This is a genomic window from Microcoleus sp. N9_B4 (assembly GCF_036701635.1).
In the GTDB taxonomy this organism is placed as follows: Bacteria; Cyanobacteriota; Cyanobacteriia; order Cyanobacteriales; family Microcoleaceae; genus Microcoleus.
The window spans coordinates 41,915-91,720 of sequence record NZ_JAUBRC010000031.1 but is presented as its reverse complement, the minus strand read 5'-3'; the positions used below and the strand labels follow the sequence as shown (position 1 = coordinate 91,720).

53 protein-coding genes, 1 tRNA gene and 2 pseudogenes are annotated in these 49,806 nt (G+C 45.9%); 28 read left to right on the top strand and 28 right to left on the bottom strand.

What is annotated here, in order from left to right; translation table 11 throughout:
- Positions 1-83: 83 nt before the first annotated feature.
- Positions 84-1,129: pseudogene (locus QUA43_RS20450) on the bottom strand (ISKra4 family transposase); the annotation flags it as partial.
- A 646-nt stretch (positions 1,130-1,775) separates the two neighbouring features.
- Complete coding sequence (locus QUA43_RS20445) at positions 1,776-3,023, bottom strand: hypothetical protein (protein ID WP_333376119.1); 1,248 nt, start codon at positions 3,021-3,023, stop codon at positions 1,776-1,778.
- Between the two features lie 581 nt (positions 3,024-3,604).
- Between QUA43_RS20445 and QUA43_RS20440 the strand changes: the two genes are divergently transcribed.
- Both QUA43_RS20440 and QUA43_RS20435 read left to right on the top strand, forming a co-directional pair.
- A complete protein-coding gene (locus tag QUA43_RS20440) occupies positions 3,605-4,513 on the top strand; it encodes a tetratricopeptide repeat protein (protein WP_333376118.1) in 909 nt (302 codons plus the stop codon).
- 257 nt (positions 4,514-4,770) lie between these two features.
- Positions 4,771-5,661 (top strand): Uma2 family endonuclease, encoded by an 891-nt coding sequence (locus QUA43_RS20435; protein ID WP_333376117.1) that lies wholly within the window; start codon positions 4,771-4,773, stop codon positions 5,659-5,661.
- 37 nt (positions 5,662-5,698) lie between these two features.
- Here QUA43_RS20435 and QUA43_RS20430 read toward each other — a convergent pair whose 3' ends face one another.
- From QUA43_RS20430 to QUA43_RS20410, 5 genes are all read right to left on the bottom strand, one after another.
- Positions 5,699-5,980, bottom strand: a complete 282-nt coding sequence (locus tag QUA43_RS20430) for a type II toxin-antitoxin system RelE/ParE family toxin (RefSeq protein WP_172191064.1) — start codon at positions 5,978-5,980, stop codon at positions 5,699-5,701.
- Complete coding sequence (locus tag QUA43_RS20425; protein ID WP_333205606.1) at positions 5,980-6,204, bottom strand: hypothetical protein; 225 nt, start codon at positions 6,202-6,204, stop codon at positions 5,980-5,982. The genes QUA43_RS20430 and QUA43_RS20425 overlap by 1 nt, the downstream gene beginning before the upstream one ends.
- A 220-nt stretch (positions 6,205-6,424) precedes the next feature.
- Positions 6,425-6,661: a hypothetical protein gene (locus QUA43_RS20420; protein WP_333376116.1), complete on the bottom strand. Its 237-nt coding sequence runs from the start codon at positions 6,659-6,661 to the stop codon at positions 6,425-6,427.
- Positions 6,662-6,675: 14 nt separating this feature from the next.
- Positions 6,676-8,403, bottom strand: coding sequence for a succinate dehydrogenase/fumarate reductase flavoprotein subunit (locus tag QUA43_RS20415; RefSeq protein WP_333376115.1), 1,728 nt, complete (start codon positions 8,401-8,403; stop codon positions 6,676-6,678).
- Between the two features lie 134 nt (positions 8,404-8,537).
- Entirely contained in the window at positions 8,538-8,852 is a 315-nt protein-coding gene (locus QUA43_RS20410; protein ID WP_333376114.1) for a hypothetical protein, read from the bottom strand.
- 418 nt (positions 8,853-9,270) lie between these two features.
- Here QUA43_RS20410 and QUA43_RS20405 point away from each other — a divergent pair, with 418 nt between their 5' ends.
- Positions 9,271-9,996, top strand: coding sequence for a lysophospholipid acyltransferase family protein (locus QUA43_RS20405; RefSeq protein WP_333376113.1), 726 nt, complete (start codon positions 9,271-9,273; stop codon positions 9,994-9,996).
- A 169-nt stretch (positions 9,997-10,165) separates the two neighbouring features.
- A complete protein-coding gene (locus QUA43_RS20400) occupies positions 10,166-10,987 on the top strand; it encodes an alpha/beta fold hydrolase (RefSeq protein WP_333376112.1) in 822 nt (273 codons plus the stop codon).
- Between the two features lie 173 nt (positions 10,988-11,160).
- Here the strand turns inward: QUA43_RS20400 and QUA43_RS20395 are convergent, their stop codons facing one another.
- From QUA43_RS20395 to nadA, 8 genes are all read right to left on the bottom strand, one after another.
- Positions 11,161-11,733, bottom strand: coding sequence for a DUF2996 domain-containing protein (locus tag QUA43_RS20395; protein ID WP_333376111.1), 573 nt, complete (start codon positions 11,731-11,733; stop codon positions 11,161-11,163).
- A 187-nt stretch (positions 11,734-11,920) separates the two neighbouring features.
- Positions 11,921-12,808, bottom strand: a complete 888-nt coding sequence (locus QUA43_RS20390) for a hypothetical protein (protein WP_333376110.1) — start codon at positions 12,806-12,808, stop codon at positions 11,921-11,923.
- Positions 12,809-12,946: 138 nt separating this feature from the next.
- Positions 12,947-13,501 carry a hypothetical protein gene (locus tag QUA43_RS20385; RefSeq protein WP_333376121.1) on the bottom strand — a complete coding sequence of 185 codons (555 nt, stop codon included), beginning with the start codon at positions 13,499-13,501 and terminating at the stop codon, positions 12,947-12,949.
- Between the two features lie 338 nt (positions 13,502-13,839).
- Positions 13,840-13,956, bottom strand: coding sequence for a photosystem I reaction center subunit VIII (locus tag QUA43_RS20380; protein WP_015174678.1), 117 nt, complete (start codon positions 13,954-13,956; stop codon positions 13,840-13,842).
- Between the two features lie 57 nt (positions 13,957-14,013).
- Positions 14,014-14,520 carry a photosystem I reaction center protein subunit XI gene (locus tag QUA43_RS20375; RefSeq protein ID WP_333376109.1) on the bottom strand — a complete coding sequence of 169 codons (507 nt, stop codon included), beginning with the start codon at positions 14,518-14,520 and terminating at the stop codon, positions 14,014-14,016.
- 113 nt (positions 14,521-14,633) lie between these two features.
- Positions 14,634-15,350 (bottom strand): TIGR04283 family arsenosugar biosynthesis glycosyltransferase, encoded by a 717-nt coding sequence (locus QUA43_RS20370; protein WP_333376108.1) that lies wholly within the window; start codon positions 15,348-15,350, stop codon positions 14,634-14,636.
- A 422-nt stretch (positions 15,351-15,772) separates the two neighbouring features.
- A complete protein-coding gene (locus QUA43_RS20365) occupies positions 15,773-16,390 on the bottom strand; it encodes a TIGR04282 family arsenosugar biosynthesis glycosyltransferase (RefSeq protein WP_333376107.1) in 618 nt (205 codons plus the stop codon).
- A gap of 204 nt (positions 16,391-16,594) precedes the next feature.
- The gene (gene nadA, locus QUA43_RS20360) at positions 16,595-17,563 is read right to left on the bottom strand and encodes a quinolinate synthase NadA (protein ID WP_333376106.1); all 969 of its coding nucleotides are present in this window, start codon (positions 17,561-17,563) and stop codon (positions 16,595-16,597) included.
- Positions 17,564-17,774: 211 nt separating this feature from the next.
- On the opposite strand from nadA, the gene QUA43_RS20355 reads away from it, so the two are divergent.
- Positions 17,775-18,692 carry a TIGR04168 family protein gene (locus tag QUA43_RS20355; protein WP_333376105.1) on the top strand — a complete coding sequence of 306 codons (918 nt, stop codon included), beginning with the start codon at positions 17,775-17,777 and terminating at the stop codon, positions 18,690-18,692.
- 34 nt (positions 18,693-18,726) lie between these two features.
- A tRNA-Ser gene (locus QUA43_RS20350) sits at positions 18,727-18,811 on the top strand.
- Positions 18,812-18,968: 157 nt separating this feature from the next.
- Here the strand turns inward: QUA43_RS20350 and QUA43_RS20345 are convergent.
- A complete protein-coding gene (locus QUA43_RS20345) occupies positions 18,969-19,349 on the bottom strand; it encodes a translation initiation factor (RefSeq protein WP_333376104.1) in 381 nt (126 codons plus the stop codon).
- A gap of 108 nt (positions 19,350-19,457) precedes the next feature.
- The gene (locus QUA43_RS20340; protein ID WP_333376103.1) at positions 19,458-19,961 is read right to left on the bottom strand and encodes a hypothetical protein; all 504 of its coding nucleotides are present in this window, start codon (positions 19,959-19,961) and stop codon (positions 19,458-19,460) included.
- Between the two features lie 284 nt (positions 19,962-20,245).
- Here QUA43_RS20340 and QUA43_RS20335 point away from each other — a divergent pair, with 284 nt between their 5' ends.
- Together QUA43_RS20335 and QUA43_RS20330 are read left to right on the top strand one after the other, a co-directional pair.
- A complete protein-coding gene (locus tag QUA43_RS20335) occupies positions 20,246-20,437 on the top strand; it encodes a hypothetical protein (protein ID WP_333376102.1) in 192 nt (63 codons plus the stop codon).
- A gap of 36 nt (positions 20,438-20,473) precedes the next feature.
- Positions 20,474-20,992, top strand: a complete 519-nt coding sequence (locus tag QUA43_RS20330) for a pentapeptide repeat-containing protein (RefSeq protein ID WP_333376101.1) — start codon at positions 20,474-20,476, stop codon at positions 20,990-20,992.
- Positions 20,993-21,091: 99 nt separating this feature from the next.
- Here QUA43_RS20330 and QUA43_RS20325 read toward each other — a convergent pair whose 3' ends face one another.
- Positions 21,092-21,214: a hypothetical protein gene (locus QUA43_RS20325; protein ID WP_006633228.1), complete on the bottom strand. Its 123-nt coding sequence runs from the start codon at positions 21,212-21,214 to the stop codon at positions 21,092-21,094.
- Between the two features lie 20 nt (positions 21,215-21,234).
- Here QUA43_RS20325 and QUA43_RS20320 point away from each other — a divergent pair, with 20 nt between their 5' ends.
- Together QUA43_RS20320 and QUA43_RS20315 are read left to right on the top strand one after the other, a co-directional pair.
- Positions 21,235-21,846 carry a DNA-3-methyladenine glycosylase gene (locus QUA43_RS20320; protein ID WP_333376100.1) on the top strand — a complete coding sequence of 204 codons (612 nt, stop codon included), beginning with the start codon at positions 21,235-21,237 and terminating at the stop codon, positions 21,844-21,846.
- Between the two features lie 49 nt (positions 21,847-21,895).
- Positions 21,896-22,195, top strand: coding sequence for a hypothetical protein (locus tag QUA43_RS20315; RefSeq protein WP_333081447.1), 300 nt, complete (start codon positions 21,896-21,898; stop codon positions 22,193-22,195).
- Positions 22,196-22,338: 143 nt separating this feature from the next.
- On the opposite strand, the gene QUA43_RS20310 is transcribed toward QUA43_RS20315, so the two are convergent.
- On the bottom strand, positions 22,339-23,835 hold the full coding sequence (locus QUA43_RS20310) for a glycosyl hydrolase family 57 (RefSeq protein ID WP_333376099.1): 1,497 nt from the start codon (positions 23,833-23,835) through the stop codon (positions 22,339-22,341).
- Positions 23,836-24,015: 180 nt separating this feature from the next.
- Here QUA43_RS20310 and QUA43_RS20305 point away from each other — a divergent pair, with 180 nt between their 5' ends.
- From QUA43_RS20305 to QUA43_RS20295, 3 genes are all read left to right on the top strand, one after another.
- Positions 24,016-24,744 carry an AIM24 family protein gene (locus QUA43_RS20305; protein ID WP_333376098.1) on the top strand — a complete coding sequence of 243 codons (729 nt, stop codon included), beginning with the start codon at positions 24,016-24,018 and terminating at the stop codon, positions 24,742-24,744.
- Between the two features lie 90 nt (positions 24,745-24,834).
- Positions 24,835-25,023, top strand: a complete 189-nt coding sequence (locus tag QUA43_RS20300; protein ID WP_333376097.1) for a hypothetical protein — start codon at positions 24,835-24,837, stop codon at positions 25,021-25,023.
- The gene (locus tag QUA43_RS20295) at positions 25,020-25,319 is read left to right on the top strand and encodes a hypothetical protein (RefSeq protein ID WP_333376096.1); all 300 of its coding nucleotides are present in this window, start codon (positions 25,020-25,022) and stop codon (positions 25,317-25,319) included. Before QUA43_RS20300 ends, QUA43_RS20295 begins: the two co-directional genes overlap by 4 nt.
- Before the next feature lies 1 nt (position 25,320).
- On the opposite strand, the gene QUA43_RS20290 is transcribed toward QUA43_RS20295, so the two are convergent.
- A complete protein-coding gene (locus tag QUA43_RS20290; protein WP_333376095.1) occupies positions 25,321-25,461 on the bottom strand; it encodes a hypothetical protein in 141 nt (46 codons plus the stop codon).
- Positions 25,462-25,517: 56 nt separating this feature from the next.
- Here QUA43_RS20290 and glgA point away from each other — a divergent pair, with 56 nt between their 5' ends.
- On the top strand, positions 25,518-26,993 hold the full coding sequence (gene glgA / locus QUA43_RS20285) for a glycogen synthase GlgA (protein ID WP_333376094.1): 1,476 nt from the start codon (positions 25,518-25,520) through the stop codon (positions 26,991-26,993).
- A 729-nt stretch (positions 26,994-27,722) separates the two neighbouring features.
- A complete protein-coding gene (locus tag QUA43_RS20280) occupies positions 27,723-28,772 on the top strand; it encodes a Fe(3+) ABC transporter substrate-binding protein (protein ID WP_333376093.1) in 1,050 nt (349 codons plus the stop codon).
- Positions 28,773-28,837: 65 nt separating this feature from the next.
- Here QUA43_RS20280 and QUA43_RS20275 read toward each other — a convergent pair whose 3' ends face one another.
- Entirely contained in the window at positions 28,838-29,359 is a 522-nt protein-coding gene (locus QUA43_RS20275) for a pentapeptide repeat-containing protein (protein ID WP_333376092.1), read from the bottom strand.
- Between the two features lie 231 nt (positions 29,360-29,590).
- A complete protein-coding gene (locus QUA43_RS20270) occupies positions 29,591-31,297 on the bottom strand; it encodes an iron ABC transporter permease (RefSeq protein WP_333376091.1) in 1,707 nt (568 codons plus the stop codon).
- Positions 31,298-31,423: 126 nt separating this feature from the next.
- Between QUA43_RS20270 and QUA43_RS20265 the strand changes: the two genes are divergently transcribed.
- Positions 31,424-32,512, top strand: a complete 1,089-nt coding sequence (locus QUA43_RS20265; protein WP_333376090.1) for an ABC transporter ATP-binding protein — start codon at positions 31,424-31,426, stop codon at positions 32,510-32,512.
- A gap of 82 nt (positions 32,513-32,594) precedes the next feature.
- Here QUA43_RS20265 and QUA43_RS20260 read toward each other — a convergent pair whose 3' ends face one another.
- Positions 32,595-32,930, bottom strand: coding sequence for an element excision factor XisI family protein (locus QUA43_RS20260; RefSeq protein WP_333376089.1), 336 nt, complete (start codon positions 32,928-32,930; stop codon positions 32,595-32,597).
- 414 nt (positions 32,931-33,344) lie between these two features.
- Here QUA43_RS20260 and QUA43_RS20255 point away from each other — a divergent pair, with 414 nt between their 5' ends.
- Positions 33,345-34,463, top strand: coding sequence for a DUF4238 domain-containing protein (locus QUA43_RS20255; RefSeq protein ID WP_333376088.1), 1,119 nt, complete (start codon positions 33,345-33,347; stop codon positions 34,461-34,463).
- Positions 34,464-34,681: 218 nt separating this feature from the next.
- On the opposite strand, the pseudogene QUA43_RS20250 reads toward QUA43_RS20255, so the two are convergent.
- Together QUA43_RS20250 and QUA43_RS20245 are read right to left on the bottom strand one after the other, a co-directional pair.
- Positions 34,682-34,798: pseudogene (locus QUA43_RS20250) on the bottom strand (Uma2 family endonuclease); the annotation flags it as partial.
- Between the two features lie 142 nt (positions 34,799-34,940).
- Positions 34,941-35,711: a TerC family protein gene (locus QUA43_RS20245; RefSeq protein WP_333376087.1), complete on the bottom strand. Its 771-nt coding sequence runs from the start codon at positions 35,709-35,711 to the stop codon at positions 34,941-34,943.
- Between the two features lie 338 nt (positions 35,712-36,049).
- On the opposite strand from QUA43_RS20245, the gene psaM reads away from it, so the two are divergent.
- The gene (psaM, locus tag QUA43_RS20240; protein ID WP_015174804.1) at positions 36,050-36,145 is read left to right on the top strand and encodes a photosystem I reaction center subunit XII; all 96 of its coding nucleotides are present in this window, start codon (positions 36,050-36,052) and stop codon (positions 36,143-36,145) included.
- Between the two features lie 285 nt (positions 36,146-36,430).
- On the top strand, positions 36,431-36,847 hold the full coding sequence (locus QUA43_RS20235) for a slr1601 family putative cell division protein (protein WP_333376086.1): 417 nt from the start codon (positions 36,431-36,433) through the stop codon (positions 36,845-36,847).
- Between the two features lie 223 nt (positions 36,848-37,070).
- Here the strand turns inward: QUA43_RS20235 and ctpA are convergent, their stop codons facing one another.
- A complete protein-coding gene (gene ctpA, locus QUA43_RS20230; RefSeq protein ID WP_333376085.1) occupies positions 37,071-38,309 on the bottom strand; it encodes a carboxyl-terminal processing protease CtpA in 1,239 nt (412 codons plus the stop codon).
- A 588-nt stretch (positions 38,310-38,897) separates the two neighbouring features.
- On the opposite strand from ctpA, the gene petB reads away from it, so the two are divergent.
- From petB to QUA43_RS20185, 9 genes are all read left to right on the top strand, one after another.
- Positions 38,898-39,566: a cytochrome b6 gene (petB, locus tag QUA43_RS20225; RefSeq protein WP_015174799.1), complete on the top strand. Its 669-nt coding sequence runs from the start codon at positions 38,898-38,900 to the stop codon at positions 39,564-39,566.
- A 183-nt stretch (positions 39,567-39,749) separates the two neighbouring features.
- On the top strand, positions 39,750-40,232 hold the full coding sequence (petD, locus tag QUA43_RS20220) for a cytochrome b6-f complex subunit IV (RefSeq protein WP_333376084.1): 483 nt from the start codon (positions 39,750-39,752) through the stop codon (positions 40,230-40,232).
- A gap of 153 nt (positions 40,233-40,385) precedes the next feature.
- On the top strand, positions 40,386-40,517 hold the full coding sequence (locus tag QUA43_RS20215; RefSeq protein WP_333376083.1) for a hypothetical protein: 132 nt from the start codon (positions 40,386-40,388) through the stop codon (positions 40,515-40,517).
- Between the two features lie 23 nt (positions 40,518-40,540).
- Complete coding sequence (locus QUA43_RS20210) at positions 40,541-41,884, top strand: PIN domain-containing protein (RefSeq protein WP_333376082.1); 1,344 nt, start codon at positions 40,541-40,543, stop codon at positions 41,882-41,884.
- A 56-nt stretch (positions 41,885-41,940) separates the two neighbouring features.
- Positions 41,941-42,264, top strand: a complete 324-nt coding sequence (locus QUA43_RS20205; protein WP_333376081.1) for a type I restriction-modification system subunit M N-terminal domain-containing protein — start codon at positions 41,941-41,943, stop codon at positions 42,262-42,264.
- Complete coding sequence (locus tag QUA43_RS20200) at positions 42,265-42,519, top strand: hypothetical protein (RefSeq protein ID WP_333376080.1); 255 nt, start codon at positions 42,265-42,267, stop codon at positions 42,517-42,519.
- A 324-nt stretch (positions 42,520-42,843) separates the two neighbouring features.
- Entirely contained in the window at positions 42,844-44,205 is a 1,362-nt protein-coding gene (locus QUA43_RS20195; RefSeq protein ID WP_333376079.1) for a cytochrome 450, read from the top strand.
- Positions 44,206-44,464: 259 nt separating this feature from the next.
- Entirely contained in the window at positions 44,465-45,010 is a 546-nt protein-coding gene (locus QUA43_RS20190; RefSeq protein ID WP_333376078.1) for a hypothetical protein, read from the top strand.
- A 786-nt stretch (positions 45,011-45,796) separates the two neighbouring features.
- Complete coding sequence (locus QUA43_RS20185; protein ID WP_333376077.1) at positions 45,797-46,960, top strand: M12 family metallopeptidase; 1,164 nt, start codon at positions 45,797-45,799, stop codon at positions 46,958-46,960.
- A 77-nt stretch (positions 46,961-47,037) separates the two neighbouring features.
- Here the strand turns inward: QUA43_RS20185 and QUA43_RS20180 are convergent, their stop codons facing one another.
- Entirely contained in the window at positions 47,038-47,235 is a 198-nt protein-coding gene (locus QUA43_RS20180) for a hypothetical protein (protein ID WP_333376076.1), read from the bottom strand.
- A 285-nt stretch (positions 47,236-47,520) separates the two neighbouring features.
- On the bottom strand, positions 47,521-49,806 hold a 2,286-nt coding region (locus QUA43_RS20175), incomplete at its 5' end, for an SdrD B-like domain-containing protein (RefSeq protein WP_333376075.1).

Genomic DNA, 49,806 nt, shown 5'->3' with positions numbered 1-49,806 from the left:
TCATTTTTATTTAACGATTTTACTAGCTTTTTCATTTTAACCCTTTTTTGACATATTCGCAAAAGTGAGATGCACCCTAATTCATTTAAGTAAGTACACCTCAGCTTAAGCATTTGACTAATATTTTTTAACGACCATTGAGCCCCCGAAATTTTTAATCGCCTATCAATCTGTTTGACTGTTGATTCAACGGCCCCTGACCCAATCGAACAAATATTCTCCTCGGATAAAAGTTGATAATTTACGATTCGATGACGATGTTTAGTTAGGTAGTTACAAAAATTAGCAGCTTGGCGATGACGGTTGGATTCAAATAGCTTAATTGTCTCATTTACCTGACCCTCCCACAACAATTTTCTAGCTTGTTCCAGTCGTTTATTGGACCCTCCTACTTTGTGCAAGTTTTCCATTAAATGGAACCAGTCTAAGATTTCTCTCCTTCTGCCTTGGGGATTAAATTTATTAATTAAATTCCAAATTCCATCATGTCCATCTCCCAAACAGGTTAAGAGGGGACTTAAAGGCTGATTATTTACAAAATTAATTAAGCTTTCATTCTCTTGAAAATATGCAGCATAAAAACTGGAATGAAGCCTGACGGCTTTATAATCAAGCCATTGAGACCCTTCTCCCTGTTGACCTCTAACACGGACTTTACCTCCATCAACGCTAGTTTCTTTTATTGATAATTCGGCGATTGTTTCGTTCCACTCTTTCTGGGTTACTAACCTGTGTAAAGCTGAATGACCTATCTTAATACCCGTCTGAACTCCCACTTCAATTGCCGCTTTTTCAAAAGACAAAACCGCCGCCATTCTCAAAGAGGATTTTTCCAATAATGGAGAGAGCCTTGTCGATTTTTTAACCTTTAATTTTTTCGCTTGGTCTTCCGTAATTTTTCGGGGGCCGATACAGCTATTTATGGTCCTTTCTCGTCCTTTTTCTGTCCCGGTTGCTGCTTTGATAAAAAAAAAGCAATATCGGGTCCCATGACCTCTAACCATTGTTGTCTAAGGTGCTGTTCAATGCTCTCTAAGTCCTCTAAAGATTCCGGGGGACTGTTTCGGTATAAAATTTGGGCGATTTCATCATGACAGGCTTTTAACCGTTCGCGCTCTTCAGGTTTCATCATAAGGCTCCAGAACAATTTACTTTATTGTACGTGGTTTTTGCTGAAGACAGCGCTTAAATCATAGAAAAAATTAGTAGTTGCTTCCATAGCAGTTTTTGGGGAAGCCGTTGGTTTAAAAAATGTAAAATCATATCATTTATTGGGAAATTTACAAAATCGGGATGCTCCCGGGGAAACCAAGTTCATATCTGGTTCTCTGTGTGCTTTCAATCACGCACCATGATGTCAGGACTTGATTTATTTTGGATTTTAGTTATGATGTTGGCTGGCACCTTCATCTTTCCTGTTTTCCCCTAGTTGTCTTAGCTAGATACTCGACTAGGTTTTCTCACCTGCATGGATAATAAGTTGTCGGCAATAGGGGATTAAAGTGCGAACTCTAACTCTGATGGGCTTACCCTATCGCTGCTAGCCATCCCCCCTTTCAGGTTTCGGCTAAACGAATCGCACTCATGCGAATAGTCTATCACTTTTGCCAAAGGTTTTGCCTGCAAAATCTATATTTTTAACAATTATTCACGCTTTGTGGAAATTAAAGCCGTCCTATAAGGACGGGGCTTTAGACCCAATTTTCTTGTTGGTAAAAATGCAAGATTAAAAGTTTTTTTAACCTTTAATCTTGCATTTTTACTTTCACTATTTTTTATTCCTCGATCGGCTTAGGCTTCTTAACCGGCTTAGGGAGAGGTTCCTTCGGGACAGGCGGTGGTGCTGCTGCTGAGGACTTGATGGTAGGACGCCCTACAGGAGCACCGTCACCGCTGGGCCTAGGAGTAAACGGACGCTTCCCTCCTCCCTTGAAGCCACCGGGCGGCTTGCTGCCAGGGGGGAATTTCCGCTTTTTAATCGGCAGGGCACCAATATTATTAGCCTGCTCAATCATCAGACTGTCAGCTTTCAATTTGACGTGGAAATCCCAAAAAAACCCGATCGCTTTTGTTCCTAAATCTCCCTTGAGTTTCAACTTAAAAAACTTCATCTTGTCGTCATTCTTGCGGGGAGCTTGCTTGATTTTGACGATGACATACTTTTCTTGGTCTTGGGATTGATAAATCACCTCACCTCTAATCGAAAAATAGCCATCTTCAACATCAGGTTCCGAGGGAGGCAAAGATGCGGTCGATGCTTCGCCGCTAGCCTCAATCTCCGCTGCTTCCTGATTTTCCTCATCAGAGGACGGTTCGGGAGGTTTCTTGAGCGTTTCCGGCTCCCAAACCCCCATAATCTGGGCGTGCAAGTTGCCGTCTTCTTGCCTGGTGCGGGGATAGACCACCCACAAGTGTTCTTGTTCCAGCTCCAGGTGATTTTTGACTAAACTCATGACTCTACCCAGCAAAACTGCGTCGATGGCAGTTCCGTCGGCAGCTATCAGCATACCCCGGGTGAATTGCTCTTCTGATGGCGTGTAGCGGCCCCGCACCAAACCAACAGCTCGGTACTGTCTGGGTTCGCTGGGGGGGGGAATGGGATGTTGGCGCATGACGGAGGGTACGTCCTCAGCGGCCTGACTTTCGTTAGGGGCAGGCTCGGCGTTTGCCGGCGGTGCGACTGCTAGGGCTGGAGTATCGCTGACAGGTGTCGAAGACGCAGCAGGCGCCTGGGGTGCAGGAGCATTGCTGGGCTGGTCTTGTGGCTTTGTTTTGTCCTTGTCGAGGGCAGAACTGTAGCGTGGTCGTTGCAGCCTATCCTTGGACGCTGGGGCGTCGGTTGGCGTTGCCGCTTGATTTTGGTCAACAGGTGCAGCCAACGCCGAAGGCACCGAACTTTCGTCTGGTGTCTCAGGAATGGAATCTGTATCTTTAGGCGGATTGACGGCCAGTTCGCTCGGCTGATCCTTGCGAGTTGAAGTAGATTTGGACGATTTGGAAGACCGGTTGGGAGAGGGGTTCATAAAAACTCCTTGCAGCGGAGACACATCCCTTAAGGGAAATTAGGAATAAACTGAAGAAACTGCTTTAAAAACTACTAGCACCTGACAGGCGGGCTTGCGCCCGGAGGTCTGGTTGTGACCCGTCAACGCCAAGTTTCAACGCTACGAGTGCCGATCGGTTCGCTGGCTGCTAAAATCCTTGCGAGCAAGGACTTTGGGAGTTGCTGACCGATCGATCGCCGATCGCGCTGAGCTGGAGTTGCTGGCTAATAGCATTTAGGATATTCAGCTTGCCTATTTTACTTAATCCAATTACCTAACGGCCTGATCCGCCATATTTTCGGTAATTTTTAGCTTGACCAGACTAAATTGGACAGACACCACAGTCCTTGGGGCTGCGGGTCCCAGTGTCCAAAATTGTTTAGCTAGCATGGAGTTATGGGTCTGTTACCATATTAGCTGCAAGTAAAAGGCTGCTTTGTCCGTTCGGACTTTGAAGTTAAGAACTTTTATGGTTGCATGGATCTAGTTAAATGGCAGATGCCCCCGGCAATGCCTGAATTCTTAGAAAATAGTAGATTTTAAGCTGGGATAGTTGAATTATGGAAAAAGCAAACAAGCGTCGTGGGTTGATTACTGTGGTGGTGGTGCTGTCGCTCATCGCTTTTTTGGGATTTTCCCTTGTGCCAATTTTAAACAGTATTCTCCAGGCCAGCCAAGCGCAAAGTCGATCGACTCCAACACCTACTCAGACGGCGCAGTCTGGGGAGAAGCAATCAGAGTTGCTGCAAGCTCAGGCTAGGGGATACGAATTGGTTTTGCAGCGGGAACCTGACAACGTAACGGCTTTGCGGGGATTGTTGCAGGTGCGGCTGGAGTTGATTGGGCAAGGAGTGGGCGACATTAAGGATGCGATCGCTCCTTTGGAAAAGTTGGCTTCGCTGAATCCAGAGACTACTGAATACGGGATTTTGCTGGCTCAGGCTAAGGAACGCACGGGCGATCGCGAAGGGGCTGCTCAGGCTTACAGGTCAATTTTAGCGTCTAGGCCTGGGGAAATTAAGGCTTTGCAGGGGTTGGTGAATTTGCTGCTGGTGCAGCAGCGGCCGGAAGCTGCGATCGGACTGCTGCAAGATACGCTGAAGGCGGCTCCGGCTGCAAATCTGGCGAAACCCGAAAGTGTTGATGTAACTTCAGTGCAGTTGATTTTGGGACAGGTTTATGCTGTGCAGAAGCGCTACGAGGAGGCGATCGCGATTTATGACGAATCTGCTAAGGCTAATCCAAAAGATTTTCGCCCGACTTTAGGAAAGGCGATCGTGCTGAAGGAACAGGGCAAAACAGATGAGGCAAAAACGCTGTTCGATCGAGCTACTGAGTTAGCTCCTCCTAACTATAAAGACCAAATTAATCAGTTAGCTAGTGGCACTCCTTCGCCATCTCCTGCGGCTACGACGACTCCGGAACCGGCTGCTTCTCCTAGTCCTGAAGGTGCGCTACCGAAACCTTAAGGAAAGTTTTAAGTAAAAAAGTTTTGAGTTGTCAGTGAAAGAGTTTGAAGTTAAAAACTTAATCGTTTAAAATCAAAACTATTCGCTTTCTTCTTCATTACGCAGAACTTAGGAAAAGGAACCCGGTTTCTACGATAAATCTTAGTTGGACGACGACAGATACAGGTCGAAACCGGGTTTCTAAGTCCTCGCGCCCAGCGTCCTGTTACCGACTACCAATTACTAATTACCAATTAGGTAAGACCTCGGAGGGAATTATGACCCAAAGCGTTGACCGCGTTGTTCTACCTCCTGCTTTTCCAGACCACACTCAATTACCAGAGTCAGACGGTACTTTTGTGAAAAATTTTCAGGAGCATCCGCAAAGTTTAATTTTAACTGATTCGATCGGGGAAATTTTGCAGCAGCGCCATCCTGACGGACAATATGCGATCGGTCAAGACTGCGGCATTTACTGGCGAGAAACCGAGCCTCCGGAAAAAGGTGCAGAAGCTCCAGATTGGTTTTATGTTCCCAATGTACCTCCTAATTTAGACGGTCAAATTCGCCGTTCCTACGTGCTGTGGCGGGAACACATAGCACCGTTAATTGCTTTGGAATTTGCGAGTGGGAACGGTGATGAAGAGCGCGATCGCACTCCTTTATCTCGCACTGATGAAGGGGTAATAACGAAACCGGGCAAGTTTTGGGTGTACGAACAGGTGATGCGAATTCCCTATTACGGCATCTATGAAATTAACAGCGGTCGATTAGAAGTTTATCGGTTGATGGAGGGGTATTATCAACTGTTAGAACTCAATCAACGCGGCCATTTTCCCATTGCATCTTTAGGCATAGAATTGGGACTTTGGCAAGGCAGTTATCAAAATCAAACTATGCTTTGGCTGCGCTGGTGGGACGAGGAAGGTAATTTGCTGTTGATTGGCGATGAAAGAGCAGAATTAGAGAGATTGCGAGGAGAGCAACAGCGGGAAAGAGCCGAACAAGAAAGGTTGCGAGCCGAGAGTGCAGAACAGTCACGACAAGCTGAATTTCAGGCAAGAAGGGATGCAATTCCCCGGTTGTTGGGAATGGGTTTGAGTGCGGAACAAGTGGCGGAGGCGTTAAGTTTATCTGTGGAGGAAGTGACGGATAATGCTGGAGAGTGAGATAGTGAGAGAGAATTGGGGAAAAGGGCGATCGGTCTTAATAGACTTCATCATGAGAACCCATTTTGAGCAATAAAATAGCTTCCTCCTCATCTTCGGGATCGGTCACAAACTCAAATAAAATCCGATAATCATAATCTATTGAACACGACCAGATACCCGATAAATCTCCTGTCAGTTTGTGAGTTCGCAAGCTGGGGTTAAAGCAGTCTTCAGACAAAAGTTCAAGCGTAGCTTCAATTAAAAGGCGAAGCTGAGGATTTTTACGAACTAACTTTTTGAAAGTACGAATAGATTTGGGAGTCCAACCAATTTTCATCAATCATCCAACTCCGCCATAAAATCGGCTACCGACCCAAATTTAACATTGCCCTCAGCATACTCTTGACGAACTTCTGCCACTTCCTTGAGTAATTCATTTCGTCGCTGTTGTCGCAAACGATTCTGAAGAATATCTAGAAGCAGGGCTTGATCTTCTAATGATAAAACTTCTACAGCTTCAAGAGCTTGCTGGAATTGAGATGTCTGTGTCGTTTTAGTCATATATTATTGTCTACTTATAATCACGATATTTTGTATTTATTTTAGCAAGACTTATCCTAAGCTAGCATTTTTTAGTTGTGATGTGGAGAAATCCTGAGACGACTTTCAAAATGAACAAATTAGGTGTGAACGGCCCGCCCTACAAATTAATACCACATTTGCATCTTCTACAATCGCTTCTCACCCGTGCATCCTAAAGCAATCTACAAGGCGAGCTCACTCAGTAGTCACCTAGAGCTTTACGAACCTCGATTTCTTCAGCAGCGATTTCGATGGCTTCTGGAACCCTTTGTTTATCGATAATGCCTGCATCAATGAGTGCATCAACGATCAAAGCCGCTAGCTGCTCGCTTGTTAAAGTTCGTTTGGCTTCTTCGTTCTTAAATTCTTGTTCGGGAAGTTCGCGCATTGTTTTCTTTATCCCCTTTTTTTGCTGTTTAATTAGTAAGGTGGGCATCGCCCACCTACAAATTAATACTTCCTTTCCTGCGGCTCGAACATGGTAATCGCCACCGGCATATAAGCCAAATCAATCCCCGCAGGCGAATAATACGCCATTGTATGCTTCAAGAAATTGCCGTCATCGCGCTCAGTAAAATCTTCCCGCGAATGAGCTCCCCGACTTTCCTGCCGGTTCAAAGCAGAAGTTAAAATCATTTTCCCGACAATTATCAAACTCCGCAACTCCAAAGCTTCCACAATTTCCGTATTCCACAACTTACCTTTATCGTCTAAGTAAACCTCCTCATATTGTCGCTCTAAATCCTCCAATTTCTTTAAACCTTCCTGCATCAATTCGGCGCTACGAAATACGCCACAATACTCAGTCATAGTATCTTGATACTGCTGCCGGATTTGATTGATGCGGTATTTTCCTGGACGCTCTAAAAGTGCCTGAATTTGCTCTTTTGCTTCCGTAATATAACGCTGTTCGTCTACTGTCGGCAACTTGCGATTTTGTACGAATTGTGCTATGGTTGCGCCCGTAACTTTGCCGTAAACTACGCATTCCAATAGCGAATTGCTGCCCAAACGGTTGGCGCCGTGAACAGACACGCAAGCTGCTTCGCCGGCTGCAAAGAAACCGTCTACTAAACTGTCAGGACTGCTGCGAACTTGCCCGCTAACATTAGTAGGAATTCCCCCCATTGAATAGTGAACGGTAGGGCGCACGGGCATCGGCTGATTTACCGCATCAATTCCTAACAAACGGTGGGCTTCTTCCCAAGCAAAAGGAATTTTGCTCATAATTTTTTCGCGTCCCATGTGCCGTAAATCCAGATAGATAAAGGGGCCGCCGGCACTACCATCAACATTAATTCCTCGGCCAGCGCGAATTTCTATGGAAATTGACCGCGAGGTGATATCTCTGGGCGCTAATTCCATCCGCGACGGCGCATAATTCGCCATAAATCGATCGCCCTCTGAATTAATCAAATAAGCGCCTTCGCCCCGCACAGCCTCCGAAATCAGCACTCCCACGGGATACAAACCAGTCGGGTGAAACTGTACGAATTCCATATCTTCCAGCGGCAATCCAGCTAAAGCCGTCATCGCCAAACCGTCTCCCGTCGAGGCGTAATCGTTCGACGTGGTATTGTAAACTCGGCCGTAACCCCCCGTAGCAAACATCACCGCCTTAGCGCGCACGACCTCAATTTGACCGTCTAGCAGGCTGTACATAACTACGCCCTTGGCTTGGCCTTCTTCCAAAATCAGGCGCGTAACATACCACTCCTGATAGATGTGAACTCCGCAGCGGCGCAGATTGTTGACTAATTCGTGGAGGATGGCGTGACCGGTTTTGTCGGCGGCGTAGCAGGTGCGGCGGTGGGAATGTCCGCCAAAAGCGCGCTGGGCAATTCTGCCGTCTGGGAGGCGGGAAAAGAGGACTCCCATGTGTTCTAAATCTATGACTACACCGGGTGCTTCGCGGGTGAGGATTTCTACCGCGTCTTGGTCGGCTAAATAGTCTGAACCTTTTACTGTGTCGAAGGCGTGGGCTTTCCAACTGTCTTCGGTATCGACATTTTGGAGGCTGGAGGCCATGCCACCTTGGGCTGCGATGGAGTGCGATCGAATCGGGTGAGTTTTGGCGACGACAGCTACCTTTAAACTGGGGTCAGTCCGGGCAATTTCTACTGCAGCGCGGCAACCTGCTAAACCGCCGCCTACAATGATTACGTCGTGTTCTAGCATTTTTTTTAATTATTTTGAGTGTTGTGCTCAACTTATGGTGACGCAAAAAAAAACTTCCTACCAAAAGAGCGGGAAGTTTTTTAACTTTTGATTTGAATGGAAAATCAAAAGTTAAGTTAAAATCTCAAATTGGACTAGCCGGCGCTTTCGACAGGCTGCTGATTGGACTGATTTCCCGTTGCAGAAGGTTGAGTTTCCGTACCGGGTTCTACGGCAAGCACTTCAATGTTATTTAGCAGAGTTGTAACGAAAGCAAACAGCAAGAAGGGCAGAGACAGCACTAAAATCAAGCCGACGGTAGCCAAGGCGTAGATTTGGCGGGCGCTACTCCACAAGGCGAGTGCCGACGCTAGACTTAGGAAGATGACTATCAGCCAAACAATGATTTGACCGTAAATGTCGCCAAAGGTGAGGGTACATTTAAGGCGATAGTTTTGGATGTTATTCATTTGATGCCTCGCGAGATTGCTATTACGACTTGTCCAAAAATACTTTGACAGTGCGTCAATGCCCACTGTAAATTTCTAAGTTTAGCTGTCGCAACTTGGTTTTGGGGTTGTTTTAAACATTCTTTATATAAGTTGCCACAGCACTTAATAAATTTTGGCTTCTGACTGGGAAATTCTGTCGCAACACTTGGCTGACGCCCTCCGAGGCCTAGACACCGGGTTTTTTACGGTTTTGGCCGGCTGACTAGAAGTAAACGGGCGAAACAACCAAGGTGATGGCCTGCCGTGCGTCCAGGATTACCAAACCAAGGGATAAGGGGAAAGTCTACTTTTTGAGAGAGCCCTGACTTGGTAAAGTAATGTTAAGCTGCGTGGGAATGGAATCAACCTTTATAGCGTCGCACCTGTCTTTTCGCCCATGTCTTCAGAGAGCAAATTGCTGATTTCGCGCTGTTTCCTGGCTGGTTTGGGAACGCAGACGTTTGTGTTCCGGGAAGACCGGATTCCCCAAGAGAGTCCGGTGCTGGTGGTGAGCAATCACCGCAGTTTCTTAGATCCTGTGCTGCTGACGGCGGCTTTGGGTCGATCGATCCGCTTTGCTTGTCATCATTACATGGGTCAAGTTCCGGTGATGAGGGAAGTAGTCACGACTTTCGGCGCTTTCCCTTTGGAAGCACCGGAGCACCGACAGCAGCATTTTTTCTCTCAAGCGACAGCGCTGCTGCAAGGCGGGGAGATGGTGGGGGTGTTTCCAGAGGGTGCAGAACCGATGGTGAAGCTGACTGGGCCGAATACTGTGGGGAAGTTTCAGCGGGGATTTGCTCATTTGGCTTTGCGGGCGCCGGTGCGGGATTTGGCTGTTTTGCCGGTGGCGATTAGTTCTTTTGAGGAACACTCAGTACGATCGGCTGTACCGCTCAAGTTGTTGAGTTTGTTCGATCCTTCGGAACCGCTGTTCGATCGATCTGGGTGGCATCCTGTGATAATTTATCAGCGAGTTAATGTTTTAATCGGCCGGCCTTACTGGATTACTGTCGAGAGACAGCAGCAATATCGAGGCAAAAAAGCCAAAGCAGTTGTTGCTGAACTCACAGACCACTGTCAGGGAGAAATTGCAGAATTACTCAAACGACGTTGTTTGTAAGTTTGTTGACTGTTGACTGTTGACTGTTGACTGTTGACTATTGGCTGTTGACTGTTAGCTGTTGACTGTTGACTGTTGACTATTGGCTGTTGACTGTTGACTGTTGGCTGGTGTCAGATATCCAATCTAAAATCTAAAATCTAAAATCTAAAATCGATTGACTTGAATCATGGCAAATGCTAACAACAAGGTTCGTTTCCTAACCCCCAAACCGCCGAAACCAGATCGCCCTTTATTTGTATTTCTGCCCGGTATGGATGGCAGTGGTTTGCTGCTGCGGCCACAAATTTCTAAATTAGCAAATCATTTCGACATTCGCTGCTTAACTGTACCGGCTGACGACATGGCTAGTTGGGAGGTACTGGTTAGCGAAACAATTGCCTTAATTGAAGCAGAAAAGCAAGCCGGAAAGCCGAATCGACCGGTTTATCTGTGCGGCGAGTCATTTGGGGGCTGTTTAGCGATGAAAACTGTTTTAGAAGCTCCTAGATTGTGCGATCGATTAATATTAGTCAATCCAGCTTCTTCATTTCGACAGCAGCCTTGGGTGCAGTGGGGCTCGTATCTGACTCAGTGGCTGCCCGCCAACCTTTATCCGCTGTCGGTAATCGGTTTATTGCCGATATTAGCATCATTAGGAAAGATTGGGCGCGACGATCGCCGCGCTTTGCTAGAAGCGATGCAAGCAGTACCGCAAAACACGTCTGTGTGGAGATTGGCGTTAGTGCGATCGTTTAATGTTGACGAAAATCAGTTGCGTGGCATCACACAGCCGACGCTAGTAATTGCTAGCGGTGCCGATCGGCTGCTGCCTTCTTTAGTAGAAGCGAAGCTTTTAGTCAAGGTAATTCCCAAAGCTGAAATGGTGCTACTGGCTAACAGCGGTCATGCTTGTTTGTTAGAAACAGATGTTAACCTTTATGGGATTATGCAAGCTCGCAATTTTTTGACAAAATCCGAAGAAAATCTGTCATTAGTCATTAGTCATTAATCAATAGTCATTAGTCATTAGCTATGACTTCTCACTTCTGAGTCAGTCGGGGCAAAATTAGAGATTGGGCTAGGGGTAAAGTTTATATTCAAATTCACCCGCCCTGACACTCATTAGTAAGTGCCGGAAGACAAGTAACTAATGACTAAGGACTAATAACTAATGACTACTGACTAATTAAGATTTAGCCATTTTTGAGCGTTAAGCCGTTGGACGACGCCAAACACCATGAGGTCTAGTGTTACCTTGCGCTCATCTATCAAAAAAGGCTCTAAAGTGCTTGTTTTGGTATTATTTTCAGCGCAGGAAAACGCCCTTTGACTTTGAATATTTTCTTGAGGAAAATATAGGTTAAATTGGCGCTGACCTTCTTGGAATTTCCCAATTACCTGCCAGCAATCCCCGGCGGAACTCATGCCCGCAACTGGGAGTTTTTGCTTTGCCAAACTCACCTCTAAATCCTTAACGCCCTGCTTAGTCAAAGCAGTTTGCAAAGCGGGCAAATAATCTTGTTGAATAAATTCCGCAAAGGGCTTGTCTTCAACAGCAGGTGCTTTTTCCTTCTTCGCTTTAGCTGGGGGCTTGTCGCCTTCGGCCTTGGCTGCAGGCTTTTTAGCAGTCGGCTGAGGCTTGTCAGTGCTGGGAATGTCGGTTGTCTCGGGTGTGTCGGAACTCGGAGCGTTCTCGATCGAAGCACTGGGAGTTTCGGATTCGCCAGCGGTAGGATTTTTCGGTTCTTCTGACATTAACGCTTCCTGTTAAATAGTAATCGGCTAGGAGTTGTGAGTTGAGCTAGCGGGCGATCGACTTTTTTGATCGCCCACACTTTTGATCGCAAACCAACCGAGAGAGAATTGCTCCTTCCAAAAAATTTGAACTCAAAACACTCTCAGAGGACGATCGCTCACAAACATCACAACTCCTTTGGTTATTCTAAATCTCAGCGACAGCTCGTTCAATCAAACGGCGGGCGAGAGTTTGAACACCAGTGTGTTCGTAGTAGTTGGTAGTCATATCGAGGAATGCGCCCACGTAGTCCACCTTGTCAGCAGAAATTTCCACAAAACTCTGCAAGTGGCCGAGTACGTTTTGGGGAGTCAAACCTCGATCGCTCACAAAAGAGCTCATCCAGCCAGAAACCGAGTTAAAGCTTTCGCCGATAAAGCCGAGTTGGCCTGCGGGAGATCCCCCAGGAATCATGTCGCCGATCGACTTAAATGCCTGATTCTCTTGCAAATCGCTGGGGGAGAGCCTCTGAATCCAAGACTGAGTTGCCATGATAAAGTCTGGCCCCAAAGGAATCAAACCGTCAAAACAAACCAAAGCAGCCATCCGCATCAAGGATTCGCCGCCGTAGTCGCCCAAGGAAGCGGCAAAATCGCCGATGCTGTCGCCGGGAAGGCCGTTAATTTGGCAAAAAGCGAGCAACTCAGTGACTAACTTCAAAGACAGATCGATCGTTTGAGCTTTTTCAGGCTTGGGAGTGATATTGCCGAGGAACGACAAAAACGAGACATTTTCCGCAACTTTATTAGCGAGGGCGGCACTGCCCAAAGCCTTGTCGGCGCTGTCAATAGTTTGGTAAAGCCAGAGAGCGCGTTGATAGCCCTGAGACTTATCGTTGAAGAGGTAGATGGCGCGATCGCCAATTTGCTGAATCAGTTCTTCGTCAGTTTCGCCAGTAACGGTGCGAATGGTATTTTCAAAGCCAACTAAATTGTTCCACTCGCCGGGAACCACAAAGTCAAGCGCTCGCAAGGCTTTGACAGTCATGTTGTCTTTAGGCAGTGTATCGACTAATTCAAAGACTGTTTTGCTCACAAAAAACTCCTTATGCTAGAACGAAAATCAAAGGTATTACTTTTGGCAGATGGCAAAAACTTCACACTCTCTTTGTGGCAAACTTTGTTTTGATAGCGCCAGACTGGAGTCGGGCGCGGAGTGTGACAAGAGACATTACTACTTGACGCGGGCGAGGCCACCGAGGTTAAATTTTGACAGCCAAGCTTCGCGATCGCTAGCGGTAAAAGAGGGATCGCGGGATTGAACTTTCACCTGATAGCGATTTGCCACTAAAACAGCGGTGATATTAGCACCCTGATTAACAGCGGGATAGCCGCTGATTTGCTTGGTACTTTGCTGGAATTTTGTACCTGCGCTGGGGTTGCCGGCGATGTCGTTAATCGAGAGCATCGCGACATTTTTTCCGCCTTTGTTCAGCTTAGCTTCAGCAAAACCGGATTTTTCTTGAGCGAAGACGCGATCGAATCCACCGCCAGAAGACGGGAAGTATTTATTTAATTGGCCACCTGCAACTGCCTTTTTGGGCAGGTTTTGATTACTAGCACTTGATTTATCAGCAGTTGTCTGCTGTGCTTTACCAGATTTTTGGGTGCTTTCCTGCTGAGCTTTGTCCCAGCGAGAGGGCGCCTGAGTCTGACCGCAGGCGGTCACCAACAGCAGTACCGAGATCAGGAATGGAGCTAAGATGCGGCGTGCGGGGAAAAATTGCATCGCTGTCTCCTCATTAGTAGGTTTCCATAACAATTGTGGCTTAGAATTTGGCAATTTGTGTGCTCTGAGCGGATGATTTGTCTTCTTTGCAAAAAAATCCTCTGCTTGCAGGCAGAGGATTTTTTTGCAATTACGAGTTTTGAAGGAAGAAAACTGAAAGATTGCTCCACAGATAAATTCTGGGGATGGGGGGTAAAGAAACTAAGTTTTCTGATAGCCAGCAATCTCAAAACAATTTTTGCTGATTTTCCCTAGATTGATCTAGAAATGTCAGAGCAATTGTTCGTCAATCGTCTTACTTCGGCTTTCCAACTTAGGTCTTACTTTAGGGGTAAGGATCAGGCGTCGCTTTCAATGTAGATAAACAACAAACCCATTACCACAACCGGCATTAACCATGTAATAACCGGAATCAAAATCCAAGGCAAGAAAGAAGCAGCGTAGGAACCTGTCATATCAAATTCTCCAAACTAAAGTTAGTGTGTTGCAACAGAGATATCTTGGAGTGCTGTCTAGTTGACTAAGCCCCGGAAGATGGCATCGACGCCCTTCAAGTTTTCAAGTAAGAAGTAGGCAGCAAAGACACCACCCATTCCACCAATGAAGAAACCAGCGGTAAACTGGCTCCAGCCTTCAGCATTTCTGAGGGAATCGGGAGTCATCGGATTAGCGCTAGGGTAGCTGGTGTTGTCTTGCTTGAAAGAGACCAAACCGTAGGCAGACATACCTGCTGTGCCAAGCAGAACTAATACGAGGGCTGTAATTAATCCGCCGAGATTAGCTGCTTCTGGATAATCCCGCAGGGGCCCGAAGACGATTTCGGGGCCGACGAGGAAATAACCATGTGCCAAACCGATTTCTAGACCTCGAACTAGGGGTGAGAGTCCTTTGCGGTAGGCGGGCAAGTTCCCAATAAATGCTTTTGTGAAATCAGAAGCACTGATGGGGGTGGCTAGATGACCCGTGAAGGGGTCGCCGTTAAAGGGTTTAATAAGCTCTGCATCTCTGGGATCGGCCATATTCTGTTTGTCCTCGCAGTTTAAAAAGTTGAGGCGTTCAAGTCATATTTTACGCAGGGACGTGTTTCCTATTTACATAATTAAGGGCGAGCTTTAGAAAAGTTCACTATTCTTTAGTTTTTGGAAGAATTTTTCTTTTGCCTCTTATACCAGAAAGCGAGTCGATCGGGCGACACTCCCAGGAAATAAGCGATGATTACTATTTGATTAATGGCAGTGGTTTTGATGACCCCAAGCTGCTGCCAGCGACGGGCGGAGGTCAGCACTGGCTGGGGTACTATTTCGATGCGGCCTTGTTTTTTCAACCGGCGCACGAATTCAAAGTCTTCCATGAGGGGTAAGTCGGGAAAACCGCCGATTTTGTCAAAGGTAGCTGCTTTGAGGAAAATGGCTTGATCGCCGTAGGGCATTTGCAGAAAGTTCGATCGCCAGTTTACTCCTGTTTCTACCAACCGGAGGCTGAGTCTGGGGGCATCAATCTTGAGTTCAAAGGCCCCCGCTACCGTACAGGGGTTAGCTAGTACCCGACGCGCGCTATCGTCGTAGCTGCTAGGCAAAAGAGTGTCGGCGTGGAGAAACAGCAATATCTCTCCAGTAGCGGCGGCGGCACCCACATTCATTTGGGCTGCGCGGCCTGGGGCGGTGGAGATAACTCGGACGCCCAAAGATTTTGCTATATCTGTAGTACCGTCGCTGCTGCCGCCGTCGGCGACAATTATTTCGACATTTTGGGCCTGAAGCGCGGTGGAGATGACTGGGGCAATTGTAGGTGCTTCGTTTAAGACTGGAATGATAATGGAAATTTTGAGATTGGGATTTTCTGGCGACATACAGAATTAAGCAGCCCGTGAGAGAGAGCGGGTTTTGTACAAAGTTTATCTGTTATGCGAACTCATTTTTTACGCGGGATAGGCCCTACATTGGGACTTAACCAGGGAGGGCCAGTTTTGTACAAAGCTTATCTGTTAGTTGCTCATTTCTTACGCCGGGAGCGCGCCTACAGTGGGCTTTCATCTGGCAGGGCGGCTTTCCTACAAAGCTGATCTGTTAGTTGCTAATTTAGTTGCTAATTTTTGGTTTTTTCTCGCGCCTGGGACTATTGTCCCAAGCGCTGTCTAACTGCTACTGAGATTCAGCATTTGGTTAGACAAATACAATTACTATATTATGACATTCCGGTTTTACAATCAAGGATTTTTATTAAAAATATATGACAATCTCTAATAAATTAGAAAGCTTAAATATACTTTAGTTATTTCAACATATTAATATCTAAACCCAGGAGGTCTTCGGGTCGATCAATATCTGTAAGAGTGGGAAGATAAGCAATATTGAGATCGAGCTTTTGAGCGATCGCCCGCGTACAAGCAAATACTTGACTGGTTCCCCAGTGAATGCCACCGAATAATTCCGGTATCGCTCGCCGCAGCCCGATCAGATAATAACCTCCGTCTTTTGCCGGGCCCAAGACTAAATCATGCTGGCTCAGTTCCTCAAAAGCTTGTGCCATGATTTCTGCTTTCAAACCAGGACAATCAGTGCCGATAATTGCAGTTTTTTCAACCCCTGAATTAAAAGACTTTTGAAACGCTGCTGTCATTTTTGCGCCCAAATCACCGTCTATTTGATTTTCACAAAAAATATCACTTCCCAACCACTCTTGCATCAGTTGTTGGCTGCCGCCGGCTCGGTGAATTTCTACTGATAATCGGCGGGATTTTTGGAGAGAGAGAGCGCAGGCGATCGTTCGTTGAGCCATCAAGCGGTGAAGGTTGGCAGCACCTGCTTTTCCCAGCACCGGAATTAGTCGAGTTTTGGTCGTTCCCGGTTCGGGATAGCGGGTGAAAACAATCAGTTTTTCTAAAATCATCGATTGTCCATAATTTTTAAAGAAATGACCTAATGCAGTTCTAGACGCACGCGGGGCTAAAAACCCGGTTTCTGTGGCGAGCACAATTTTTCGGAGAAACCGGGTTTTTCGCGTCCCTGATTACTAATTTAATCTGTGGATTTAACCCATCCTAAAATACTGTCAACTGTCAACTGTCAACTGACAACTGACAACTGTCAACTGTTAGCTCATTTCTAGCATTCGTTGGATGGGCTGCAAAGCTGCTAGTTGAATATCTAGGGGCATGGTAATTTCAGGCGTTTTATTTTTCATAGCTAGATACAATTTTTCCAAGGTATTTAATCTCATGTGCGGGCATTCGTTGCAAGCACAACTATTATTGTTGGGAGGAGCGGGAATAAAGCGTTTGTGCGGAGCTTGCTTTTGCATTTGGTGAATGATTCCCGGTTCAGTCGCGACAATAAAAGCTTGGCTGGAACTAGCTTGAGAATATTTGAGCAAAGCAGTGGTAGAGCCTATGTAATTAGCGTGGCGCAGCACGGGAGGTTCGCATTCGGGGTGGGCAATTATTTCGGCTTCGGGATTCTCGATTTTGAGTTGAACTATCTTTTTTTCTGAGAAGTTTTCGTGGACGATGCAAGCTCCTTGCCAAATCTCCATGTTTCTGCCTGTTTGTTCCATGACGTAGCGGCCGAGATTGCGATCGGGCCCAAAAATTATCGGCTGATTTTCAGGAATTTGGTTGACAATTTTAACCGCGTTAGAACTGGTGCAAATTATATCGCTCATTGCCTTAATGGCGGCGGTACAATTAATGTAGGAAATTACCAAATGTCCTGGTCGATCGGCTTTGAAAGCTGCAAAGGCTTCGGGAGGGCAACTGTCGGCGAGGGAACACCCAGCATTTAAGTCTGGCAACAATACTAATTTGTCGGGATTGAGAATTTTTGCGGTTTCTGCCATGAAATGAACTCCGGCAAAAACTATGACATCGGCGCTGGTGTTGGCGGCTTTGCGGGCAAGTTCTAGGGAGTCGCCAATGAAGTCTGCGATGTCTTGAATCTCGGAGTCTTGGTAATAGTGGGCGAGAATGACGGCGTTTAACTCTTGTTTGAGGGCGTTAATTGCTGCAAACAAGTCGTCGGGCAGTCGGGTTTGTGTAAAGTTCGGAGCAGGTGCGGTGGTAAACACAGTTAGAATATTCCGGGGAAGGTGGGGAAGACAGCTAAAATATATTTTGAATTATAGTTGAATTCACCAAAAAGTGCTGGCTGTTCAGTGGAGCCAATCTAAAATCTAAAATCTCAACTCTAAAATAGGCTGGGGGAGAGTGCAAAAATTGGTCGCTGTTTCTTATGCTGAGTAAGAAGGGGCTAGGGATCGATCGCACATGACAAATCACATGAATAAAGCTAAATCTATCAAAATTGCGGTGGTGGGGGACGTTCACGATCGCTGGGAACCTGAAGACGGCGAGGCCCTGAAGCATCTGGGCGTTGATTTGGTGCTGTTTGTGGGGGATTTTGGCAATGAGTCGGTGGAGGTGGTGCGGGCGATCGCCCAATTGGACATTCCGAAAGCAGCGGTTTTTGGGAACCACGACGCTTGGTACACCGCGACAGAGTGGGGCCGAAGTCAGTGCCCTTACGATCGCACTCAAGAAAATTGGGTGAAACAGCAGATAGATTTAATGGGAGAAGCTCACGTCGGTTACGGGAAAAGGGATTTTCCCGAATTGGGCGTAACTGTGGTGGGAAGCCGCCCGTTTACTTGGGGGGGATCGGAGTGGAAGTACGGGGATTTTTACTCGGAATGGTTTGGGGTAGAAAGTTTTGAAGAGTCGGCGCGGCGGATTGCAGGGGCGGCAGCGGATGCCGATTGCGAAAATGTGATTTTTTTGGGTCACACGGGCCCGACGGGGTTAGGAGAGGCTCCTGAAGACCCCTGCGGGCGAGATTGGAAGCCGTTGGGAGGGGATTGGGGCGACCCGGATTTTGCGGAGGCGATCGATCGAACTCGGAGTTCTGGGAAGCACATACCGCTGGTAACTTTTGGTCATATGCACCACAAACTGCGGCACACGAAGCACGAGTTGCGGAAGTCGCTGGAGGTGAGTGCGGAGGGTACAGTTTATTTGAATGCGGCCAGCGTACCGCGCATTGTGGAGAGAGAGTGCTCGAAATTGCGGAATTTCTCGATCGTCCTGCTGGAAAATGGAGCAGTGTCGGAAGTGTCTCTGGTATGGGTAGGCGAAGATTTCGCGGTAGAAAGAGAACAAATTCTTTATCGGCGCACTGAATCTGCGGCTATTTGTAGTTAGAGACAATTGCTGGTATGATAAAATTTATGCGCCAGGAGAGGTGGCAGAGTGGTCGAATGCGCCTGACTTGAAATCAGGTGAACCGCAAGGTTCCGTGGGTTCAAATCCCACCCTCTCCGTTTAACAATTCTCTTGTCCGTTAAGGGTTTCAGATTCTCTATCCCCTCAAGAGTTCCCTTTTCCGCTCATCTTTGGCTGACTCTTGGTATTTCGCAACAAAAAAACACCCCCGTAGGGGTGCTGTTGCTTACCAGGTAATTTTTCTAGCCAACTGAGTTAACTAAACCCTTCCTCATCCGCCGGGTCGCCGTAGGGGTCTTCGCTGGCCGGGCTCACATTGCCGAACATTCCAGCATCCGCTACATAGTCTGCGGGGTCGCCGTAGGGGTCTTCGCTGGCCGGAGTCACGTTGCCGAACTGTCCGTAGTCGGTACCGGCGTAGTCAGCCGGGTCGCCGTAGGGGTCTTGGCTGGCTGGAGTCACGTTGCCGTACTCTCCGTAGTCAGCCGGGTCGCCGTAGGGGTCTTGGCTGGCGGGAGTCACGTTGCCGTACTGTCCGGGATTTGAGGGATCTTCGTAATTGCCGTCAGGATCGACTTGCTCGCTGTCTGGCCCGACGATCGCATCTTTTAACTTCCGCAAAAATCCATCTACCATGATAAAGTTCCTCTTTTTTATGTGTTGAAAAACTACTGTTTTAGATTGGGAATCCCAGATTTAATTGAAAATTAGGGAACCTGCAATCTAAAATCTCAAATGCTTAGACTACTGTGCCGGAACAGGACTTGTAGCTTCCGGCAAGGTAGTAAGGTCTCGACCGGTATTTTGGTTGTTGTACCCCTGGAATTCGCGGTAACGCACTGCCTCGGACTCCGGAACTTTAATTCCTCCAGGCGGGGGCGTTACCCAGTGAGCGCGATTCTGGGCATCGCGGTAGTAAACGCGACCGTTTTTGGAAAGGTAATGTTTTCCCTGCGGCCCCTTTTCTTGTTTATTTTTGTGCTGATTGTAGATGTAGTAAAGGGCGGCGGCTCCTGCTAAAGTAATCCCTACTTTTTGAGCATTGCTCAGTCCTTTTTTCGCTTGTGGCGAAGGAGTGGAGCCACGATTAGTTTGCACTCCTCCAGCGCGAGTATCGTCAACAGGAGGCGGGGGAACGGAACTTTGCTGGCTAGAACCGCAAGCAGTCACAAAGGGAAATGTCAGCAGCGTTGTCAGCAGCAGAGCCATGAAGCGCGATCTTTTTGGTTCGGGTTTGATTGTGTTCATTGCCGCTCCGAATTGTCGGGATTATAGGTAGTTGTGTTCTGGCGAGGTTGAGGAACCTGAGCTGCTGCCAACAGTTTTTAGAGTAAATTAATTTGTCAAAGCAATTTTGACAAAAGTATTTGCTGAGAATTTATTAACAGCGCAGGTACGGTATTGCGTTTCTATTTAATCATGCTGTAATCTCTCGATGATTTACTCATTCCAGCGATATACATAAAGTTTCTTTTATTTCAGTCCACAGGTATATGCAAATGCGCGCCTTCGGGTAAAAATAAATTCCGTTTGTGGACTGGTCAAAGCAAAGTGAAGCAGACGGACGGGACGAGTGCGAAGCTCAAAGCAGCACTGGCGAGGGAAAAGAGGCGGAATGTATAAGTCTGGCGGTGTTTAATTGCGCGGGACTGCTTGTCAGAGATGACTGCTTTTTTTTGGGGAATTCTGGAGAGGTCGATCGCACTATTGTAGAAATCTATTAACCGCGATAGAAAGCCCCCGAAGCTTTTCGGATATTTATGAAATTAAAGAATTTATTTACTGCTGGATTGTCCCTCGCAGTTGTATTTAGTGTGGCCAAGTATCTAACTTTTTCAAATCAACAAAACCAAGTCAACAAATTGCTGCAAACCAAACAGTGTCCCGAATGCAATTTCAGCAATGCTAACTTAAAAGGATTAGACTTGCAACGAGTCAACTTGCAGGGAGCTAACCTAGAAGGTGCTAACTTATCAGGAGCAAAGTTGACCAATTCCAACCTCAAAAATGCAAACTTAAATAGAGCCAACCTGACGGGAGCTGATTTGGGCTGTGCTGGCATCATTTTCAACTTTGATGCGAATGAAGAAGGAGCTAATATGGATTTTAAAGTGAGTGCCGTCCCCGAAAAGAATAACCCAGAAAATGCAGTAGTTGGTTTCAATATGAAAGCAACAGATCGAGGAGCGACAATGCGTTTCAACCTGATGGGATGCGCTGACTTCTCGAATGCGAGCTTGCAAGGAGCTAAAATGCCAGATGGCACAATTCATCCTTAGTAAAACCCGCAAATACTGTTTAAATCGATTAAATCGAAATAAAACCGCCGCCTGACTGACAGGCCGCGGTTTTTTTAAGCAACTAACAATCGCCTAAAATTAGTGAGCAGAACCGTTACCGTGATACTTGTCAGTATCGTAGAATCCGTTTTTTGTACCGAAGAACAGACAGCAAACCGTGAAAACTGCTGTCAAGACTGCTAAAACTAACTTAACGTCCATAATTTACCTGCTGTTGTTGAGTGAGTGCAAATACTCAGATTGTAGAATCTTTTTGGCTGGCGCGGCCATCTACCAGCGTAGCGCCAGATTTGCTGGGATGCTCGCTGGTGCGGCAGTTTCCTGACGGCGAGACGATTCGAGGAATTATTGTCGAAACCGAAGCTTACGGCCCAGGAGACCCCGCTTGTCACGCTTACCGACAGCGCACTCCTCGCAGTGAGGTGATGTTCGGGCCTGCGGGTAGGAGCTACATTTACCTAATTTACGGGATGTATCACTGTTTTAATGTGGTGACGGATGCAGAGGGAGTTGCTAGTGGTGTGCTGATTCGAGCTTTGCAGGTAGATGTGGTTCCCAAGGGGTTCGCTGGAATTCCCGAGAAGAAGCGATCGCGCCTCGCCGCCGGGCCTGGGAAACTGTGTAAGGTACTGCAGATTGATCGAACTTTAAGCGGTTCTCCCTTGGGTGCAGACCAACCGCTGCGGTTGGAACACCGGAGCGAGAACTTTCAGCAAGCTGTGCAGGAGGGTACAATAAATTTTGTGCAAACTACGCGGATCGGGATTTCTCAAGGAATTGATTTGCCTTGGCGCTGGTATGTAGGGAACTCTAAGGCTGTGTCACAACTCTAGTAATGTCAAAGGTATCAGTGTAAATTTTGTCGCTTATCTTAGTGAAATTATGGCTTACTCTTCTGAAAATCCGATCGTACAACTCAAAAAATGCCTAACCCTGGTTCAGGATGTTAGCACTCACAACGAAGCCAACCGGGCCTTCGAGCAATTGTGCGGGATTATCGATGCTGAAAACCCAATGGCGGCGCAACTTTTGGAGATGCTGTGGGAAGAGGCAATTATGGCGAGGCGATCTGCTTTATTTTGGCAGCAAATGAGCGATGTTGAGAAAGATATGGCTAATAGAATGATGGAAAATATGACGCAAATGCGGCAGAATTATTTGCGGCTGATGCAGGAAATGTAGACAGTAATTGGTAAGTCCGTGTTTGTAGTGAGGACTTTAGTCCTCTCCTTATCAATAAAGTTTTCTAGATGTAGGATGCCTCAGCGCTGATATTTGAGGAGGCTCAAACAGTTTGTTTCCGGGGCACCCTACAATAAATTCTGCTACTTCATTAAAGCAGCGCCGCGGTTGTAAAGTTCGCGCGCGTAATCAGTCCAAGTTCCCTGTCCCCAATAGCGGAAACAGCTTGTTTGCACCAACAAATTGTAAAGCAAAGCTTGCTGGTATTCAAACTGCTTAGTAACGGCGGGATCTTGCTGCACCAGCGGATCGTATTTTTTGTGAAATGCCGCGCTGAGTAGATTCATCGGTTCCAAGACATTTTCGTAGCCTTTCACCCAACTCAAATCGTTCGTCCAAGAAGCACCATCCATGTGAAAATTATGGTCGGTTTGCTTGAGTTGGGCGATCGCACTTTCCACTTTTTCCGGCGTCGCACTATCTGGATCGACTAGCTGCCAGATTTTGTGCTGGTTAATCCCCTGACAAACAGGATAATCATCAGGATTAACGCCCGCCGCTTCAATTATCTCCAAATATTCAGTACCGTTTAAACCGACAACACCGGATTTTCCGCCGCCTTGTTCGCGGTTTTCGTGCCAAGCTTTGACAAAAGCGCTGGGGAATTCATTCATCATCACGCCGCCATTTTCGCCGTCGGCAATCTGAGTGACTAAAGAAGGAACTGTGACATTGCCAATTTGCTGTTTATTGCGTCCTTTGGCTTCGTAATAAGGCTGCATTTGTCCAACCAATTTCGTATCAGAACCTTGGGTTTTAATCAAAGCCGTAATGCTGATTGTTTCGCCGTGAGAATTGCGGGCAACCAAACGGTTGGGAATATATTTTTGGTCTTGCGACAATCCCGAACCGTCGGGATTTTCTACAGAATGTTCCTGCACCATCAGCCAGCGATACCCGCATTCTTTCAAAGCTTTGATGTATTCGTAAAGTGTATCTGGGTGATTGGGAAAGTGCATTTCTGGGGGCGAAAAACCTTTGACGCGCTTGAGGGCATCCAAGCCAAAAATGGCTGCAAAATGATGTTGCCATGCTTGAATTTGGAGTTTGATGTCGGGGATGGGAGTTGAGGGAATGACGGCGTGACTCCACATTGTGCCCAGCCATTCTACGTGAGGTTGATATTGAGAATCGCAGGTAATCCGCTTGAGATTATCAAAGATATCATCGCGTCCCATTTGGCGCAATCCCCACAATAAATTGCCCGAATAGTCGAGCATAATTCGCGGGTTGCAACCTTCAGCAATTAGTTGGGGAATGAATTCTCCCATGCGGGAATAGCACCAAGCAAACACTCCGGCGTTGTGATTGTCTCCTTGGTTGGGATGTTCAAACATATGCTGGAGATTGCAGATCAGTTCGCCGTTTGCACCGGCAGGAATTGTCGGTTGGTGCATATGCAGAGCGCAGGCAAATCCGGCTTGAATGTTTTCCAGGCGCAGATTTGTGGTAGGTAGAAAGATTGGTTCGTTGCTGTTGGCTGCGGCACTGATTTCCGCTTCGGAGCCGCAAATATTGGGTAATCCTGAGTTGATTTCTTGTAAAATGGGTAAATTGGGAGATTGTGCGATCACAGGCATAAATTTTTCTCAACAATTGTGGAGGGGCGCTGTCTGCTATTGCTAAGATAGCTAGATACTTTAACAGTAGCAGAGGATGTCTGCAAAAGATAAATTTCACAAGGTATGTCCGGGAACACGGCAGCTCCTAATCTTGGGTAAAATGTTTAACACATTTCACGTAAATATGCGAGGTTAATTATGAAATACGAAATCAAGGTTTTGGAACCAACAGATTTGTGGTACATCCAAAATAATATCAATCCTGAAACCAATAAGTTTTACCATCCCACTAAGAATATTCCCCTCGTTCAGCAAGTAGAAATTAACTTAAACAATTCGGGAGTGATAATTCAAAAAGGTGCGCTGCATTGGTGTATGGGGAAATTGACTTCCGGTGTTTATAAAACGGATAACCGTTTGAAAGATATGTGGGTATCTTTGACAACGGAAATGGACTACAACGCTCCCGTATATCAAGGGACTGGTACGGTGAAACTGGAACCGAGACAAAAAGGGAATTTCCTGCATTATACGCCGATCGACCTTTCGGATGCGGAGCAGTGGGAATTTGATGACGGTGTATTTCAGTTTTGTTCGGACAATGTAGTTATCGGTGCTAAAAAACTGAAATTCCGACAAGTGGCTGCTTCTAATGATGGTAGGTGGAGAATTGCTGTTACAGCTTTGCGCGAGCAAAAAGCTACTGTTGTAGCTGCTACAAGTTCACCTGCTAAGGTTGTCGAACTCAAACAAGGTGAAACTTTGATAGCTGATTGCGATTTGGTGAAAGGATTTACCAAGGGGATTGAAGAAGATTATCGAAAATTAGGTCATTTTGGCAAAGGCGGTGGGGAGGGTTATGTTTGGTTTTATCAGGGGAAAGGTAAATTATTAGTATGTGAAAATGATGCTATGGGTTTGGGATAAGTTGTTGCATTTTTGTCTAGCGCTATGAGAATTATGAGTGGGATTTATGTAAGATAAGGAGGAAGAAACATCGCACACAAATTTGCAGGCATGAAAGTGTCTGAGATTCTCAAAGGTAAAAAAGGTAGTATAAAACAAGCACAGCTTCCGGCAACTTCGCCAAGTTGGGAAGAATTTAGCGAAATGATATGGGAGCAAATAGAAAGAGGTGCTGAAGAAAATATCCCCGGCTTTAGGATGGTTCGCAAATTGTTGAGCGATCGGAGATTTGATAGATGAAAAATAATGGATTTGACCAACTAATATTATTTTTGCAGAAATTGGAAAAACAGGCGATCGATTACAGTTTAGCGCATCATCGCGATGAAGCTATGATGGTAATTGTAGCTGTACCTGGGGAACGGTGGGAAATTGAATTTTTGAGTGATGGTTCGGTGGAGGTAGAGAAGTTTGTCAGTAATGGAGAAATTGTTGGAGAAGAAGCTTTGAGTGAGTTATTCGATCGCTATTCGGAACTAGACGAGACAAATGGCGATTTGACTCAAAAGATTGAGTTGACAAATGCGAGAAGATGAGTTATGTTTTGCGGAATTTGCGATCGAGTTGCAGCAATGCCGAAACGATATCGCCGATCGCAACCGCCGCAAATTCGGCTTCTGGGAGCCCGATCGCCCTTTTATTCCCAATGACCGACTTGCTTATTTGCTGAGAAATCATATACTTTGTCAAGTTAAGAAAATATTTTTTTGATTCATCCAGGAGCGAGAAAAAAAATGTACATTGTACAAATTGCCTCGGAGTGCGCCCCCGTCATCAAAGCAGGGGGTTTGGGCGACGTAGTTTACGGTTTGAGTCGGGAGTTGCAGAATTCCGGCCACTGCGTCGAGATTATTCTACCCAAGTACGACTGCATGAGGTACGACCACATTTGGGGACTTCACGAAGCCTACCGGGATTTGGCTGTGCCCTGGTACGGCGGCGAAATCCTCTGTGATGTCTTGTGCGGCTGGGTGCACGGGCAGTTGTGTTTTTTCATCGAACCTCGATCTCAAGATAACTTTTTTAATCGCGGCTGTTATTACGGCTGCAATGACGACAATATGCGGTTTGCATTTTTCAGCAAAGCCGCTTTGGAATTTTTGCTCAGAAGCAACAAGCGTCCCGATGTGATTCACTGTCATGATTGGCAAACTGGTTTGATTCCAGTCATGCTGTTTGAAATTTACAAATACAATTGGATGGAAAATCAGCGAGTCTGCTATACCATTCACAATTTCAAACATCAAGGCATGGGAGGAAGCGAGGTTTTGCAAGCAACTGGTTTGAATCGAGATGATTATTATTTTGATTACGATCGCCTCCGAGATAACTTTAACCCTTTTGCCCTCAACTTTATGAAAGGTGGGATTGTTTACTCGAACTTTGTCACCACGGTTTCGCCGCACCATGCTTGGGAAGCTCACCTCGGCGAGTGTGGCTACGGTTTGGGTCACACTTTGCATTTATATCAAGATAAGTTTCGCGGGGTGCTCAACGGCATCGATTACGATGTGTGGAATCCCGAAAGCGATCGCTACATTCCGCAGCACTACACTAAAGATGATTTGGCAGGAAAAGCGAAAACTAAAAAAGCTTTGCGCGATCGGCTGTTCCTGCGCGATGCTGATAAGCCTATTATTACCTTTATCGGTCGTTTGGACGACCAAAAAGGCGTTCATCTCGTCCACCATGCAATTTATTACTCTCTGAGTAAGGGAGCGCAATTCGTGCTTTTGGGTTCTGCGACGGAAGCGGGAATTAACGCTCATTTCCAGCACGAAAAATACTTTTTAAATGACAATCCAGACTGCCATTTAGAACTAGGTTTTAATGAGGAACTGTCGCACTTAATTTACGCGGGTGGGGATATGATTGTGGTTCCCAGTAATTACGAACCCTGCGGGCTGACTCAGATGATTGGGTTGAGGTACGGTACTGTTCCTGTGGTACGGGGAGTTGGCGGTTTGGTGAATACTGTGTTCGATCGAGATTACGACACCCGCCACCTGCCGGAAGAACGCAACGGTTACGTGTTTTACCAAACCGACTACTCGGCTTTAGAGTCGGCGCTCGATCGGGCGATCGGATTGTGGTATGACTATCATGATGAATTTGAAAAACTCATGCTTCAAGGCATGAATTGTGACAATTCGTGGAAATATCCAGCTAAAGACTATGTGGAAATTTACGAGTTAATTAGACACAAATAATCCGTAGGAGACCAGTGTGCAACTTACTAACTGTAGCTGTGCACTGGTAGCCCGCCTCTTAGTGGCTGTTGAGCCTGGTCGAGAATTCGGGCAGGTAATAAATACAGTCCTGGACGCATCAAGACCTTGATCAGCAAATTTTTTACCTAATCTGTGGGCTAAGCCCAGGCCCATCGAAATTTTACAGTCAAGTTTGATGAAACTGAGATGTTGCACCATTCTCGCTTAACAGACTGGACGGCCTGTTCCACAAGAAACTTCACTCTTTGTGGAACGGGCTTCTAGCCCGTTGCTGATATTGGTGCAAGATGTGAGATAAAACTGAGATGTTGCACCATTCTCGCTTAACAGGCTGGACGGCCTGTTCCACAAGAAACTTCACTCTTTGTGGAACAGGCCGTCCAGCCTGTTCATAAAAGGCTTATTGAGAATGGTGCAACATCTCAGATGAAATTGTTGTGGGGAGTAGGGGTTGGGCGTCCCGCCCGCCCGAAAAATACAACGCAAGATGCCCGACAGCTTATAACAAAGTCTTTTCGGAAAAAAACCGGCGGTTGAGCGAAGTCGAGACCGGATTTCTGAGCACGAGTGCGTCAGCCCTAAAATAGTTACGCTCTCGATCATCAAATAAGAATTACTTGCATTAATATAGTAAAGCACTGACTATAGATGGCTGTAGAGAGACCATCGTGTCAATTACCAGATGAAAAAATCTATCATTATAGAACAATGAGCATTTCTCGGCGTATTTTTCTTGCCAGCGGTACAGCAATGGCTGTCGTGGCAGTGGGGGAACTAAGCAAAAAAGCCCCTGTCGCAGCCCAAACCGGCACTCTCAACCTTTATTCAGCACGTCACTACGATACTGATAATGAGTTGTACCAAAGCTTCACCAAAAAAACTGGGCTCAAGGTTAACCTCGTTGAGGCGGATGCTGACCAACTAATTGAACGGATCAGAAGTGAAGGTGCAAATAGCCCTGCTGATGTTTTCATCACAGTGGATGGTGGGCGTTTGTGGCGGGCAAAACAAGCCGGTATTCTGCAACCTGTTTCTTCAACAGTCCTGACATCGGCAATTCCAGCAAGTTTGCGAGATCCTCAAGGTTTCTGGTTTGGTCTATCGCGCCGGGCACGGGTGATTGTTTATAACAAAAGCAAGGTGAACCCTGCTCAATTGTCAACCTATGAGGCGCTGACAGAACCTCGGTGGAAAGGCAAAGTTTTAGTGCGATCGTCCACTAATATCTATAATCAGTCTCTGGTTGGGGCTATGTTAGCAGCTCATGGAGCTCAAAAAACAGAAGCTTGGGCGCGAGGATTAGTGGCTAATTTTGCGCGTCCTCCAGAGGGAAATGATACGGCGCAAATCAAAGCTGTTGCTGCTGGGGTAGGCGATATTGCCCTGGTTAATACCTATTATGTAGCTCGCTTAATGAAATCGAAAGATCCAGCAGAACAGGCGATCGCAGCGAAAGTAGGTGTATTTTTCCCAAACCAGCGCGATCGCGGTACTCACGTCAATATTTGTGGTGCTGGTGTAGTCAAAACCTCCCGTAACAAAGCAGGCGCGACCAAATTCTTGGAACACCTAGCCAGTCGCGAAGCGCAACAAATTTTTGCTAGGGGTAATTACGAATACCCTGTGATTTCAGGTGTGGCGATCGATCCTACGGTTGCCAGTTTTGGTACATTCAAATCTGACCCTCTCAACCCTGATGTGTTTGGGAAAAATAACCCCGAAGCTTTAAAGATTGCCGATCGCGCAGGATGGAAATAGAGGCTTTTTGAACAAGAAGCTACTCTTTGTGATTCGGCGGTTTCAACCGCCGAATCCCATCAACTTTAATTTTTAATTTTACCATCCGGCATTATAGCGCCTTTCAGGTTTGCCCCTGTCAGGTTTGCCCCTGTCAAATCCGCACTATTTAAGTCAGTTTCACTTAAATCGGCATTACTAAGATTGGCATTATTCAGTTTTGCCCCTCGCAAAAAAGCCCCCTTGAGATTTGCATTACTCAAATCAGCATTTGTGAGATCAGCGGCAGATAAACCTGCTTTTTCCAGAGAAGCACCTTTTAAATTTGCACCTTTGAGATTGACGCTATCGAGTAAGGCTTCATTAAGTTTGACCTTTTCTAGCATTGCGCCTTCCAACTTAGCACCATTGAGATTAGCGCTGGTTAAATCCATGTCACTTAACTTGGTATCAGTCAGGTCACATCCTGGACATTGCTTAGTTTTTTGTAATGTTTCGAGGGGACCAGCCACCTGTTTTTGGCATCCAAAGGTGACAAAAACAGTAAGTAGTAAGAAAGAGATTGTGCCAGTAGTGCGGGTAAACATTGCTAATTTTTTATTAATCATCTTGATTTATGAAGGAAAAAGGAAGAGGGATGAAGGGTTGATACATTCTCCTGAAACCCGCCAGGGAATAAATTCCCCCTCTTATAGCTAAAGTCGGTTGAAACCGACTGAAATCCTAGCTGTATAGTCGTCTGAAGACGACTTTCGCTATGAGACAGGGGTTGAAAACCCTGTCGGACTATAGCTTTAAAAGAATCAATCAGGTCTGCAAGCAGGAAAGAGATTTGGGGGTTATACTATTGAAGACTTGCGCGATCGCGCAATTTTCCAACTTAATAAAATAACCGGTAACATCCCCACTAAAACAATTGCCAATGCTGGGCCAGAAGCTTCAGCCAATCGCTCATCTGAGGCAAGTTGATAAGTTCGCACAGCCAAGGTATCAAAGTTAAACGGTCTAATAATTATAGTAGCAGGTAACTCTTTCATTACATCAACGAATACTAACATCATGGCAGTTAGTAGACCTCCGGTCATCATTGGTGTATGAACTGTAACTAAAGTTTGCATCGGGCTATAACCCAAACTTCTCGCCGCATCATCTAAATTAGGCTTAATTTTGCTCAAACTTGACTCTACCGCATTTAAAGAAACAGCCAGGAACCGAACTATATAGGCAAATACCAAAGCTGCGATCGTACCACTTAACAACAAGCCTGTAGAAATTCCCCAGTTTTCACGCATCCAACTATCAAATAGATTGTCAAATTTTCCAATTGGAACCATAATCCCCACTGCAATCACAGATCCAGGTACAGCATAGCCCATTGCCGCAACTCTCGTTCCCAACTGCACTCCTAAATTAGGATATAACCGTAAACCATAAGCCATAATTAAGGCAATAACTACGGCTAAAATTGCTGTCAGGGTGGCCAAAATTAAACTATGACGGGCAAAGATCCAAAAGCGTTCATCTAAAGTGAGTTGCCAATTAGCTAAGGTCAACTTGACTAAAATACCTGCTGGCAATAAAAAACCCAAAAACAGCGGCATCAAACAAGCAATTACCGCTAAGATTTCCCTAATTCCTTTAAGCTGATAAGTTTGTAGTTGGCGATAGCGGCTGCTAGCTTGATAATATTTAGTCCGACTTCGCGACCAGCGTTCTAGTAAAATTAAACCGAGAACAAATAATAATAGCATCGCAGCTAATTGATTGGCTGCAATTCGTTCTCCCATGCCAAACCAAGTCCGATAAATACCTGTGGTGAATGTATCAACTCCAAAATACTGAACAGTGCCATAATCGTTGAGAGTTTCCATCAAAGCCAGTGCTAAACCTGCTACAATTGCGGGTCTTGCCATTGGTAAGGCAACGGTAATAAAACTCCGCCAAGGGCTACAGCCGAGTATTCTACTAGCTTCTAGGGTACAAGTTGATTGCTCCAAAAAGGCAACTCTTGTTAATAGGTAGACGTAGGGATATAAAACTAAGATTAGCATTAAGATTGCTCCAGGGAGCGATCGCACGTTAGGAAACCAATAGTCTCCATAACTCCAGCCAAAAATATAACGCAAAGCAGTTTGAACTGGGCCTGAAAATTCTAAAAAGTCTGTATAAGTATAAGCTAGGACATAAGCTGGGGCAGCTAAGGGTAACAGTAATGCCCATTCAAATAGGCGACTGGCCCGAAAGCGACACATTGTTACTAGCCACGCACATCCTACGCCAATCACGACAACACCAAAGCCTACACCGATCATTAACAATAAAGAGTTGACGATATAACGGGTTAAAACTGTATCGGTTAAATGTTGCCATGTATCTTTAGCTTCAAAAAAGATACTGGATAAGACACTGATGACTGGTATGGCGATCGGCAATGCTAAAGCGATAACCGCAAGTGTCCACCCACTAGCGGATAAACCGCGTAAGGTCGATAGCCATTGGATTGTCCTGATTCCTGTTTGGTGTAGTGATTTTTGGGAATTTTTCATTGCTAGTAAAAAGTCTAGCTTGCTAGTTTATCAGTATGTGTAAACATTTGTCAAGCCTTTATGATAATTAATCTCACTAAACAGGAATATTGTAGAATAGTAAGTTGTTGATTATTTATAGCAATAATGGCTCGACCGATAATTCTGCATTTGGATGGTGTAACAAAACAGTATTCCCAAGCTGCATCACCTGCGGTGGCATCTGTCACCCTGACCTTACATCAAGGAGATATACTGGGGTTGTTGGGGCCATCGGGTTGTGGGAAAACAACGTTGCTGCGGTTAATTGCTGGTTTTGAACAGCTACAAGCAGGGACGATCGCTCTAGCAGGAAAAACTGTAGCCAGTGTTAATATGTCAGTCGCGCCGGAACAGCGAGACATTGGTATGGTATTTCAAGACTATGCACTCTTCCCCCATTTGACAGTCGCGAAAAATGTAGCTTTTGGCTTGACGCATCAAGGAAAAGAGTCAAAGCATAATATTCAGAAAGGTGTCACCGAAGCATTAGCGCTGGTGGGATTAGAAGGATTGGAAAACCGTTATCCCCATGAATTATCGGGGGGTCAGCAACAGCGAGTCGCCCTGGCCCGTGCTTTAGCCCCTAGACCTGCGATTATTTTACTAGATGAACCGTTGAGTAATTTAGATGTACAAGTACGGTTAAGATTGCGTCAAGAAGTCCGCGAGATTCTCAAAGCAACGGGAACCTCTGGTGTATTTGTCACCCACGATCGCGAAGAAGCACTTTCGATTTCAGATTGGGTAGCGGTGATGCGTCAAGGCAAATTAGAACAGTTTGGCACTCCAGAGGAAGTTTATCAAGAACCAGCCTCTCGATTTGTGGCTGAGTTTGTGACGCAAGCTAATTTTGTGTCTGCATCGCTGAAGCAGGATTTTTGGGAAACAGAAGTAGGTTGTTTTGCTGTTAAAGGAGATTCATTTGTAAAAGTTCCTTGTGATGTTTCTACTGAAGGAGAATTGATGATCCGGCAGGAAGATTTAAGTTTATACTTAGATGAAGATTCGGCTGTTGTGATTTGCGATCGTCAATTTTTAGGTAGAGAAAATCGTTATTGTTTAAAGACTCCTTCGGGCGAAAAGTTATATGCACTGACAACCACAGGAAATGTTTTTCCCATTGGTTCTAAAGTTCGGTTATCTTGTGGTGAGAATTCTCCCTTAGCTTTCTTTGTCGGTAAGCCTAAGCCATAGCTAATGAGTAATTGCTAATTGCTAATTGGGAAAAAATCCTCCCCCTCTTCCCATCTCCCAGTCTCCCCCTCTTGCTTCTTCCTTATACTGCCTGATAGGTTTTCTGTCTATCGCTGTTGTCAGGGAAGGGGCTAGTCACGATATGCTCTGCTTTTATACCCGCTGCCATCAGCGCTTGGCTTAGACCTTCCTCGAAGTTATCCTCTTCAATTACAACTTGATAATCGACTAAACGAGCATGAAACAGAATCGTGTCAATCCAGAGCTGTTTATCCCAGCCTGTAGCGAGAATCAGAAAGTGACCCGAATCGACATCACAGACGGGGTAAAGCTGGATCGCCTGTAAACGGGGTTGGGCGATCGTTGCTTCTTGCAGGGTTTTTTTAAGGATGTCTGCATAGCTTAGTGAGTTATCCATTGGAGAATCACCTCTTGATTTGGTTCGTAAACTAAATAATTCGATAATTTAGGTTAAAAAATATAAGTATGAATCTCTTGAACTCCCATTTGTTGTGAATGTCGCTGATTATAAAAGTAAATGTTCTAGTATGTAATAAAGATAGCTTTTTTCAGGGCGACGAGTAAGAGTTTGAGTCGGATTGTGCGTCGAACTCTATTGATAAAAAGAGATTCGGATGGGGACTAATAAGGGGTTGACATACAGGGGCAACTTGGGGTATTTTATGGTTATATATGATGTATTGTACCGCATCTGCAATACAATTATAATTTATGCGGCTGACTTGCTGGTTAGGATATATACCCAGGCTATTTGGTTGGAGTTTAGCCTTGTATGTAGTAGGTGAGAGTTGTTAATGAGTGAGAGTTGTTAATGAGTACGAAGATGCAGCATTATGTCCCACAGCTTCTGCTTAACTATTGGGCTTCTGATGGGAGCAAGGGTAAAAAAATCATCAATATATTTGATATGGATAGGTCGCACGTGAGATATAATCAACCAGTTAGAGGAGTCTTCTCACAGAACTATTTTTATGACAAAGACAACCTAGTCGAGAATTTTCTAGCTGACATGATAGAGGGACCAGCTTCAAGCGTAGTAAAGAAAATCGTCAGTGGAGATTTTAATATAATCAGCGAAGAGCTATTAACTTTGCACAGATTTATTTTATCTCTATACTTCAGAACGCCTGAAGCTAGTAAAAGAGTGAGTGGATTCGTCAATTCGCAATTTGAGTCAATAGTGCGAGAGTGTCTAAGTTTGAATGGATTTGATCCAGAAGAGGCAAGTGCTGGAGGATTCAACTTTAACCAGGATAATTTAGCCTCTCTAATTACTCTTAATGCGGTGCTTGTTGCTGGGCTTTTACGAGATTTGGAATATCATATTATCAAAAATGAAACTTCCTCAGAATTTTATATATCTGATCATCCCGTATTTATTTACAACTGGCTTTACCGCGAGCTAAAAGATCCTGCCGTCACAAGTATTACCGCCATTGGATTGCAAATTTTTCTTCCATTGTCACCCAAAATAACACTTTGTCTGTACGATCCAAAAGTGTATAAATATGGACAAAGAACTTCAGTAACTTGCATTTCTAATGATAGCGATATTGAAATCTTGAATTCGTTCCAAGTCATCAATTCAGATTCGATAATAGGGTTTTATTCGAGGGAAAGCGAGGCTCATATAAGACAGTTATACGAAAGACACAAAAATATTAAACTGCATCAGCCTGAGAGTGGTATGTTGTTAACAAAGAAGGAAGGTAAAGGAAAAATAAGATCGACGCATTGGGTTTTTACACGACAAGCCAAATTAAAGAAAATGCCTTCATTCATAAAAATCAAGAGAAAATCTAAAGGCTCTGCGTCTTCTTATCAAGAAAGAGATCCTGAGCTATCTGCAAAACACATGGAGATCCTAAGGTTTATAGATGAGCAAAGACAACGTAGTATTGTTGAATTAGATCAAGGCGGCAATCATTAGACATCTCCCAAAAACAATCTAAAACCATTGCCCTATGTAGAAAAGGTTACTTGCAGCCGCTCAACCGGAAGGTTACATTTTTTACCGACAGGTGAAACCCGATCGCCAGCAACTCCTTCCCATCGCTCGCCCTCTTTCCCTCTCCTCAAACAATAAAACTACCACCAAGGCTCAAATCAGATCCGATCGATCGCCTGTGATCGCCAATATGCCGCCAACCCCTTCAGCAACCAATTCCCCTCGCTATCCCACCAGCCTAACCATTGCTGAGTTTGATTTTGATAAATGCCTTCCCATAGGCTTAATTGTACTCCCATGAGTTTGATCGGGTAGTGAAATAAACAATATTACCAAAAAATAAAAGCCTTTCATCCCCGGACTAATGTCACCGGGATGAAAGGCTTTTGCAGGTTTTGACCAGCCTTCAATCTTGTTGGTTTGACAGATTTAAGCTAATTTTATTCAAAGGAAAGTATGTTAATTTTCGGACTTCTGTCCTTGAGCTTCTCGCACAGCAACTTCTGAATCCGGCTGATTCAGAGCCATTTCTAGAGATTTTGCAATCTCGACTGACTCAGGAGTACGCTTAGAAAATCCCCAGACAAACATCAAGACGATACTGGAAACTAGCAGCCATTGCGGAGGAACTAAATCCGGATTAATTACTTTCACCAACAACCGCATTCCCACGAACCCAACTGTGATGTAACCAGCACTTTCTAGGTGAACGAACTCATCCAGCCAGCGGATGAACAACCCTGCCATGAATCGCAGGGCAATAATTCCAATAGTAGCGCCTGTTACGACGATAAAAGTGTTGTCAGAAACAGCGATCGCAGTAGTAACGCTATCCAATGAAAACGCTAAATCCGTAAAAGCAATCATGGGAATTGCTTGCCACACAGTCGCAAATCTGGGCCCGTGATGTTCTCCTTCAGAGTCTGTATCTGAAGTAAAATGTTGGAAAACAAGCCACAGCAGGTAGAGAGCACCAAGCAGCTCAAACTGCCAGTATTGGATCACCCAAGTAGCCGTTAAAATTAGGGCGATCCGCAGTACAAAAGCAATTATCAAACCCAAGTTGAGAGCTCTTTGCTGATCCTTGGCATCTTCCAAACCTTTAGAAATAGACGCCAGGGCGATCGCGTTGTCAGCCGAAAGTACAGCCTCCAAAGCCACCAAAACCAACAATAATAAAAAGCCGTCAACTCCAAAATTGGGTGAAGCGTCGAGAAATTGATCTAGCATTAACTATTTTGTGCACCTAAAAATGGCAAGGATCGAGCGCAGCGCAAATTACCCGCTCTGTCTAACATTAGTGTCACCTTCACTTAAATCTTAACCTAACTCGGTAATTCTGTGGGAGGCGATCGTCCGAACAACGGCAAAAGGAAGCAGTCCCAGGAAACAAGGAAAAATTCTCCCCCTCCAACACTCAAAAACTCCGCCACTGCGCCACTGCGCCACTGCGCCACTCCTCCCCGGAGGCAGCATTTGTGTTGCAAGTTGTAACAAATGATTCCCAAAAGCGCCAATTTGTCTCAAATTGGTGAAAGCTCGTCCCCGCGAAAAGGAGTTTTGCGAATATGTCTTTAACAGATACCCAAGTCTACGTAGCGCTCGTAATTGCTTTGATTCCCGGAATCTTGGCTTTCCGGCTGTCAACTGAACTGTACAAATAGTTTCCAGACACCAGTTGCGAACCGCAAAACGCCTGCCTGAGCAGTTAAATCTCTCGCATTACAGATACAGACAATTGCTGCCCCAGTGCAGTAGATTGTTTGTGTTCAGCAAGACGAGACTGCAAGGGCAGGCATTTTTATGGGAAAATTCCGTCTTCATGCGTCACCTTTGTCTCAACAATTTTGGCTGTCAGCACCCTGACTAACAGCGGCGAGTGTGCGTTAAGCTCAGAATTTGCTCTGTTGAACTCTAAAACGTTAGTCTCAGGTATTTGAAAAAAAATTATGCAAGCGATTCAACCCACCGTTACCCCACTGCGTCCTGTAAAAAACTCCCCTCGGGTTACTCCTCGTCGCAGCAGCAGCCGCCAGCGTTCCTACCCTCACCAAACCCTCGCGGCCGAAACAGGCGTCAAGTTGGCAGTCAACATGGTACTTTCAGTCTGTGCCACTTCTGCTTTGCTTCAGCTTTGGCCTCACTACCGGGCGGTACAAGAAAAATTGCACGAAATCCAAGCTGAAGTCAATCTTACCCAGGGGCGAGTCGATCGCTCGCGATCGGACTTTAACCGCTACTTTGACCCTAGTCTTGCTAAAACTGTGATGCAAGAGCAAAGCAACCAAGCTGACCCGCAGCAGCGTCAGGTGATTTTACAAGAAGCCGAGGTGCCCGAAGCCGAGGAATCAACCCCGCAACCTTAAGGGAACGGCTGTTTTGGGTTTTGATATCACGTCCGATGTGCATCATTCTTGTATGTCATTGTTCGCTGTGCGAACCAATGACAGATGAATCTGTCGGACTTGATATCACTTTTGAGTAAAAGAGTTTTTAGGATGATTCTTGTCTGTCCGGGCGAACGAAACGCAGAGACAGACAGACCTGCGTATTGTTACCTGTTGGAATCTCAAAACTTCAAACTCCGGCTTATACTGACTTTGCCAGCATGGTTTTTTCTTTCAGTAGTTGCAGTGCAGCTTGATATTGCAAGTCTACTTCGGTGCCGATTTGATCGCGCGCGATAGGTTCCAAAGGCACTACGCGATCGGGCGCAATCCCCAGCTTGTTAATATCTTTATGGTTCGGTGTCTCGTACTTAGCAACAGTCACGGCCAACCCGGAACCGTCAGACAAATCAAACAGCGACTGAATCAGTCCTTTGCCAAAAGTCTTTTCTCCTACCAGTTGAGCTCTGCCGTTATCTTGCAGCGCACCCGCCAAAATTTCGCTAGCACTGGCAGTTCCCTTATTGACCAAAACAATCAGCGGATCGTTAGTTAGGGCTTGTCCAGAGGCTTCAAAACTGCCGAGAATGCCTTGTCTGTTCACCGTGTAGACGATCGTCCCGGAATCGAGCCACAGACGGGCAATTTCAATCCCTGCTTGCAACAGTCCGCCCGGGTTGTTTCGTAGATCGAGAATGTAGGCGGCGGCTCCTTGTTTTTCCAAGCGGTCGATCGCGTGAGCGACTTCTTCAGTGGCGTTAGCGCTGAATTGACTCAAGCGAATGTAGCCCACCGGTAAATTCTCCGACCCCGACTGCAATTCGGCGTAAACCGGATTCAGAGCAATGCGATCGCGCACTAGCTCAATGTCCTCAGCAGCGTCCCTTCCCTCGCGCCCCAAGGTCAAGGTAACGGCAGTGCCGATGCGGCCGCGCATTCGAGTTGCTGCTTCGTCTAGGCTCAATTCTGAGGTAGGAGTGCCGTCAATTTTCAGAATGCGATCGAGGGGTTGGATGCCAGCTTTGTCCGCCGGTGAGCCGGCCAAAGGAGCCACCACTGTCAGGGTATTTGTCTGGGGGTCGATCGCAATTTGCAGCCCCACACCCGTCAATTCTCCCGAAGTGTTGACCTGCAAACTGCGGTACTGTTCGGGTTTGAGCAGTCGAGTGAACGGGTCGTCGAGATTCGCCAGCATCCCCTGAATCGCCGTGTAAGTCTGCTGTCTGTCGTTAAGCGGTTGCTTGACAGCTTTTTGGCGAATCGACCACCAGTTTTGAGAGTTGAAGCTGTCGTCCACATAAGAGCGGTTAACAATTCGCCAAGCTTCGCTCAATAGCTGCTGTTCAGGAGTTAGAGCCGCCGCAGGCTGCGCCCACCCACCTAGAACTAGGACGACTTGGAGGAAAAGTAAAATAGCAATCTGGAAAACTCGTCTGTGCATGATTTTTCTGTAAAATACCAGTAAGTATTACATTTTATGTATTTTACGTTTGTACGCTTTTAAGCTTTTGCCCATTTAAATCTCCCCAAGGCATTCGGCTTTCGTCCAACGTCCGCCGCGAACAAAAAATTAGTTAAATGTAACATTTAATCGCAAAATGAGTGAAGTTTTATCATAAATATTAAAATTTACGCCCCAGGGACCCGGTGGTCGGCTCGGACTTCGCTCCTGGGCTCTGGTCTTGGCTGTATGCCAGCTTGGGGCGGATGTTGAGCTTGCAGAACATGGTATTTGAGACTCAGCCAAAGCATCGCTCGCGTGAAATTTGCACAGCAATTATGTTACATTTTTTATCACAGTCTGGAATTCGATCGGGCAACGCCAGCGAGTAGGGACAAGCCACCGCTTAGTTTCCCAGGGCTTGCAGGCGATCGCACAATAGAGTTCCTTTCGTCAGCTCCAAATTTAAAAAATAGCCTCAGGCATTTGCTAGTAAAAGCAAGCTGCTCGGCGCGGGGCGACAAAAAACCTTGTGGCTGCTGCCCTGAACCTCAACCACAGCAATATTCTTTTAGGAATTCTGGCTCCATGTTTTCTAAACAAATCACCGACTCAAAAACCTACCAGTGGTTTGAGGAACGCCTGGAAATTCAGGCGCTCGCCGATGACATCACTACAAAGTATGTACCCCCGCACGTCAATATTTTCTATTGCTTGGGCGGAATTACTTTAGTTTGCTTTCTGATTCAGTTTGCCACCGGCTTCGCCATGACTTTCTATTACCGTCCCACGGTAGCAGAAGCTTTTTCTTCAGTGCAATACCTGATGACTGAAGTCAACTTCGGCTGGCTGATCCGCTCCATCCACCGCTGGTCTGCAAGCATGATGGTGCTGATGATGATTTTGCACATCTTCCGGGTTTATCTGACAGGCGGCTTCAAAAAGCCCCGCGAATTAACCTGGGTGACAGGAGTAATCTTGGCAGTCATCACTGTTTCTTTCGGCGTGACCGGCTATTCCCTGCCTTGGGATCAAATCGGTTACTGGGCAGTTAAAATCGTTTCCGGCGTCCCCGAAGCTATCCCGTTTGTCGGTTCTTTGATGGTTGAACTGCTGCGCGGCGGTGTCAGCGTCGGTCAAGGTACTTTGACTCGCTACTACAGCTTGCACACTTTTGTGTTGCCTTGGCTGATTGTAGTCTTCATGCTGGCTCACTTCTTGATGATTCGCAAGCAAGGTATCTCTGGCCCGTTGTAAGTTTTGAGTTGTGGGGGCGGTATTTTTTTTGCCCCCCGCTGAATTGTGAGTTGAAAATTCAGAATTCATCACTCATGATATTTATTTACGGCTAATACTTCCTGCGATCGCGCCGCTGATTCAAACTAACGAATACAGCGGAATGGCAGCCCCGGGTAAAACTAAAAGGAGAACACTGTTACTATGTCTATTCTCAAAAAACCAGATTTGAGCGATCCCGCGCTCCGCGCTAAGCTCGCTAAGGGCATGGGTCACAACTATTACGGCGAACCAGCTTGGCCTAATGACTTGCTGTATGTTTTCCCTATAGTCATCATGGGAACGATTTCTCTGTGCGTGGGTTTGGCTGTACTAGACCCGTCTTTGGTTGGGGAACCTGCTAATCCTTTTGCTACTCCGCTGGAAATTCTGCCGGAATGGTATTTGTGGCCTGTGTTCCAACTTCTGCGCGTTTTGCCTAACAAATTGTTGGGTATTGCTTGCATGGCTGGTGTTCCCGTTGGCTTGATTTTGATTCCGTTCATCGAGAATGTTAACAAATTCCAAAATCCGTTCCGCCGCCCGGTTGCTACTACTGTTTTCCTGTTGGGAACTGCTGTAACTTTGTGGTTGGGTATTGGTGCTATTTTCCCGATCGACAAATCTTTCACACTGGGTCTTTTCTAAGATTTAAGTTTGCTTGATTTTGACGCCTGCGGGTTTCCTGTAAAGTGCTTTCGTACTGGTGGGAAACTTTAGCGGGCGTCATTTGATTTTAGATTTTAGATTTTAGATTGGGGATTTGGGATTTATGATCGAGGTGGACCGCAGCAGTTGGTAATGCCAGCATCTTTGAAGGTGAAAGCGGTTGACAACTATGGCAACGTGCGAGAAATTGCTGGCTTATTTGGCGGGGCAGATAAATTGAAGCAGGCAGTCGAGCAGTTGCAGAGTTTATTGTATTCGGCTTAGGAAAAGTGAAAGGAGTTGTAATAATGTCCGCAGAACACAAACCAATTTGTGTAGTGATTGATACAAATATATGGTTGCAAGAATCTAGTCTTTTGATGCGAACGGCTATGGGTTCGGCATTGCTTTACATCCTCAAACAAAGTAATGGAAAAATAGGTCTACCGGAAATTATAGAAGAAGAGCTTACGAGAAATATTGTTGAAAACGGACTTAAAGCCATTCAACAAATTGATAAAGGGTTTAAATCTATTGAAGTAATTATGGGCTTTCGCGATTCTTATGAAGTACCGAATAAAGCTCAATTAGAAGCGGCTGTTAAAGAAAGGTTAACAGATTTGGATGACGTAATTATTAGGATTTTATTTACATTTGAACACGCTAAATCAGCACTAAGGAGAATTAATGAAAAAACTCAACCTAATGGAGAAAACAATCAGCAATTTAAAGATTCAGCTATTTGGGAAGCAATATTAACACTTTCATATTCATATACAATATATTTTATTAGTGCCGATAAACATTTCTTTAAAAATAGAGAAAAGCAAACTGAAGAACTAGCGGATAATTTATTAAATGAGTGTAATAAAATGGGAGCAAAGGTATCTATTTATAACAATATTGCATCCTGCCTTAAGGCTCTTCAACAAGACGTACCATCACTTGACTATTCAAATATTATTTTAACTATTGACAACCTTGTTAATAGTGGATTAAGACGAGAATTAGCTACGGAAATTGGATTTGAAATAACTACACTCGAAATTGAAAAATCATCACTTTCAGCATTTTTTACAGAAATAAATGGCAAGTTAGCATTAAGTTTTGAACTTTGTTACCACTGTATTGATATACAGAATAATGGCGAGGTCGAAAGGACAGAAGCTCTTTTAAGAGCCAAAGGAGATTGCTTGTATGAAATTGATACTCAAAAAATTTCTGATATAAAAATGGATCGGGAAAGGATCTACTGGGTAGAGCCAAGCGGAGAAGCGGGTAGACGAGGAGTTGTGTATGCTTCTGCTACTGCTACTATAGGAGGAAGTGAGCAAGTTAACTATACTTTCAGAGAACCCGTTGATTTTATCCGCTCTCCAGACTTAGACAGGAAGAAGCGAGTAGATAAATTCCGCACGAAGCAAGATTTTTTTAAGCAGTATAGTACACAGCAAAGGGCTATTTTAGAAATATTTTTAGAGAAATATATTGAAACAGGATTTTCTGTATTTCAGAATATTATCGGTTCAATTATAAAGTATCCTGAATTTGCTCAATATGGTGATGTAATTAAAATAATAACACTGTTTGGAGAACAAGAAAAGTTAGAAAAAGCACTAAATCAATTACAAAATCTTTTGTACTCAGTCTAGTAGATGTTTTCTAAGAGTTCTATTTCTAAGTTTGATTACTTTAATTTTCTCTCAAAATGCCCAAACGCACTACATCTCAAACCAATAAACCCGTCACCACTGCTCAACGCCTCGGCAGCATGATAAAGTCGGCGCGTGACATCATGCGGAAAGATAAGGGAATGAATGGGGAATTAGACCGTTTACCCCAATTCACTTGGATTCTTTTCCTCCAGCTATTAGATGATGCGGAAAATATCAGAGAAGAAGAAGCCTTTTTAGAGGGAAAATTTGATAAGTACAAACCGCTGATTCAATCTCCGTACCGCTGGGGTAATTGGGCTGCTCATGATGAAGGGATGAGCGGTGATGACTTGTTGAAATTCATTAACAATGATTAGGTGATGCTGCGTGACGGGACAAAAAGCCCTGGTTTGTTCGCTTATTTGCGGAATCTTCAAAGTGCGACGGGGCGCGATATCAAAAAAGAAGACAATAAAGATTTGCTTTCTCTAGGGAACAATCTTACTTTCTCTCAACTGTCAATTACTCAAGAAAACAGTGCAACTTTCTTCCGTTTGTCAGCAAACGGAGAAGTTTTCGCCTCTCTCAATGGGGTATGCTCCACTCTAATTAATCTCGCCGATTTTGGCTAAATTTAATAGCAAGTAGTCGCCGATAACTAAGGTTATGTGCGCCTCTCAGAGATAGAGCCTAATACTTTAGAAGCAGAAAGTATATCTACTTACGAGTAATCGTTATAAATTACACTCAATCTCCGGGACAAGGCTAGACTTGGGCGCAGACATATTCAGTAAAACTATATCTATGTTGCCACTGTGTTCACAAATAAAGATGGCTATAGTTATACTTACTGATTTGGGCAATTAAGTGGGATTCAATACCCGCTCAATGGCCACTCAATACCCTCTTGCTGCTAAATGCAAAGCGGGTTATGGGGAGGGATTCTCGGAGGAATTATGATGAACCTAAATTTAGATACTATTTTCTCATCGCTGATGAACCCGGCACTGAACGAGTTTCAGGTTTGGGCTTTGCAAAACCCGGAAGAAAGTCTCAGCAAAACGATGCTACCGCCGATCGCCCTGATTGAGGGGTTGATTGCCAACGAACCCACCTATTTGCAGATAAAACGGCTGGCTTTCGGAGCCAACTTTTGCTGCGCGGGGCAAGTCGTGATGGGAGAGTTTGACACGCTGGAAAAAGCACTCACATCGCCCCAGGCGCGCGGATGGCGGCTTGGTACTTCTGTACTCGAACCAGATAGCGCGCCCAACCAAGATGTCGGCGGTAGGAACCTTTTTCTACTGTCTTTGTCCGATCGCGCCACTGATGGTAGCAGCAACCACGCAGCATTCCGAAGCTGTATGCAGAAATATCTGTTCAACAGTGCGACAGCGGATCGCCAGGGAGACGAAATCGCCCGACGGTTGCTCGATCGGCTAGCCGCCGATTATGCCGAGATGTCGCATGGTGCGGGGGGATCGTTTTTTACCGATGTCAAGCGGGGTTGGATGGGATTTTTAGTCCGATACCTGCATTACGTCATCTTTGGGATTAATCCAGACGATTCAGAGTCGATCGAACTTCTCACCGAATTGCATTACACCCGCCAAAGCCCGCTGCACTACTTCGCCGTCATCGGCAACCTGCTGCAAAGCCTGAACCTGTTTGGACACGGGGATTTGTCCGCTCTAATCGAGCGTGCAGCGACTATCTATGAAAATTCCCCAGCTTTAGCCGACTTCGAGGAGAGCTCGGAAAACAACGGCATGACTAAGCGGGAATTGGCGAAGCTGATGACATCGATTATGGGGATAGCGGGAATGCAAGGCCCCCTGCACCTGGGCTACACGGCAATGGGATATCGCCCTCTCCCCGCCTATAAAGGACAGCAGACGGCCGAAATTAACCCGACTGATTTTTGGGATCAGCTCGATTTGGACGATCGCCAGTCGATCGAGCTGTTCCTCCTGGAATGCGCCCGCCTTTGGGCCCCCGTCAGCGCCACGCACCGAGTCGCGACAGAGCCTTTCAGCGCAACGGTAGCGGGCAAAGAGCGCACTTTCCCCGCCGGAACCAAGGTACTGATACCGCTCAGTTTGGGGCTGCTAGACGAGAGTTTCTGGGGCTCTACGGTATACGAATTCAACGCTAAGCGGGAGAATCTCTGCCCTTTTCATATGGGATTTCATTCTGTGGGCGATCGGAGTGCGGGACGGATTTGCCCCGGTAAAGACATCGCACTCAAGATGCTGGTGGATGTCGTCAGTACGGTAGGGAAAGTGCGGCGAAGCTCTGAGCCTAACTTGCGGCGGTAATCAATCCAAAAGCTCGATCGGACAGCGGTTGAAACTGAGATATTACACAATTCTCGCTTAACAGGCAAGATGCCTGTTCCACAAGACATCAAGTTTCTTGTGGGGTGTCCCGCCCGCCCTTGAAAAACTTATTGGCAATGGTGCAACATCTCAGTTGAAACCGCACGCCACACAAACGAAGTCCGATCGATCGACTAAGAAATCAAGGGGGTATCTAATAGGAAACCAAAACACAACTATTTTGAGGATATATCATACCATGTTAATCGAACAAAAGCAACTAAAAGACATCGCGAATTGGATGAAAGTAGAACATCCAGCGGAGTTACCTGAAGTCCTGCAAGGTATCTTTTTTATGGACGGGAATGTTTTACCAGACGATTGTCTGACGATGTACAGTTCTGACTGGAATGCTGACAAACGGACGTTATTGCTGCGTGTTTTTGACCCTGTTATCTGGACATTTCATTCATCAATGGCGGGACGGATGTTAATTTATTTAGTTAAATTTTCTCGCTTCAGCTACTTGTTCCGATTCTCGGATGCAACTTTGCAGCACGGACACATCACGCCGATAGTGTTTGGATGGTCTGTACCGCCGTGGCTGGTAGATTTTTTGATCGATCGAGATTGGAACACTCCGAATGGAGATATCTGGCATCGCACAAACTCGTTTTTCGGCAGACCTCCTGACAACGGATATATACTTCGCAGGATTGTAGACAAAGATGGCAACTACACATCAGCTTTCCCAGATATGCTGTCTAAAGTTGAGAGTGATTGTTTAATCATTGCCAAAGAGTGAAAATATTGAGGAGAACTACAAAACCCGCTTCGTTAGGCGGGTTTTGTCGATCGAAGCGCCGGGATTTTAACCGACACCCCCACCCCCACTACGCACACTTTTATTTGCTAGCCTATAAAGGCTATGCAGCAAGCTCTAGCAGGCTATTGTCAATTATTCCTATCAATAATTCGGATATAGCAATCCTATATGATTATACTCGTTCCCAGGCTCTGCCTGGTAACGCATATCCGGAGGCTCTGCCTCCATAGTCTGGGCCGAGGCAGAGCAAGAGTGACATCGGTTCCCAGGCAGAGCCTGGGAAGCAGTTAACCAGTTATTGAAACTGATTTAGGATTGCTATAGTGTTTGATTGGCAACTGTAGAATAAGGGTTTCAGGGCGATTGCACAATCGATATCCCAACGGAAAATCAACGGTTTCAGACTAGGCTCTAAAAACAGTCCTGACTATCGATCGTTGACAGTGTAAAGCTTGAAACTAGAATGGGGAAAACGAGTTCTCTGTAAAGTGCGATCGCCATCTCCTCATGGGATATTGAGGGTAGGAAATCTCTCCGTCCAGACTCATCATTATAACAAAAAATCTGGGTTTCACAAGGATTTTATTCAGTTGACACAAGCTCGACAGCTCGCATTTATCTAGGTCATTGTTGACAGGGTTGCAGTTTATCTTTCCTGAATCTACTGTGTTCTCACTTGATTCAGGTAGATGAAAATCAACATTCTCAAAATAGCTGGTTCTTTGGACTTAAAGTCCCTAGGTATACACTTTGGAGGAATTTGTCATGACTAAATTTTCACAAATCGACTCTTATCAACTTGAGCAATTACTAAAACGCCTCGAACAAATTGAAGCTAAGCTCGATCTCGGAATCAAAGTTGGCTCAGGTGGCGCAGAATCAGGTAAAGAAGCACAACATTTTTGTGCTTTGCCAAAGGTTCCTCCACGCACTTTCGATCCGAGCGTGTCGCCGGAGCGTGCTCGTCTAATACGGTTAATCGGGAAGAAGTGGGTTAACGGTACAAAATTACGTTATTACTTTTTTGAGAGTGGTTCCTATTCAGGCGGGAATGAGCAGAAGGAGATTGTGCGGCAGGGGTTTGAGGTGTGGAAGAAGGTAGGGATTGGTATCAAGTTTGAGGAGGTTCGGAACATCAGCGAGGCAGAGATACGAATCGGCTTTTTGGAAGGGGATGGAGCCTGGTCATATGTTGGCCGCGATGCGATCGATATTCCTAAGCAAGGCGAGCGAACCATGAACTTCGGCTGGGATCTTCGGGCTGATTCCCGTGGGGTAGATGTCCCTGTTCACGAGATAGGCCACGCTTTAGGTTTCCCTCACGAGCACCAAAACCCGTTTGCAGGTATCGTATGGGACGAAGAAGCCGTTTATAAATATTTCGGTGCTCCTCCTAACGAGTGGGACCGAGATACAACTTTTTATAATGTGCTCCAAAAGCTTGCAGCAGGAGAAGTGGAGGGGTCAAAGTGGGACCCCAACTCAATCATGCACTACGCTTTTGCAGCGGGACTCATTGAGAAACCTGTGGAGTATCAGAACGGATTAAACCCTGCTGGCGGACTTTCTGAGCAGGATGTGTTGCAGGTACGATTATTCTATCCCCCGCTTGATGACTCGAGTTATACAGAACTTAAACCCTTCCATTCCGAGATTCTGTCCCTCGCGCCTGCTGAACAGAAAAACTTTGCCATCAAACCCTCTGCGACCCGAACCTATACAATTGGAACCTTCGGAAAGGTAGATACAGTTATGGTTCTTTTCGAGGATCAGAGTGGTGACCTGAAATATGTTGCTGGTGACGACGACAGTGGCACAGACTTGAATGCACAAATCAATGTTCGGCTTTATCAAGGTCGGCGGTATGTGTTGAGAATCCGCTTGTACTCTAACTTTTCTGGTGGTGAAGCCTCAGTGATGCTTTGGTGAGGGCTGCCACAAAATTTTAGAGAGAAAAGCGATTTCTCAAAGTAGTGCATGGCAACCCGTAGGCTATATAGGGCAAGCTATTTTCTATTTGGTCTTTTTTCTCCCAATAGAAAGCGGGTAATTTGCTCATCAAGCAGCAGGTTGTGCGCGAGGAAGGCGGGTTTGGGCTGATTGGGGTCTGAAACGAGGTACAGCAGGTTGTGGTGACTTAGGGGGGGCAGAGAGCCTCCTGTCTCCTGCCTCAAAACTTCAATTTCTAGCTTGGTTGCTTTCATTGAGATGCTCTCCAGGTAGGACAGGGCGCTGTGTAACCGAAAATGATTTTACTTCTGGCTCATCAGAGTTTATTTGCCATGATTATACAGCGTATTCTAGGTTCATAAAGTAGTAGGGAAAAGGCAATGCCTTTTCCCTACGGGGATTCATGGATCAGGGGTGTACTTCACAAATAACGTGGAATCTGCTGTAAAATGTTTGGTTTGACCCTTTTCTTATTTGCCAACAGTCTCTTAATCCATCATCCCTACAATATTCTCACCTAATTAATTAGCTCGATCGCACTACAGGACAGCAAAATCTGTTGCAGTAATGACGCTGGCAGGCACATTGTTGAGAGTTGCCAAAAGTTGCCCGGAACCAGTAACTCGGATGAGAGTTGAACTATTCTCGGCAACAATGCTCAGTTGGGAGAAATCCAGACCACCCATTAAGCCGATCGAATCGAGGCCGTATTGAAAGTCTAAAATAGTCTCGCTGCCGAGGTCAATACCCAACATAAATCGATCGTTCCCAGTGCCTCCAATCAGAGTATCATTCCCCTGATCTCCAAACAGCCAATCATCCCCAGCACTGCCAAGCAAACTGTCCTCATCCTTACCGCCGTAAAGACTATCGTTCCCAGTATCCCCGTTGACAGTATCCTGACCTTCATTGCCAAACAACAAATCGTTGCCCAAACCGCCGCATATTTGGTCTTGTCCGCCAGTAGAACCAATGGGGAGGGGGCTACCAATATCCCCGTACACTGTATCTTCCCCCTCGCCGCCACAGATAGTATCACTGCCTTCATCGCCAAACAGCAGGTTGCTGCCCAATTCGCCGACAACTAAGTCATCGCCCTTGCCAGCACGCACTGTATCATTACCCTCACCACCTACGATCGTATCTTGATTGTTCTGCCCGCTGAGGAAGTCATCGCCCGCCAAACCAAACAGCAAATCGTTGCCAGTCAAATCCGGCTCCAAGGGGTTAATAGTTCCCGCGTAGATAGTATCGTTACCCTGGTCGCCAATTAAAGTATCGCTTTCTTGGTCGCCGAAAATAATGTCGTCATCTTTGCCGCCGTAAACAACATCGTCGTTCTTGCCCGCAAAGATTAAATCATCTCCAGCAACCCCATTGAGGTAATCATTACCCTCATTGCCAAACACCAAGTCGCTGTCTATATCTGGGCCAACCGGGAAAGCACTGTTAAGTCCACCGTAAATATTATCATTGCCCCGTAATCCTGCCAACAAATCATCGCCGTCAAAACCATTTATTTCGTCACCGTTATTAGTGCCGAGAATAGTGTCGTTGCCGTTAGTGCCGTTGCGGGTATTAGTGACAGAATTTGGACCGCGAATACTGCTAAGGCTGGGTAAAACAATTTGCGAACAAATGCAGTCAACATCTTGTCCTTCTTGCGGTGGTGGTGGTGGTGGTGGTGTTGGTTGGACTTGGGCCAAGGAATTGCCCAAGTTAATATTGCTAACATTAGTGCCGCTGACAGCAATAATATCAGCAGGATTGGCAGTAGTTTGCGTCCAACCAGGTTGATTGACTTCCCGAAGTCGATAAGTTCCCGGGCCTAAATTAGCGAAACTGTAGCCGCCCAAACTATCAGTTGAAGTGTTAACTTCTCCAGCATCTAAAGAGTCATTGCTGTTAGCGTCAAGGAAGATTTGCCAGTTCGGCAATAGCGGTTCTTGAGCATCCAAAACCCCATTGTTATTGAGGTCATTAAACTTGCTGCCGGAGATACTAATATTTTGGAAATTGCCAAAATTAAGGTTCGATCGACTTTCGCCACTACCCAGATTAACCGCCGCCGGATTAGCAGTAGTTTGCGTCCAGCCAGTCTGCTGGACTTCCCGCACATTGTAGGTGCCGGGATTGAGGTTGTTGAAACTGTAATTACCAGAATTGTCAGTGGTAACAGTAGTTTCGCCCGAATCTAAAGAGTTGTTCCCGTTAGCATCGAGGAAAATTTGCCATCCCGAAAGACCAGTTTCCTCCGCATCCTGAGTACCGTTGCCGTTGCCGTCGTTGAATTTAAGACCGCTGATGCTGCCTTGTTGCACGGGAGTGGGAGTCGGAGTTGGAGGCGGAGTCGGAGTCGGAGTCGGAGTCGGAGGCGGAGTGGGAGTCGGAGTTGGAATAGGTATTGCTTGGTTGCCAAAATTCACTGTAGCAGGAGTAGTTTGACCGGCAGCCAGCGTCACTGCAACTGGGTTAAGCGTAGTTGTTTGGCTTCCAGCCGGTACAACTTCCCGGACGCTGTAAGTACCTGCGGGCAAGTTGGGGAAAGTGAAGCTGCCGTCAGCGGCGGTAGTTGCGGAAGTTTCTCCGGCACCGAGGATGCCGTCACCGTTGGTGTCGAGGAAAACTGTAACTCCGGCGACGCCAAGTTCTCCGGCTGCTTGCGTGCCGTTGCCGTCAATGTCGTTAAATTTGATGCCAGTGATGGTACTCAGCGGTACTGGTATTGCTTGGTTGCCAAAATTAACGGTAGCAGGAGTAGTTTGACCGGCAGCCAGCGTCACTGCAACTGGGTTAAGCGTAGTTGTTTGGCTTCCAGCCGGTAC

Coding starts and splice junctions, on each gene's coding strand:
- QUA43_RS20445 (WP_333376119.1), bottom strand. CDS start 3,023: ATGAACCCCTCTCCCAACCGGTCTTCCAAATCGTCCAAATCTACTTCA.
- QUA43_RS20440 (WP_333376118.1), top strand. CDS start 3,605: ATGGAAAAAGCAAACAAGCGTCGTGGGTTGATTACTGTGGTGGTGGTG.
- QUA43_RS20435 (WP_333376117.1), top strand. CDS start 4,771: ATGACCCAAAGCGTTGACCGCGTTGTTCTACCTCCTGCTTTTCCAGAC.
- QUA43_RS20430 (WP_172191064.1), bottom strand. CDS start 5,980: ATGAAAATTGGTTGGACTCCCAAATCTATTCGTACTTTCAAAAAGTTA.
- QUA43_RS20425 (WP_333205606.1), bottom strand. CDS start 6,204: ATGACTAAAACGACACAGACATCTCAATTCCAGCAAGCTCTTGAAGCT.
- QUA43_RS20420 (WP_333376116.1), bottom strand. CDS start 6,661: ATGCCCACCTTACTAATTAAACAGCAAAAAAAGGGGATAAAGAAAACA.
- QUA43_RS20415 (WP_333376115.1), bottom strand. CDS start 8,403: ATGCTAGAACACGACGTAATCATTGTAGGCGGCGGTTTAGCAGGTTGC.
- QUA43_RS20410 (WP_333376114.1), bottom strand. CDS start 8,852: ATGAATAACATCCAAAACTATCGCCTTAAATGTACCCTCACCTTTGGC.
- QUA43_RS20405 (WP_333376113.1), top strand. CDS start 9,271: ATGTCTTCAGAGAGCAAATTGCTGATTTCGCGCTGTTTCCTGGCTGGT.
- QUA43_RS20400 (WP_333376112.1), top strand. CDS start 10,166: ATGGCAAATGCTAACAACAAGGTTCGTTTCCTAACCCCCAAACCGCCG.
- QUA43_RS20395 (WP_333376111.1), bottom strand. CDS start 11,733: ATGTCAGAAGAACCGAAAAATCCTACCGCTGGCGAATCCGAAACTCCC.
- QUA43_RS20385 (WP_333376121.1), bottom strand. CDS start 13,501: ATGCAATTTTTCCCCGCACGCCGCATCTTAGCTCCATTCCTGATCTCG.
- QUA43_RS20380 (WP_015174678.1), bottom strand. CDS start 13,956: ATGACAGGTTCCTACGCTGCTTCTTTCTTGCCTTGGATTTTGATTCCG.
- QUA43_RS20375 (WP_333376109.1), bottom strand. CDS start 14,520: ATGGCCGATCCCAGAGATGCAGAGCTTATTAAACCCTTTAACGGCGAC.
- QUA43_RS20370 (WP_333376108.1), bottom strand. CDS start 15,350: ATGTCGCCAGAAAATCCCAATCTCAAAATTTCCATTATCATTCCAGTC.
- QUA43_RS20365 (WP_333376107.1), bottom strand. CDS start 16,390: ATGATTTTAGAAAAACTGATTGTTTTCACCCGCTATCCCGAACCGGGA.
- QUA43_RS20355 (WP_333376105.1), top strand. CDS start 17,775: ATGAATAAAGCTAAATCTATCAAAATTGCGGTGGTGGGGGACGTTCAC.
- QUA43_RS20345 (WP_333376104.1), bottom strand. CDS start 19,349: ATGGTAGATGGATTTTTGCGGAAGTTAAAAGATGCGATCGTCGGGCCA.
- QUA43_RS20340 (WP_333376103.1), bottom strand. CDS start 19,961: ATGAACACAATCAAACCCGAACCAAAAAGATCGCGCTTCATGGCTCTG.
- QUA43_RS20330 (WP_333376101.1), top strand. CDS start 20,474: ATGAAATTAAAGAATTTATTTACTGCTGGATTGTCCCTCGCAGTTGTA.
- QUA43_RS20325 (WP_006633228.1), bottom strand. CDS start 21,214: ATGGACGTTAAGTTAGTTTTAGCAGTCTTGACAGCAGTTTTCACGGTT.
- QUA43_RS20315 (WP_333081447.1), top strand. CDS start 21,896: ATGGCTTACTCTTCTGAAAATCCGATCGTACAACTCAAAAAATGCCTA.
- QUA43_RS20310 (WP_333376099.1), bottom strand. CDS start 23,835: ATGCCTGTGATCGCACAATCTCCCAATTTACCCATTTTACAAGAAATC.
- QUA43_RS20305 (WP_333376098.1), top strand. CDS start 24,016: ATGAAATACGAAATCAAGGTTTTGGAACCAACAGATTTGTGGTACATC.
- QUA43_RS20300 (WP_333376097.1), top strand. CDS start 24,835: ATGAAAGTGTCTGAGATTCTCAAAGGTAAAAAAGGTAGTATAAAACAA.
- QUA43_RS20295 (WP_333376096.1), top strand. CDS start 25,020: ATGAAAAATAATGGATTTGACCAACTAATATTATTTTTGCAGAAATTG.
- QUA43_RS20290 (WP_333376095.1), bottom strand. CDS start 25,461: ATGATTTCTCAGCAAATAAGCAAGTCGGTCATTGGGAATAAAAGGGCG.
- glgA (WP_333376094.1), top strand. CDS start 25,518: ATGTACATTGTACAAATTGCCTCGGAGTGCGCCCCCGTCATCAAAGCA.
- QUA43_RS20280 (WP_333376093.1), top strand. CDS start 27,723: ATGAGCATTTCTCGGCGTATTTTTCTTGCCAGCGGTACAGCAATGGCT.
- QUA43_RS20275 (WP_333376092.1), bottom strand. CDS start 29,359: ATGATTAATAAAAAATTAGCAATGTTTACCCGCACTACTGGCACAATC.
- QUA43_RS20270 (WP_333376091.1), bottom strand. CDS start 31,297: ATGAAAAATTCCCAAAAATCACTACACCAAACAGGAATCAGGACAATC.
- QUA43_RS20265 (WP_333376090.1), top strand. CDS start 31,424: ATGGCTCGACCGATAATTCTGCATTTGGATGGTGTAACAAAACAGTAT.
- QUA43_RS20260 (WP_333376089.1), bottom strand. CDS start 32,930: ATGGATAACTCACTAAGCTATGCAGACATCCTTAAAAAAACCCTGCAA.
- QUA43_RS20255 (WP_333376088.1), top strand. CDS start 33,345: ATGAGTACGAAGATGCAGCATTATGTCCCACAGCTTCTGCTTAACTAT.
- QUA43_RS20245 (WP_333376087.1), bottom strand. CDS start 35,711: ATGCTAGATCAATTTCTCGACGCTTCACCCAATTTTGGAGTTGACGGC.
- psaM (WP_015174804.1), top strand. CDS start 36,050: ATGTCTTTAACAGATACCCAAGTCTACGTAGCGCTCGTAATTGCTTTG.
- QUA43_RS20235 (WP_333376086.1), top strand. CDS start 36,431: ATGCAAGCGATTCAACCCACCGTTACCCCACTGCGTCCTGTAAAAAAC.
- ctpA (WP_333376085.1), bottom strand. CDS start 38,309: ATGCACAGACGAGTTTTCCAGATTGCTATTTTACTTTTCCTCCAAGTC.
- petB (WP_015174799.1), top strand. CDS start 38,898: ATGTTTTCTAAACAAATCACCGACTCAAAAACCTACCAGTGGTTTGAG.
- petD (WP_333376084.1), top strand. CDS start 39,750: ATGTCTATTCTCAAAAAACCAGATTTGAGCGATCCCGCGCTCCGCGCT.
- QUA43_RS20215 (WP_333376083.1), top strand. CDS start 40,386: ATGCCAGCATCTTTGAAGGTGAAAGCGGTTGACAACTATGGCAACGTG.
- QUA43_RS20210 (WP_333376082.1), top strand. CDS start 40,541: ATGTCCGCAGAACACAAACCAATTTGTGTAGTGATTGATACAAATATA.
- QUA43_RS20205 (WP_333376081.1), top strand. CDS start 41,941: ATGCCCAAACGCACTACATCTCAAACCAATAAACCCGTCACCACTGCT.
- QUA43_RS20195 (WP_333376079.1), top strand. CDS start 42,844: ATGATGAACCTAAATTTAGATACTATTTTCTCATCGCTGATGAACCCG.
- QUA43_RS20190 (WP_333376078.1), top strand. CDS start 44,465: ATGTTAATCGAACAAAAGCAACTAAAAGACATCGCGAATTGGATGAAA.
- QUA43_RS20185 (WP_333376077.1), top strand. CDS start 45,797: ATGACTAAATTTTCACAAATCGACTCTTATCAACTTGAGCAATTACTA.
- QUA43_RS20180 (WP_333376076.1), bottom strand. CDS start 47,235: ATGAAAGCAACCAAGCTAGAAATTGAAGTTTTGAGGCAGGAGACAGGA.